The organism is Streptomyces sp. NPDC030862, from assembly GCF_055571835.1.
On record NZ_JBVIEN010000008.1, the window covers coordinates 312141 to 367062 of the forward strand.

A 54922-nucleotide genomic window follows, 5' to 3' on the forward strand; every position below is an offset into this window, starting at 1 on the left:
TACCGATGGATGCCGACGAATGCCGAGGTCAGTGGGAGCGCTCCCAGTTCTGGGCTGCCGCTGGACTGCAGAAGCCCCCTGTGGCTCTGGCGAGACAGTGCGACGCATGCATTGACGTGAGCCGCTCGAGTCTCCACAGTGGTGGCCGAGGGCGGGAGCGCTCCCAAAACCTGCCGCCCTCACCTCTGGGCGGCGTGACGGCCGGGAACCGCCGAACCCGTACGCCGCGCCGCCCTCCCCATCCGCCCAGGAGGCACCCCCATGCGCCCAGCCGTCGTCCGCGGTTCCGCACTCCGCGGACCCGCCGTCCAGTTAGTCCTGGTGGCGTCCCTCGCCCTCGCCCTCGTCGTCGCGGCGATCGCCGTACAGCTCGGCGTCTCCCGCCCGGCCACCGCCGCGGCCGGGCAGACCACGGCCGTCAGCGGCGGCCCCGACACCTTCATGCAGGCGCTCCCGACCGGGGGCCCCTCGCAGTACACGACCCCGCTGGAGCGCTGCCACACCAGCCCGAGCTACCCGCTCTCCGGCCGCAACCCGATCCTGGACGAGCCGCTCACCAGGTCCTTCACGTCCAACGTGCCGCTGTCCGTGAGCGTCCGCGCCGACAGCACCACCGGCTACGGGGTGCGCGAGCTGGTCTTCACCAACCGCTCCGGCAAGCCGATCCATCTGGACTGCGGCGTCCTGGTCTTCCTCGCCCCGTCCGGCTCGGACCAGCACCACTACGCGGCCTCGCAGGCCTTCGGACACCCGCAGCAGGACTTCGTCGAGGTCAAGCGGGGCGACGGGACCTCGTACTACATCGCCCGCCTCGGCTTCCACGACGTACCGCTGGCCCAGCGCGGCATCGAGCCCGGTCACACCTGGACGTACAAGCTCGGCGGACCCAACCAGGGCGCCGTCAGCCTGGAGACCACGCGCGACTCGATCCGCTTCACCGCGGACCTCGCCGTCTCCTCCAACACCGAGCTGGTGAAGAAGTACGGCACCACCCGGTACGCCAACTGAGCCCTGCCGCGACCCTGCCGCAACGGACTCCGCCGCGAAAGACCCTCACCCACCAGGCCGCGCGACCGGGGCGCCGACCCCGGTCGCGCGGCCGCCGGCTCAGCGGAAGGCGCGCCCGCCCCATGCACCGACCCGACCACCCGAGCCGCCCATGGCGGCGACGCCTGGCCCCGGTGGCCGTCGCGGCCGCCCTCCTCGCCGCCATGTGGGTCAGCCGCGCGCAGGACACCGCGACGACGGGTCCGGTGACCGGGACGGCGACCGGCAGCGGGGCCGACGAGCAAGCCGCCCGGGCCGCGGCGCAGAGCCACCTCGGCCTGCTCTCCGGTGGCGACTGGTCCGGCGCCTGGGCCGACTTCAGCCGCGACGCGCGGGAGCGCGTACCGCGCGACACCTACGTCCGCGTGCACCGGGCCTGCCACCCGCTGCTCGCCGTCCCCCTCCAGGTGGTGCGCGCCGTCCCCGCCGGCGCCCGCACCGTCGAGGCCCACTGGGAGGGCGGCGGCACGTCGGGCTCCCTGCGCATGCGGTACGAGGACGGCCGCTGGCGCGTCGCGATGACGCCCGACCAGCTCGCCCCGTACGCCCGGGGCGCCGACACCGCGATCGCCGGCCTGCGCCGGAACGGGCGGTGCGGAGGCGGGGTCAGGCCGACGCCCGCCGCACCAGTTCCGTCCGCAGGATGACGTGCCGCCAGGCGGTCCCGGCCCCGGCCCCCGCCGCGGCGCCGCGCTCGTCGATGCTCTCCATCAGGACCCGGGTCATGGCCCGCCCCATCTCCTCCACCGGCTGGCGCACCGTCGTCAGCCGGGGATCGGTGTGCTGCGCGATCGGCGAGTCGTCGAACCCGACCACGGCCACGTCCTCCGGAACCCGCCGCCCCGCCGCCCGCAGCACCTGCAGGGCGCCCGCCGCCATGACGTCCGACGCCGCGAAGATGGCGTCGAGCCCGGGGTGGCGCTCCAGCAGCTCCCGCGTCGCCCGGCGCCCGCTCTCCTCGGTGAAGTCGCCCCGCGCCGTCCAGGCCGGGTCCGGCTCGCGGCCGAACACCTCCCGCATCTCCTCCTGGTAGCCGCGCAGCCGGCACCGGGCCCCGTACATGTCGAGCGGCCCGGCGATCGTGGCGATGGCACGTCGCCCCGAGCCCGCCAGGTGGCGCACGGCCGCCCGGGCGCCACCGACGTTGTCCGAGTCGACATACGACACCGACTCGTCGCTGCGCCGCCGCCCGCTGAGCACCGTCGGCACGTCCAACTCCGCCAGCAGGTCCGGCAGCGGCTCGTCGTCGTGCACCGACACCAGGAGCACCCCGTCGACCCGCCCGGCGCGCGCGTACTGGACGAAACGCTGCCGCTCCTTGTCGCCGCGTACCAGCGTCAGCAGCAACTGCATCTCGGTGTCCGCCAGCCCGGCCGTGACGCCGTGCACGATGTCCGAGAAGAACGGCTCGGTGAAGAACCGCCGCGCGCTCTCCGCGATGACCAGGGCCACCGCGTCGCTCCGACTCCCCGCCAGGGCCCGGGCGGCCCGGTTCGGTACGTAGCCGAGCCGGTCGATCGCCTGCTGCACCAGCACCCGGGTGGTCTCCTTGACCCCCGGCGCGTTGTTGACGACCCGCGACACCGTGCCCCGCCCCACACCGGCGAGCGCGGCCACCTCTTCCAGCGTGGGCGGGGCCGAGCGTCCGTTCGCCGCCATCGCATGACCTCCAGGGATCGGTCGGGGCCGAGAGTCGATCAGGGGTTCATCGAAGCACCGGACACGCCCGCGCCGCACCGGTTGATCTCATGTGTTACACGTCGTAAACCTGGACCGGCCCCCGCGCGGCGACAATCGGGCCACCCCCGCACGCCCGCACTCCCGCCCCCGCCCCGTCCGCTCCGACCTCCCGCGAGGAGTCCCATGCCGGCAGCACAGGCCGTCGACCGCTACTTCCGTATCAGCGAGCGCGGATCGAGCGTGGCGCGCGAGATCCGCGGCGGGTTCGCCACGTTCTTCACCATGGCGTACATCCTCGTCCTCAACCCGCTGATCCTGGGCAGTACCGAGGACAGGTTCGGCACCCAGCTGTCCACCGGCCAGCTCGTCACCGCGACCGCGCTGGTGGCGGCCGTGATGACGGTGGCCATGGGGCTCGGCGGCAACCTGCCGCTCGCGCTCGCCGCCGGGCTCGGGCTCAACGCGGTCGTGGCGTACCAGCTGGCGCCGCTGATGAGCTGGGACGACGCGATGGGGCTGGTGGTCCTGGAGGGCATCCTCATCTGCGTCCTCGTCGTCACCGGGCTGCGCGAGGCGGTGATGCACGCCATCCCCAAGCAGCTCAAGCAGGCCATCAGCGTCGGCATCGGCATGTTCATCGCGTTCATCGGCTTCATCGACGCGGGCTTCGCCACCCGCATCCCCGGCGAGACGGGGTCCGTGCCCGTGCAACTCGGTGCCACCGGGCAGCTCTCGGGGTGGCCCGTCCTGGTCTTCTGCCTCGGTGTGTTGCTCACCATCGCGCTGATGGCACGCGGGATGCGCGGCGCGATCCTCGTCTCCATCGTCACCATGACGGCCGTCGCGATCGTCATCGACGAACTCGCCGACATCGAGCCGCTCGCCTGGGGCCTGACCGTCCCGTCGTTCCCGGACCGCATCGCCGCCCTCCCCGACTTCGGACTCGTCGGCTCCTTCAGCCTGTTCGGCGCGTTCGAACAGGTCGGGGCGGTGACGCTGGTGCTGCTGGTCTTCACGCTGCTGCTGAGCGACTTCTTCGACACCATGGGCACGGTCGTCGGCGTCTCCAGCGAGGCCGGGCTCCTCGACGAGCGGGGCAGGGTGCCGAACCTCGGCCGGGTGCTGCTCATCGACGGCGCGGCGGCGGTCGCGGGCGGCGTGGCGTCCGCCTCCTCCAGCACCTCCTACATCGAGTCGGCCGCGGGTGTCGGCGAGGGCGCCCGTACGGGCTTCGCCTCGCTCGTCACCGGCGCGCTGTTCGGGCTCGCGCTCTTCCTCACGCCCCTCGCCACGGTCGTCCCCGCCCAGGCAGCCGCCCCCGCCCTGGTCGCCGTCGGCTTCCTGCTGATGGCGCAGGTGCGGCACATCGACTGGCAGTCGTACGAGATCGCGATCCCGGCGTTCCTGACGATCGCCGTCATGCCGTTCACGTACTCCATCACCAACGGCATCGGCGCGGGCTTCCTCGCCTACGTCACCCTCAAGGCGGCTCTGGGCAAGGCCCGTGAGGTCCACCCGCTGCTGTGGGGCGCGGCGGCGCTGTTCGCGGTCTACTTCGCCATCGACCCGATCGAGCAGCTGCTCGGCGCGTAGCGGAGCCCCGTGCGGTCCGTTCCGCCTCAGCCCTGCGTCTGCCTCAGCCGCGTTGTGTCTCAGCCGCCCGTGGCCAGGGCGGCGACCCGGTCGGAGACCGCGAACTCCGTCGCGCACTCCGGGCAGGTCGCCCGCCCGAAGAGGTACGTCACGCCCCGCGCGACCCCGGCCTGCCCGGCCTCGCTCGCCATCCGGTGCAGCCGCTGTGCGATGCCCGTCAGCTCCGACGGGGCGGCGGGGTGCGTCTCGGCCTCCTCGTCCTCGGAGTGGTCACCGAAGATGACGAAGGGCATCGCCCCGCACGCGGGGCATTCGACCTCGAACTCCTCGGTGAACAGCCCCTCCAGCGAGTCCGACCAGACCGGTACGCCCTCGAACGCCAGCAGGCACTGCGTGAAGTAGACGAAGGTGCTCGCGTCCTCCGCCGGGCAGGCCGCCAGGCACTCCCGTGCCATCGGCAGCAGCTCGGCGATCTCGCCGGCGTACCGGGCCCGGCGCTCCTCGTCGGCGGCGGAGGCGATCAGCCCGGCCATCAGCACCGCCTGCTCGCGGTCGCCGGGGGCGCGGCCCGCCGCGATGGCCGCGAGGAACGGCAGAGCGGCGAAGCTGTCCTCGTAGACGCTGCCCTGGTGGCAGAGGTCGTTCCAGAGGTCGTTCCAGACCGCGTCGTCGTGGTCCCCGCCGAGCAGGGCGAACCGGTGTGTCATGCCGCCGCATTCTGCCGCGCCCGGCCCTCGTACCGGAGCGCGGCCCCCGTCACCACCGCGCCGAGGCCCTCCCACAGGCCCACGGCCAGGAAGCCGTCCGGGGCGCGGCCGGTGAGGACCGCCACGGTGAAGACCGCGCAGGTGAGGAGCCGGAACGGCACCGTCCACCGGAAGAAGGGCTTCCAGTCGGCGAGGGACGCCAGGACGTAGTAGACGCCCATGTTGAGCGCCGCCATCGAGGAGGCGGTCAGGAACGTCAGGGTGTGGTCGCCGTCCGCGCGCCGGGCGCTCGGTATGGCCTCGAAGCCCATGACGGCGAGCAGGGCGTCCGGAGCGGCCAGCCCGAGGACGCCGAGCACGGCGGCGCAGAGGCCGAAGACCGCCATGGTCCAGCCGGAGAGGGAGCGGGGGACGGTTCGGTGCAGCGCACGCACGAGGGCCTCCAGAGGCAGGGTGGTGCCCCCTGCATACCGTGTGCCGGACAGCGGCCCGCGCCCGGGGCGGTGAACACCCGCCCCGCCCGCTACGTCAGCGCCGCCTCCATCATCGCCCGCGCCACCGGCGCCGCCAGGCCGTTGCCGCTGACCTCCGCGCGGCGGGCGTCCGAGTCCTCCACCAGGACCGCGACCGCGACCTCCTCGCCCGTCTTCGCGTCCTTGGCGTACGAGGTGAACCAGGCGTACGGCTTCTTGCTGTTGTCCACGCCCCGCTGGGCCGTGCCCGTCTTGCCGCCGACCTCCGCGCCGTCGATCCGGGCGTTGTCGCCCGTCCCCTTCTCGACGACCGTGACCATCGCGCTGCGCAGCTGCTCGGCGGTGGCGGACGACACGATCCGGCGCGCGTCCATGTCGTCGTACGACGCGAGGGTGTCGCCGTCCCCGTCCACGACGCGGGAGACCATGTGCGGGGACTCCAGCACACCGTCATGGGCAATGACCGCCGACACCATCGCCATCTGCAGCGGCGTGGCCGTCACGTCGAACTGGCCGATGCCCGTCAGCGCCGTCTGCGACGGGTTCAGGCCGGTCGGGTAGACGCTCGGGTACGCCCGCACCGGGACGTCCAGCTCCTTGTCGTTGAAGCCGAACTTCTCCGCCATGGCTCGCACCTTGTCCTGCCCCAGGTCGACGGCCAGCTTTCCGAAGACGTTGTTGCAGGAGTACTGCAGCGCGGTGCGCAGGGAGGCGTTCTCGCAGGGGGCCGACGGGTTCTCGTTCTCCAGCGGTGTGACCGTGCCCGGCATCGTGTACGGGTCCGGGCTCCGCGTCGGCTCGTCGACCGACCCGTACAGCCCGTCCTCCAGCGCCGCCGCCGCGACGACCAGCTTGAACGTGGAGCCCGGCGCCACCGGCTGCCGTATCGCCCGGTTCACCAGCGGTTTGTCCTCGTCGGTGGTCAGCTTCTTCCAGGCGTCACCGTCCGCCGACCCGGCGATCGCCGACGGGTCGTACGACGGGGTGCTGACCATGCCCAGGATCCGCCCGGTCTTCGGGTCGATGGCGACGGCCGCGCCCTTGATGTCGCCCAGCGCCTCGTAACCGGCCTTCTGCACCGCCGGATCGATGGTCGTCAGCACGTCACCCGGCTTGGTGGGCTCGCCGGTGAGCGCGTCGAGCGGATTCTTCAGCCGGGGGTCGGTGCCGTGGAGGACGTCCTGGTGGATGCCCTCCAGCTGGGTGGCGCCGTACGCCTGCGAGCCGTACCCGGTGACCGCCGCGTACAGCTCGCCGTCGGTGTAGGTGCGCTGGTAGCGCAGGTCGCCGCCGTCCGTCCGCTTCGATCCGGTGACCGGCGAACCGGCCACGACGATGTTCCCGAGCGGGTGGGCGTACTGCTCCATGACGTTCCGCCGGTTGTTCGTGTGGTCCGCGAGCGCCTTCGCCTCGTACGCCTGCACCCACGTCGCCCGCAGCAGCAGGCAGAGCACCAGCAGGAGGGAGAAGACCGCGGCTCTTCTGATCGTCTTGTTCATCCCGTCGAGGAGGACGAACGGGACGGCGCGAGGCGTTCCGGGAGGACGGGTTTCTCAGGGAATCCTCATCCGGGCTGCTCGGCGGGGACGATGAAGCCCGACTCGTACGCCGCGATCACCGCCTGCGTACGGTCCCGCGTCCCCGTCTTCGCCAGCACCGCCGCCACGTGCGTCTTCACCGTCGCCGGGCCGACACCGATCCGTCCCGCGATCTCCGCGTTCGTCAGGCCCCTCGCCATCAGCCGCAGCACGTCCGCCTCCCGGTCGGTCAGCCGCGCCGCCCACGGCGGGGCGGCCGCGCGCGCCCTCGGGCCGTACGCCGCCGCGAGGCCCCGCAGCGCCGACGGGAACAGCAGCGAGTCGCCGCGCGCCACCAGCCGCACCGCGCCGACCAGCTCCTCGACCGCCGCCCGCTTCAACAGGAACCCGGCGGCCCCGGCGCGCAGCGCGTCGTACACGTACGCGTCGTTCTCGAAGGTCGTCACGACCACGATCCGCGGCGCGGCCTCCCCCATCGAGGCCACCAGCCGCTCGGTGGCGCGGATGCCGTCGATGCCGGGCATCCGCACGTCCATCAGCACCACGTCGGGGCGCAGCTCGCGCACGACCGTCACCGCCTCGGCGCCGTCCGACGCCTCCCCGACCACCTCCAGGTCCGGTTCGGCGCCCAGGACGACACGCAGGGCGGTGCGCACCATCCGCTCGTCGTCCGCCAGCACGACACGGATCACGGGCGGGATCGCGGGCCCGGTCACCGGCCGGCCCCCGTCAGCGGCAGCTGCGCGGACAGCCGCCACACGCCCCTGTCCGGGACGGGATGTCCGCCGGCCCGGCCGCCCAGCAGCCGGGCCCGGTCGGCGACGCCCCGCAGGCCGTGGCCGCCGCCGGGGCGGGCGACGGCGGGTGTGGCGGGCAGCGGATTCTCCATGGTGATCTCCAACTCCTCCTCCGTGACGGCGATGCGCACCGACACCGCCGCCCCGGCGGCATGCCGGGCGGCGTTCGTCAGCCCCTCCTGCACGATCCGGTACGCCTCGCGCGACACCGGCTCCGGTACGCCGCCGAGATCGGCGCCGCCCTCCACGGCGAGCGCCACCGCGACGCCCGCCGCCGAGACCAGCCCGTCCAGCGCCTCCAGACCGGGGCGGGGGCCGGGCAAAGCCTCCGTGTCGTCCTCGCCCTGCCGCAACAAGCCCAGTACGGCGTCGAGTTCGCCGACCGTGCGCCGCGTGGTCTCCTCGATCGCGGCCAGCGCCTCCCGTACGAACGCGGGGTCGGCGTCCAGGACCCGGCGCGCCGCCCCGGCCTGGAGCGTGACCGCGCTCAACGCGTGGCCCACCGAGTCGTGCAGCTCGCGCGCGAGCCGGTTGCGTACGGCCAGCTCGGCGGCGCGCCGTTCCGCCGCCGCGAGCCGGTCCGCGGGCGTCGGCCCCAGTAGCCGCGGCGCCTGCCGGGCCAGCAGCGCCCCGGCGCCGGCGGCCGCGGCCACGAGGGCGACGAGCGACAGCAGCCCGGCGGGCGGCCCGCCCCACACCAGCCACGCCTGGTCCAGCGACCAGGAGGAGGCGACCGCCGACGCGCGCAGCGACTCCGAGAACGGCAGCAGCATCAGCGTGACCGCGAACGGCGGCAGCGCCAGCGTCGCCCCGCTGACCAGCGCGCCCAGGCCCGCGTGGAGCGTGAACCAGCCGGCCGTGCGCCGGCGCGCCGCCCACGACCTCGCCGGGCCGTCCGCGTACCGCTCCGGCGCCACCCCGCACAGGCTCCGCGCCGCCGCGACCGAGAGCGGCCGGGCGAGCGGGAAGAGCGCCGTGACCGCGGCGAGCGGCAAGGCGACCGCGTACGCCGCGAACTGTGCGGCCACGGAGGCGCCGAACAGGCCACCGGCCGGGTCGACGAACGGCCCGACGACGACCGTGCCCACGAGCCAGTACGGCATCAACAGGGCGCCGCCCAGGATGAGGTGGAGCCAGCGCAGTCGCGCCCGGCGCCCCGGCAGCCCGGCCCGCAGCGCGGATCGGAGCGCGGACCGGAGCGAGGTCCGGACGCCGGTCGTGCCGGTCGTGCCGGTCGTGCCGGTCACGCGGCACGCCGCCGGAGGCAGGCGGCCAGGCAGCAGGCGAGCAGGATCCCCGTGATCATCTCGCCAGCGTAGGTCAGCGTCATGAGCGCGGTGGGCGCGTTCGACGGATCGTCCAGCGGCATCAGCAGCGTGAGCAGCAGGTACCCGCCCCAGCAGCCGACCGCGCCCGACCCGACCCACGCCGCGACCAGCGGTACCTTCGGCGCCCGCGAACGGCTCCGGCCCGCGCCGTACACCAGCGCCAGCACGCCGGCCACGGCGACGACGGCGAACAGCGCGCGCACGCCCTCCAGGGCGTAGAAGTCCGACGAGCGCTCGGCGATCCGGCGCGCGGACAGCCCGGCCGTCGAGCCGGTCGCCCACATCAGGTGCACCGCGCACACCGCCGCCAGCGGCACCGACGCGGCCACCGCGACGATCCGCGCCCACGGCGCGGCCGGCCCGGCCGCCGGGGCCCGCCACACGCGCCCCCAGCGGTCCCGCGCGTAGAGCGCGAACAGTGCGCCGAGCGCGAGGCCCTGCACGATGAAGCCGCTGTACACCACCCCGAAGACCCACTCGTCGAGGAAGGGCTCCTTCGGTACCGGGGCGGAGTCCCCCCGGCTCAGCAGCTGGACCGGGAAGCCGACCATGATCGGGGCCAGCAGGCCGGTCGCCGCCCACATCGGGAAGGCGAGCAGCCAGGCCCGTACGCGCAGGCCCCAGCCCTGGGTCAGCAGCAGCGCCAGCACGATGACCGCCCCGTCCATCAGCACCGTCACGCCGTTGACGGCGGCCATCAGGACCCGGTCCTCCAGCAGCACGCTGCCGTCCGGGATGCCGACGCGGCTCCCGGCCATCCAGGCGGCCTTGAGGCCGAGGTAGGGCACGCAGGAGACGACGGCGAGGGCGCGCAGCACCCGGCGGGCGGTACCGGGGCCGGCGGTGCGCGGGCGGTGCGGCGTGCCCCTGCGGTCGGACGCGGGGGCGGGCGTGCGGAGTGGGGTCTTCGTCATGCCTCCACCCTCCCGGCCGCACCGCCCCGCACGCCTCCTGCCCACCGGTGAACCGCCTCCGCCGTACGGCGGAGAAAGGCCCATCCCCCAGGGGGAGCCGGTCAGGGAGCCGGTCAGAGCCTCCGGGTCGCCAGCGTCAGCCGGTCGCGGGCGTCGAACAGCGCGTCCTTGATCATCTGCTCGTGCGCCGGGGTCAGCCGGGCCACCGGTACCGAGCAGCTGATCGCGTCACGCGCCGGGGTGCGGTACGGGATGGCGACGCCGAAGCAGCGCAGGCCGAGCGTGTTCTCCTCGCGGTCCACGGCGTACCCCTGCTCGCGGATGACGTGCAGCTCCGCGATGAGCTTCTCGCGGTCCGTGACGGTGTGCTCGGTGAGGGCGGGCAGCGTCTCGGGGAGCAGCTTGCGCACCTGCTCGTCGCTGTGGGTGGCGAGCAGCGCCTTGCCGAGGGAGGTGGAGTGGGCCGGCAGCCGGCGCCCGACCCGGGTGAAGGGCCGCAGGTAGTGCTGGGACTGGCGGGTGGCGAGGTAGACGACGTTGGTGCCGTCGAGCCGGGCCAGGTGGATGGTCTCCGTGGTGTCGTCGGAGAGCCGGTCGAGGGTGGGCCGGGCGGCGGCCACCACCTCGTCGCCGTCGATGTACGACGTGCCGACCAGCAGCGCGCGCACACCGATGCCGTAGCGCGTGCCGGTCGCGTCGGTCTCCACCCAGCCGAGCTCCACCAGCGTGCGCAGCAGCATGTACAGGCTGGACTTGGGGTAGCCGACGGCCTCCTGGACGGCGGCGAGGGAGTGCATGCCGGGGCTGCCGGCGAAGTACTCGAGCAGTTCCACCGTGCGGACGGCGGACTTGACCTGCGCTCCGCCGGATTCGGTAGCCGACATTCGACCTCGCCCCTCTTGTGACACGCCACGCCCGTCAATAGAGTCCCATTCAGAATCAGGAACGCTGTTCAGAATACCGAACAACTCCGCAGGGTGGAAAGGACGTCGTGGTGTCAGCAGCACAAGTCTGGAGCGTCGACCCCCGCACCGGGAAGCGACGGGAGCAGGTTGCGGTGGAGGCCACAGCCGCCGACGTCGACAGCGCCGTGCGCGCCGCCCACGCCGCCCGGGGCTCGCTCGCCGACCGCACGGTGCGCGCCGCCTTCCTGCGGACGGCCGCCGACCGCCTCGACGCCGCCCAGGACCGGCTCATCGCCGCCGCCGACGCCGAGACCGCGCTCGGCACCGCCCGCCTCACCGGTGAACTCGCCCGCACGCGCTACCAGTTGCGCGCGTTCGCGGACCTCGTCGACGAGGGGGCCTTCCTGGACGTGATCATCGACCACCCGGACGACACCGCCACCCCGCCCGTCCCGGACCTGCGCCGCTACAAGGTGCCGCTGGGCGTCGTCGCCGTGTACTCCGCCTCCAACTTCCCCTTCGCCTTCTCCGTGCCCGGCGGCGACACCGCCAGCGCGCTCGCCGCCGGCTGCCCCGTCGTCGTCAAGGCCCACCCCGACCACCCGGCCACCTCCGAGCTGGCCGCCGAGGTGCTGCGCGGCGCCGCCGCCGAGCACTCCCTCCCGAAAACGGTCGTCGGCCTGGTCCACGGCTTCGAGGCGGGCGTCGAGCTGGTCCGCCACCCGCTGGTCGCGGCGGCCGGCTTCACCGGTTCGGTACGCGGCGGCCGGGCGCTCTTCGACGCGGCCGCCGCCCGTCCCGTACCCATCCCCTTCCACGGCGAACTCGGCTCCCTCAACCCCGTCGTGGTCACGGAGGCCGCCGCCGCCGAGCGCGCCGAGCAGATCGGCACCGGGCTCGCCGGGTCGATGACGCTCGGCGTCGGGCAGTTCTGCGTCAAGCCCGGCCTGGTGCTCGCCCCGGCCGGCCCGGCCGGCGACCACCTGGTGAAGTCGCTCGCCGACGCCGTCTCCACGGTCGACGAGGGCGTCCTCCTCGACCACCGGATGCGCGACCACTTCGTCGCGGGCGTCACCGAACGCGCCGCCCTGCCGGACGTGGAGGCGCCCGTCACGCCGGGCGCCGGCGGCGAACACACCGTCCGCCCCGGGTTCCTGACCGTACCGGCCGCCCGGCTCGCCGCCGAGGGCCCGCACGACCTGCTCCTGGAGGAGTGCTTCGGGCCCGTCACGGTCGTCGCCCGGTACGAGGACGGCGACGAGGTCACCTCGGTCCTGTCGCGGCTCCCCGGCAACCTCACCGCCACCGTGCACCTCTCCTCCGAGGAAGCGGACGGCGCGGGCGACGGCGCCGCGATCCTCGCCGAACTCACCCCGCTCGCCGGCCGGGTGCTCGTCAACGGCTGGCCCACGGGCGTCGCCGTCGCCCCCGCCCAGCACCACGGCGGGCCCTACCCGGCCACCACCTCGACCTCCACCTCCGTCGGCGCCACCGCGATCGAGCGCTGGCTGCGCCCGGTCACCTACCAGTCGACGCCGGAGGCGCTGCTGCCGCCGGAGCTGCGGGACGACAACCCGCTGGGCCTGCCGCGCCGGGTGGACGGCCGCCGGGAGGGCTGAGGCCGCTCGGCCGGCCGGCACCGCCCACCGGCGGAGCCCGGCCGGCCGAGCCGCGTGGCCGCCAGCGCGGTCACCGCGAGCAGCGCCGCGCTCACCACCAGGCTGACCCGCATGCCGTCCACGAAGCCGCCCGCGGAACCGGCGCCGGAACCGGCGGCGAGCTCCCCACCCGCGACCAGCGAGCCGAACACCGCGATGCTCAGCCCGCCCGCCGTCTGCCGCGCCGCGTTCAGCAGCCCGGCCGCCGTGCCCGCCCGCTCCGCCGGAACCGCCTCCATCATGGCGGCGATCAGCGGCGGCAGCGCGAAACCGCAGCCCAGGGCGAAGGGCACCAACGACACGGCGAGCAGGGGGAGGGGCGTGGACCCGTCCACGTACAGCAGGAGCGACAGGCCGACGACCGCCAGGACCTGGCCGGTGACGATCGGCAGGCGCGGGCCCCGGCGGGCGGCGACCTTCGCGGAGAACACGTTCACGAACGCCAACAGGCCCGTCATCGGCAGGAACATCAGCCCCGCCGCCAGCGCGGACAGGTGCAGCACCTGCTGGAAGTACAGGCTGAGGACGAAGACGATGCCGTAGAACGCGACGCTCACGGCCGACCCGGCGGCGACGCACACCGCCACCGTGGTCGACCGGAACAGGCCCAGCGGCACCACCGGATGCGGGTGCCGCGCCTCGACCAGCAGGAACGCCGCGAACGACGCCCCCGCGACCCCCAGCGCCCACCAGCCCGCGGCCCCGCCCTCGATCGCCGCGAACGTCAGCGCGCCGAGTGCCAGCGTCGCCGTGAGCTGCCCCGGTACGTCGAGTGGCGCCGGGCGCGGCCGCGAGCGGGCCACGCGGCGCAGCAGCACCAGGGCGAGCAGTCCCAGCGGCACATTGACGAAGAAGATCCAGCGCCAGCTCCACGCACTGGTCAGCGCCCCTCCCGCGACCGGCCCGAGGGCCATCGCGACCGTGCCGCCCGCCGCCCACAGCGACACCGCGCGGCCCCGCCGCTCCGGATCGGCGTACGCCTCGCGCACCAGCGCCAGCGACGCGGGCAGCATCACGGCGGCCGCGAGGCCCTGGACGGCCCGGGCGGCGATGAGCGACGGCAGTCCGGGCGCCAGGCCGCAGGCCGCCGAGGCGAGCGTGAAGACCACGACGCCCCAGGCGTACGCCCGGCTCGCGCCGATCCGGTCGGCGAGCGCGCCGGTGGACAGCAGCAGCGCGGCGAACGCCAGCGTGTAGGCGTCCATCACCCACTGAAGCCCCGTCATCCCGGTGCCCAGGTCACCGCCCATGGCGGGCAGGGCGACATTGACCACGGAGGTGTCGAGGGTGATCAGGGCGAACCCGAGCAGCGCGGCGGCCAGCGCGCGTGCGGGCCCCGCGGGCGCGGTCCTCGCGGGCGGGCTTGCGGGGGGAAGGGTACGTACGAAGGGGCTTTCCGTGTCCATGCCGTACACCTTCGCGATCTTCGCGGCCGTACAGTAGCGGCCTGATTGCCACACCTCCGGAGGATCTGGCCATGCAGCCCGCCCAGCCTGTGCGGCGTCCGCTCCGCGTCGCCGTCATCGCGGTGGCGCCCGCGTCGATGTTCAACCTCGCCATCCCCGAGATGCTGTTCGGGAACGTCGCGTTCGACGACGGGCCCGGGTACGAGACGGTGATCTGCACCCCGGACCCCGGCCCGGTCACCACCAGCGGCGGCCTCGACCTGTACGTGCCGCGCGGCCTGGAGGCGGTGGAGGACGCGGACACCGTCATCGTCGCGGGCACCGGCTCCCGCGAGAACCCCGATCCCCGGGTGATGGACGCGCTCCGGCGTGCCGCCGCCGCGGGCACGCGCATCGCGTCCATCTGCTCGGGCGCGTTCGTCCTCGCGGCCGCCGGTCTCCTCGACGGCCGCGCCGCGACGACGTACTGGCGGCTGTCGCGCGAGCTCGCCGAGCGGTTCCCCGCCGTGGACCTCCGCGGGGACGTGCTCTTCGTCGACGAGGACGGCGTCGCGACGTCGTCCGGGTACGCGGCCGGCATCGACCTGTGCCTGCACCTGATCCGCACCGACTACGGCGCCGCCGTCGCCAACGAGGTCGCCCGGCTCGCGCTCGTCGCACCCGTGCGCCCGGGCGGCCAGACCCAGTTCACCCTGACCCCGCTGCCGCCCGAGCGCGGCGCCACCTGCGCCGACACCCGCGGCTGGGCCATGCGGCACCTGGACCGGCCGCTCACCCTCACCGACCTGGCCCGGCACGCGGGCGTCAGCGTCCGCACCCTCACCCGGCGCTTCCACGCCGAGAGCGGTGTCAGCCCGCTGCAGTGGCTGCTGCACCAGCGCATCGAGCGCGCCAAGGAGCTGCTGGAGACCACCGAACTCCCCATGGACCAGGTCGCCCGCGCCTGCGGCCTCGGCACCGCCGACTCGCTGCGCAAGCACCTGGTCCGCCGCACCGGCCTCACCCCGAGCGCCTACCGCGCCACCTTCAGCCACCTCGCGACCGGGGACCGCGCGCCCGCGTCCTCGGCAGCGTGACCGGTCAGTGCCCGCCCCGGGGCTCCACGCAGCCGCCCTCCACGTACGGCCCGTGCACCTCGACGGAGAGCGGCGGCCCCACCCGGCCGCTGACGCAGGGCCCGGCGCCGGGCACGAACACCGCGAAGCCGAGTCCGGCGCCGGAGCCGTACGTCTGCACGTCGTCCGCCGTGTACCCGAGCGTCTCCAGCGCCGCCCGCAGCTCGGCCTCGGTGCGTACGCCGTCGACGCCCCCGCCGATGCGCTCGGCATGTGCGCGTCCCCGGCACGCGGCCCGGGCGCTGAGCGGAAGCTGCTGCTTGAAGGCGTGGTTCTCCGCGTACTTCCGCGCCTCGGGGCTGAGCGGCTCCCTGCTCGTGGACGCGCTGGGGGAGGGGCTCGCCGAGAGCCCGGCGCACCGGGTGGCGAGGCCCGGGAACAGCCGGTCGTGCCGGGCGGCGGGGCCCTCGGAGCCGGCGGAGGGTGACGACGGACTCGCCACGGCGCCACCGCCGGACCCGCCCGCGCCCCCGGCCCCGGTGACGCGCTCGGTCCCGCACCCGGCGGCCAGCAGCGACAGACAGACGGCACCGGCGGCGCCCAGCAGACGTATCGGTCTCACGCGGGTCGATCTCACGCGGGACGACTCCCTTTCCCCTCGAGGCACACGGGGCGGACGCCCGGTCACGGCTCGGCGTGATGCCGTGAGCCTTCCCACCAAGCGGGCGGGACCCGGCGGGCGGGAACCTCGAAGACGAGTTCACGACCGTCCTCCTCGTCCCACTGCTCCCCGACCTCGACGAAGCCGAAGCCCGCGATCGTGGCCAGGGACGCCACGTTATCGGGACTGATCGTCGCCCGCACCGTCGTGACCGCGGATTCGGCCGCCGCCCGGCGGAGCAACTCGATCAGCGTGGACCGGGCGTACCCCTGGCGCCGGAATGCGGGAGCGACGGAGTAGCCGATCTCCACCATGCCGGCCTCGTCGGGCGGTCCGTGGAACCCGGCATGTCCGACGACGAGACCCTCCTCGCCGACGACCGCCTGTCGCACCATCCACCGCGCCCGCCCGGGATCGGCGGCCATCTGGTCGAGCCGGAACCGCCAGAGCCACCGCGCCCTGTCGGTCAGGAAGTACTCGGTCAGCGGAACCCCGGCCACCCTGCCGGCTTCGGACAGGTCACCGTCGAGCAGAGCGGACATCGCCCCGCCGGACAGCTCGACGAAACGTACGCACTTCGGGCTCCGCGTGGGCGGTCCCCCACCATCGGCTGCATCTGTCACCCACGCATGCTCGCCGACGACCCGCAGGTCGTCCAGCCAAAATCACCACCGCCCGGCGCAGCAGCAGGGGCGTGCTCCGGCTCACACCGCCCGCTCCCCTGGAATGAGCCGCTACCCGGGGGCGTTCAGGTGCTGGGCGGAGGTGGCCTCCGCACCGTACCGCCTGGTGCGCGTGATGACCTCGGAGGAAGAGAACAAGATGCGCGTCGAAATCTGGAGCGACATCGCCTGCGCGTGAACCAACGGAACCCCAGGTTATCGCAGGGGCGTTGACCTGCGGGGATGAACGCACGAAAGCCCCGCCCACGCGGCCCGAGGGCGACCGCATGGACGGGGCGTAGAGGGTCCTACAGGGCAGCGCTCAGGGTCTCGCAGACCTCGGCGCTCGTCGGCCGGTCGGCAGGCGAGCGGCTGAGCATGTGAGGGATGAGCGACCCCAGCACCCCCGGCACGTTCACCGGTCGGTGGGGGCCCGCCACGATGGCTTGCCGCTGGACCTCGCGGGGTGCGTCGTCCGGGTAGGCGACGTGGCGCCACCCGGTCGCGCTGATGAACAGTGCCGCTCCCAGCGCGTACACGTCGGCTTCCCGCGTCGGCGTGGCCGTGCCCGCCTCCAGGACGCTCGCGGAGATCTCCGGCGCTTCGTAGTGGACGAGACATCCCCGATACGGGAAGTCATAGCGACGGGGAACCTTGCCGACGCCCTGAGCGAGGGCGAGATCAATCAGGAACGTTCCGGCGGAACGCCCGATGATGAAGTGAGCCGGCTGAACGTCCCCGTGGACCCAACCCTTCTCGTGCATGGCTGCCAGGGCGACGGCGCACGACAGTGCTTCGCCGATATCCGGTGTGGGCGCGTCCGTCGCGATTCGGTGCGGCTCCCATAGCTCGTAAAGGCTGTCGCCCTTCCGCCACGGCTGAGCGCTCCATGTGCCGCGTTCCCATTCCCCGCTGAGGATGCGTTCCTGGGTGAGCTGTCGGAGAATCGCAGCTTCGCGGGCGGGGGCAAGTGCGGTCCACGCGTGGGTCTTGGTGGGATAGCCCACCTTCACCGCGTACGGGCCAAGGTCCGTCTTGACCTCCCAGACGGTGGACCCCCGCCGGTTGAGAACGAGCCGCTTGTTCCCGGGATTCAGGAGCAGCAACGCGCCCTCGGGCGGTTCGTAGGGTCCTTCGGAACTCATGCGTTCACCTCCAACGGCGGAGCCGACCCCCGAACGTCGGGAGTCGGCTCCGCTCACTTCACGGGCCGGAGAGTACCGGCGGTCAGACAGCCCGGTAGTCGCGCCCGCAGTCCGAGTCGCACTGCGCAGCGTTCTCACCGTTCACGGTCCACAGGTCGTCCATGACCATGAACCCGTTCGCCTTGAGCGCGTGGGCCGTCGCCTGGACCTCCTCCAGGACCCGGCCCCCGCCGCCGGGGCGCGGGTTGTGCTCCAGGAAGCGGCCCGCGTGCTTGTGGCAGAACTCGCGGTAGTCGGCGGTGTGCAGGATGAACGCGTGAAGCGCTCCGTCCACGTCGTCGCTCGGGACCATCTTCACCGTGGCCGTGCCGACCGTGGCGAGGAACGCGAGCGCCTGATCCGTGGCACGCTCCGCCTTCGCCTGGTCGTAGCCGAAGTGCGTCACGGTGAACTCGGCGATGCTGTCGAACAGCGCCGAGTCGACCAGCGCGCGGCCGGTGCGAAGGTCATTTGCGGTAGCCGTCATGGCTGTTTCCTCCTGTTGGATGTGGAGTACTGCACTTGCACCCGACCGTCCTTGCCGTCACTCGACGGACGGGAGTGGTGCCCGCTCTCCTCCCGGACGGAAGACGGGGGAACCTCCGGTGTGAGTTCACGGGAGGAGAGCGGAGTTCGTGGGTTGCGCTGTGAGCCGGCCGCCTACGCGGCGAGCCCCGCACAGCGCGTGCGGTGGAGCTTGGCGAGGGCGGCAAGCTGGCGCTTCTCGCGGTCGGTGGCGGGGCGCACCCGGGTCCAGGGGGACGACCAGGCGTAGCCAGTCGGCCGGATGAGGCGAACGATCCCGCCGGGTGCGAACCCGGCGACGACGCCCACCATGTCGTGCGAGGACTCGTACACCTTGAGCCCGACAACGAGACCGGTGTTCCCGTACGGCTTGGGCCGACGGTTCACCAGGCCCGGGGTCCGTACTCGCGGCTGCGCCGATTCGCTTCCGCCACGCGTTCCGTAAGCGCGTCCGACTGCCGCGCCGGGGACATCTCTGCCGGGTCGGCTTCCCATTCCCTACCCCCATTCAGCGGGCGAAGCTGGTAACGCGGGCCGACGTGGCCCATCACGCGCCCCACACGGCCCGTTCTCGTGTCCTGGACGACTTCTCCCGGCTCCCACACCCGCGGGTGCTCGCGCGGGCTCTCAGGTGTGTTCACGGCGCCCCCTTCCGCTCCAACCCGTCACGCACCCGGAGCAGTACGGGCCGCGTGGGCGACACGTAGCCGCTCCGGGGCACCCACTCCGGCGCGAGTCGCCAGAACCCGCCCGCCTGTATCAGGGCGGCCAACTCGTCCACGTCTTCGGTCTCGCGGGCGGGCTTGTGATCCATGTCCGGGGTCCTTCGCTGTGGCGTCGTCCCTTGCGGTGATCTCTGCTCGCACTAGGCAACCGCGCGACTACGCCCAGCGGTACCGTTGCAACAGGGACAGGACTTAAGAGCTTTAAGCGGCTTCACAGCGCGGGGAGTTGAGGACCGGTGGGCAAACCGGAACCGAACGCGGGGCTTGAGCGGCTGTACCGGGAAACCGGGTGGACGCTGCGGCGGTTCGCGCAGGAGATCAACCGCTTAGGGACGGAGCGAGGGACGCCCCTCCGATACCGAGAGCCTTCGGTGCATCAGTGGCTCAAGGGGCACATGCCCAAAGAGGACGTGCGCCCGCTCATCCTGGAAGCCCTTGCCCGCAAGCTGCGGCGCCCGGTGACGAACAGCGAGGCCGGGTTCCCCGCGACTTCCGCCGATCAGCAGCCCGCCCATCCCAGTACGGTGGAGGGGCTGTTAGACCTGGGGAGGCAAGACATGGACCCGTCCCGCCGGAGCATCCTCGGCGTCGGCCTCTTCTCTGTTGCGCTGACCATTCCCAACTGGCCTGATGTCGTCGGCAGAATGGAAGCTGTCCAAAAGGGCGACGTCCAGCGCATTGGGATGGCCGATGTCCAGGCCGTTTCCGCGATGACTGAGCGCATCTCTGAGCTTGACGACCAGTTCGGGGGGCGCACTGCCCGGCCCATGGCTGCCGCATTCCTGGTGAACACAGCGGCTCCGTATCTGCGGATGGAAGCCCCGGAATCCGTCCGCAAAGCGATGATGGGTGCGGTCTCGGACCTCTGTTACCTCACGGGCTATATGGCGGTGGACGAGGGGCTTCATGGTCTGGCGCAGAAGTATTACCTAAAGGCCCTTGAACTCGCCGGAGCGTCCGAGGATCACTTGACGTTCTGCACCACCCTACGAGGGATGAGCGTTCAAGCAGTCGATTTGGGGCACGGCGCGCAAGCAATGCGTCTCGCGGACGCTGCCGCGGCTGCCTCACCGCAAGCCGGCCCGCGAATGCGCGCGTTTCTCGTGGGTCAGCAAGCCCATGCGGCAGCGCAGACGGGGGCTCGTGTCCAGGCGCAGCGTTACCTGCGGGAAGCCGAAGTCGCCATGGAAAAGGCGGAGTCGCAGTCCAAGGCTTTTGGTTCCTACGACCCGTCGTCGCTGCTGTACCACATGAGCCAAGTCCGATACGAGCTCGGAGACATCGCCGGATCAATCGAAGCTATGGAACAGTCGGACCGGATGCGGCAGAGCGTCTACCGCCGTGCCAGGGTCCGGCATCGTTGCACCCTTGCCGAGAGGCAGCTAGAACTAGGTCACCTTGAAGCAGCGTGCCAGACGTGGGCTCTCGCCTTGGAGGATTACCCCAGTCTCCAATCTGGGCGTGCGGACGAGCGGATCCAGACCATGCACAGTCGAATTCGCCCGTTCCTTAAGAATCATGCAGTGCGTGACCTTTACGAGCGAGCTCGACCGGTAACCCCGGCAAGATTGCTCCCACGGTGAACGCGAATGGCCCCGCCCTCGCCTCCCCTCACGGGGCGGTAAGGGCGGGGCTCTTTCCGCAAAAATGCTTTAACTAGCCATGCAAGTTTTTTGCCTCCCTGCCGTGCTCCCAGGGCTCTGGGAGGGGGTCCCTGCCTGGTGCAGGGTCACGAGCGGCGAGGACGGACACGCTCGGCAGCCCATCCGCCGGGCTGGTGCTTCGCGGTCTCGCGGTTGTGGCACGACGTGCACAGCGGACGAAGCCGATGCCACGCGTCCGGATCGGACACGCCCCGTGCGACCAGCGAGCGACGCGAGTCGGGGAAGTGGTCAGCCCCGGTCGCCGGCTTGCTGCACAGCACGCACCACGGATGTGCGTACAGGTAGCGGCGTCGGATGTTCGGCCACCGTCGCCCGTACGCGCTCGTCCCGGTGTCTGCCGCAGTGCGTTCGCCTCACGCTCGTGAGCCTCACAGCGGCCACCGCGAGCGGTCAACTCGGGGCACCCGGGTACCGAGCAAGGGGGGCATAGGGCACCTCTAATCCAAAGGGGGCGAGCGGGCGGGAGGTCGTCCGTGCCCTGCTTTCCACAGGCCCGGAAGTCGATCCCCACCATTCGGCGTAAGGTGCGTGGAACAAGGTTGGCGGTACGGAAAACCCGTGCTGTCCTGGGCATATGAAGCAAACGAGTGACATAGCCGAGCGCCCACATTTCGAACTGCGCGTTGGCGGTCTGTACTTGACTATCCAGCGCATCCCCCGATGGCTCGTAGCCTTGATCACCACAGCCATCGGGGCAGCGGGGACGTGGTGGGCACAGCAGTAGCCCCGAAGTCCTCGTCCGTCTTCCCTCGGTGGCACTCGCGGCGCAACGGCTGAAGGTCTACGTCTTTTCCCTCACCACCGTGGGTGAGCGGTCGTACATAGTCGACGTCTACACCGTCGTCGAGGACGGGAGAGCTGCAACGGGCACACCGAGTGGCCCCCGAGGGTGCACAGCGGCAAGCACAGACCGCGAGCACGCCGAGCAGGGCCCGAAGCCCGCCCCTGGTGCAGCTCGCAGCGTCCCGCATGGGTGGCAAGCCTCCCGACGCACACCCCCGGTCAGCACCTATTTCCCAGCATGTCGCCAAGGGAGGAGTGCAGCTACGGCCCTAATATGAGTCGTATGGAAAACACGTGGGCAAACCGCGACTTCCCCGTTTTGGATCACATTGTAAAGGCACTGGATAAGCCCGAAGTCGACTTCGTGTACGTGGCAGAGACCGCAGAAGAACTGAACCTGCAAACTGATGACGTGGTAAGTGCCTTCGATGCCTTGGAAGGCGCAGGGTACATTACCCGAGCCAGGGGTGGAAGTAAGATCAATTGGGCCGCTGATAGCGTTTCAGGCGAAGCCAGACGAATCGTTGGGCAGTGGCCCAGTGCTGAGGGCGCTATTGATGCCCTGATCCAGGGAATGGAGGCAGCGGCAAACGAGTCCTCAGATCCAGAACAGCAAGGGCGGCTTCGCAGGACAGCCGACGCGCTTCGCACGTTCGCGCGAGACGTGGCCGTGGGAGTAGCCGCCAACATCATCAGCGGACGAGTGGGCTGAACCACGTACCGTGTGACCAGTCGGCGCCCCCTCATGTGACCCGCGCAGGCCACCCTGGGACTGGAACCCGGAACGCTGCGGCCGATATCCCCGAGCCGGGACCGGTACCGCGCACCTCTACCGATTGGGTCGGGTGGGTTTGGTCGTCCTCGCCGGCGGGGCCGGTCCGGACACGGTGGGGGACTGCACGCGCTTACAACCCCTTTCGGCGACTCGCGGACGAGCCGGTTACTCATGGGCGGTGCAGTCCCCCGCGCTCTGCCTCACGACCCCTGAGTTATGCGGGGGCCGTTCCCTTCGGCGGGATGGTCGGCGGTTCGATGGCAGATCCGTTCGGCAGGCGTGGCGTGACATCCACGATCACGAGCCGGTCAGGGTTTGCCGGGTCGCGCTTGGGCCGGGCACCGCGGGGCATCACAGTGCCACCCTCCCCGGCGGTGTCCGAGTCGGACCAGAGCGGCCGTCCCTGCGCATCGCGAGGGAAGTACGGGTAGTCCTCGTTCGGCCCGGGGTCCAGCGCGTCAACGGCCATCGTTGCTCCCTGCAACGTAGGCTTCGCGCTCGGCGCTCAGTTCAGCAGCGAACTCGGCGCCCAGCGCTGCCGCGTGGGTTTCCACGGCCCGCTGGATCTCGTCCAGAATCGCGACATCGTACAAACGGGGCTCGGGCACCGTCATGACCTCACGCAGCGCTGTCTGTGCGCGCTGAGCGTCGGTGAGTACGTGGCCACGCTTGTAGCGTGCCGCCCTGTACTCGACGTACGCCGCGAACCACGGCTCTGCGGCAAGAGCCTCCATGAACCGCTTATGGGGGTCAGTGCCGGAGTCGACCGCTTGCTGTGCCCGCTCCATCCACGTGTCGACCACCTTGCGGTCGTAAGCTTCCTGTCGCTCGGCCCGGCGAGACGCTTCCGCCTCCCGCGCAGCGTCCAACTGAGCCTGTGCATCAGCGAGCGGGCCGGACAGCTTCTCCGCCTGCGCGCGCAGCTTCGCCACCCGCTCGGCAGCCTTCTCGATCTCGGTAGCCATGACTCACTTACCCCCGTTGGTCACATCGCGGCCGTGCTGCGCGGCCAGCTTCTTGTCCTGCTCGTAGTAGCCAAGGCTCATCAGCGCAGTTGGGCTCATCCGGTCGAACATTTCGGGATGAGACCGCTTCATCGCGGCGAGTTCTTCCATGTGCGCGTCCCACTTCCAAGCCTCGGCGCGAGTCCGACCCTTGTCCCGTCGTCCGTCGAGGAATTCGGCGCGTCGTAGATTTTCGTTCATTGAGAACCTTCTTCCTGGTTGGTTGGTGAAAGGCCGGCGGCCGTGCGGCGCTTTCGGTAATCGGCTTGCCTGCACCGGGACGAACAGAAGCGGCGAGGACGACCTCGACCGCTCCACCCGGCGGGGTCCCCGCAGTGAGCACAGGCGGCGTTCTCGCGTTCCCACTGAGCTGCCCACTCGGCATCGTCTAGGTCATCCTGTGCCGCTCGGCACTCGTCCTCTGCTTCGTCGTCGTAGTCGCAGAACTTCTTCCTGCGGGTCACTTGGAACTGTTCCCCGCACAGTGGACAGGTCTTCATGGGGAGCCGTCGATGCTTCTTTCCGGCTCGATAGGTGGCATGGCGGCAAGCGGTGGAGCAGTAGCGCTCTTGTCGCCCGGCCAATCGGCGGCCGCAGTGTCCGCAGTTGTGCAGATGGTTCTCCGGGGCGTAGTAGCCCACGCGCAACCCCCTAGGGTCGTTATATAAGTCGATGACGGGGCTACAGTTTCTATATTTCTCTTAGTTTTTCTAGAGAAAACAAGAAACTGTAGTAGGTCTTGGGTGTTTCGTAGTCGACTCCCTCGCTGGGCAGCAGAGAGCCCCGGCGGACGACGTCGTCCCCGGGGCTCGATCGGGTAGCTGAGTTGACTAGGCAGCCGTGCGCGCGGCGCGTGTCTTCTCGACATGAGCGAGTGCGGCGTCTAGCGGCTTCTCATTCGTCGCTGTGTCGATCCATGAGATGGAGAGTCGTTCGTCGATCGGTGTGCGGTCCCCGCGCCCCTTCGGCGGGCTAAGAACTATCTTCTTCATCGCCGCCCGCAATAGTGCCCGCTGGCCGCTTGGCCCGGCGTTTTCCCAAAGATGAGCCAACGCCTTCGGTTCCATGAGAGTGCTGAGGTCGGCATCCTTTGTCAGTTCCTTCAACTCCGATTTCATCGCTGCAATCTGGGCTGAGAGCTCTCCGCGAAGCGCTTCATAGCGTGACTCATCCATACCTCCGCCGAGGAAGTACTCTTTCTGGAGCTTGAGTTCCCGTGACGATGCGTTTTCCAGTGCTGCCGTCACCTCCTGCTTTCGCTTCTCCTTCGCAGGATCCTTGTAGTCCAGCCACTTCCGTGCGATTGCGTGGATCACGTCGGATTCCGGGGAGAGGCTGAGTATGTGTGTCTCCCACAAGCCGGATACGGCACGGTCGATTCGCGCTCGGTCCGTAGACATCCCCTCACAGGAGGAGGCTCCTTCTCGTTGGCGTGCTTGGCAGCGGTAGTTCACTCCTCCGTTTTCCATCGGCCCCTTGCAATGGCCACACCTCAGAATGTCGGTCAGGATGGCGACGATTTCGCGCTTCCCGCGTGAACGATCGCCGATGGAGGTTCCAGGCTGGGCGCGTTCCGCAAGGATCTGATTGATCTTGACGTGCTCGGCGAACGTGACGACTCCCTGCCCGCACGAAATGGGATGCCCGTTCTTGTCCAACAGCGGAGTTCCGCCACGGTGGTACTTGTCCAGCTCGTTGCCATGTTCGTCGCGCATCTTTTCGCGGTTGGGGACCAGGCCGGCCCACGCGACGGAATGGGCAAGGCTGATGATCCCCGAATCCGTCCACTTGCGCCCATGCCGGGTCCGTAGACCCTCGCTGTTCAGCTTGTTAGCTATCCATGCCGGGGTGAGGCGGTTGAGCAGATAAACGGCGATGCGCCGGGCGGTCGGGTATTCCTTCGGAAGATGGAAGAGTTTCCCTGATCCTTTGGGGGAGTGGAGTCCGTACGGTGCAACTCCTCCGTTCCACTTTCCTTCCATTTTGTTCGCGAGGACGCTCAGTTTCGCGAACTGCGAGATATCTGCCGCTTGCTCTCTGGCTTGCTCAGAGAGAATGGCCAGAACCATACGAGACTTGGATGAGTCGATGCGCTCGCCCACGACGTATATGCGGGCCTTCCTGGTGTCGAACTCGTCAAGCAGGAGGCCGACCTGTCCCATTCCACGTCGCGAGAGGCGGCTAGTCTTATAGACCGACAGTGTCTTTGAGAGGCCCGCTACCACGGCAGCGGTGGCTTTCTCGAACTCTTCTCGGCGAACGCTTGCTTTGCTTGCGCTTCGCTGCTCAAACCATACGTGCCGAACCTGCTTGTTTTCGCTACGCGTGTGGTAGCACATTTCTCGGACCTGCTGCCGAAGTGCGGCAAGAGTGTCCTTCTTCTTACTCCGCCGCAAGTACAGCTCCACCAGGTCGATGGGGTCGCCTGTGGCGGGCTCCCACAACCCCAGCTCTCGAAGCTCGTCATCTTCGAATCCGAGAGCGCGCAGTGTGGGGAGGTCTTCGCGTTCCATGGTCATCCGTTCGCCGAAGGTGACCACCTCCTGACCTGTGGTGGGCGTACCTGCTGTAGGGGGCAGGAAGTTCCCTGGCGCCCCCGCGCGGCCCCTCACTGTTATGTAAGGAGCAAGGAATTCCCGTTACGCATAGAGAGCGGCAAGTCCCTCCCAGTCCGTTGTGGGGACCAGTGAGTTCCCGTCACTCCCCTGTGGAGCCAGCAAGTTCCTCTCACTCCCTGTAGAGAGCGGGAAATTCCTTCCTGGTCTCTGTGGGGGCCAAGAGATTCCAGCAAGCACGTTTCCGCAGGTCAAGCGTGGTATGGCTCCGCTCGTCCACGCCTGCCCCTGGTGCTACGTCGGCAAGGCGCGCTTCGAGAAGGGGCTCGCGGCCTTCGCGCACCGGGAGGAGATCGAGGTCGTGCACCGCTCCTTCGAGCTCGACCCGCACCGCGCCAAGGGTGACGTCGAGCCGGTCGTCGGCATGCTGATGAGGAAGTACGGCCGCAGCCGCGAGGAGGCCGCGGCGATGGAGGAGCAGGTGGCCGCCACGGCGCGCGGTGAGGGGCTGCCGTACGACACGGCCGGGCGGATGGCCGGCAGCACCTTCGACATCCACCGCCTCCTCCACCTCGCCAAGGCCCGCGGCCGCCAGAGCGAGCTGCTCGACCTCGCCTACCGGGCCAACTTCGCGGGCGAGGGCTCCGTGTACGACCTCGAGTCCCTCGCGCGGCTCGGCGTCGAGGCGGGCCTCGCGGAGGAGGAGGTCCGCGAGGTGCTGGCGGACGCGACGGCGTACGCCGACGACGTGCGCGCCGACGAGGAGGAAGCCGCCCGGCTCGGGGCGACGGGCGTCCCCTTCTTCGTGCTCGACCGCCGCTACGGCGTCTCCGGCGGCCAGCCCGCCGAGGTGTTCACCCGCGCCCTGGAGCAGGCCTGGCAGGGGCGCGCCCTTCAGCCGCTCGGCCCCGCCGGGGACGACGAGGGCGCGGCGGCGTGCGGTGTCGACGGCGCGTGCGAGGCGGAGGCTCCGAGCCGTCCATAAGTAATGCTATGAGGGAGCGCGCAAACATACGCAATTGACGAGAGATCAGGTCGGCGGTGAGGGTGGGGGCATGGAAACCCCACTCGGAGGCGCCGAGTTCGCGCCCGCGCAGACGTATCTGAACACCTCCACCTCCGGGCTGCTGCCCCGCCGGGCCGTCGACGCCGTCAAGGCGCTCGCCGAGCAGAACGCCGCCGGGCGGCCGGACGGGCCCGGCAGCTTCGAGGTGGTGGACGGCGCGCGGCGGCGTTACGCACGGCTCGTCGGCGTGGCGGCGGACCGGGTGGCCCTCGGGGGATCGGTCGCCGTGCACGTCGCGCTGATCGCGCAGTCGCTGCCGGCGGGCGCCGAAGTGCTCTTCGTGGAGGGCGACTTCAGCTCGGTCATCACGCCGTTCACGGTGCGCGGCGACCTCAAGGCGCGGTTCGTGCCCCTGGAGGAGCTGGCCGGCGCGGTACGGCCGGGGACCGCGCTCGTCGCCTTCTCGGCCGTGCAGTCCGCGGACGGGCGGGTCGCCGACCTCGCGGCCGTGCGGGAGGCGGCGGCCGCGCACGGCGCCCGCACGCTCCTGGACGCGTCGCAGGCGGCGGGCTGGCTGCCGCTGGAGGCGGGTGCGTACGACTACACCGTCGCCGGCGGCTACAAGTTCCTGCTCTGCCCGCGCGGCGCGTCCTTCCTGACGGTGAGCGAGGAGGCCCAGGAGTCCCTGGTGCCGGCCCACGCGAGCTGGGTCGCCGGCGAGGACCCGTGGACCAGCACGTACGGACCCGTCGAGCGGCTCGCCCCGACGGCGCGGCGCTACGACGAGCCGCAGTCCTTCCTCGCGTACTACGGCGCCGAGCGGTCTCTGGCCGTGCTGGAGGAGACCGGTATCGAGGCGGTCCACGCCCACGCCACGGCGCTCGCCGCGCGTTGCCGGGCCGGGCTCGCGGACCTCGGCCACGAGCCGGTCCCGGCCGGTCGCGACGGCTCGGCCGTCGTGGCGGTGCCGGGCCTCGGCGGGCGGCAGCCGGAGCTGGCGCGCGCGGGCGTCATCGTCTCCGCCCGCGCCGGCAACCTCCGGGTGTCCTTCCACCTCTACAACTCGGCCGCCGACGTCGACCGGGTGCTGGACGTGCTCTCCGCGTCCCGAGTCCCCGGGGCCGGGCAGTAGTCCCCCGCCTCCCGGCACAGATTGGCCTCGACCTTCCCCAGCAGCCGGACGAGCTCGGCCCGCTCGCGCGGGTCCAGCCCGGCGAGGGTGTGCTCCTCCAGGTCGCTCCAGGCGGCGGACACCTCGGCGAGCAGCGCGCAGCTGGAGTCGGTCGCCTCGACGAGCACCGCGCGCCGGTCGGCCGGGTCGGGGGAGCGGCGGACGAACCCGGCGTGCTCCAGGCGCTGGAGCATCTTGGTGACGGTCGACGGGTCCAGGTCCACCGCCTTGATCAGCTCCGACTGGCGCACCGGGCCCCTCTCCCACAGGCACATCATCACGAACTCCTGGCCCGGGTAGATCCCGGCCGCCTTCAGGAGGCGGCCCGCGGCGATCCGGTGCAGCCGGGCCACCCGGGAGAGGGTGTGGCTGACCGGGCCACCGCGCGCGGCGGCCGGCCTGATCATCACCGAGGGCATCCAGCCCTCCCCGGTCGGCCAGGCCTACCCGAACACCCCCGGCCTGCACAGCGCCGAGCAGGTCGCCGCCTGGCGCGAGGTCACCGACGCCGTCCACGCCAAGGGCGGCCGGATCTTCGCCCAGCTCATGCACGCCGGCCGCATCGGTCACCCGGTCGTCCTGGCCGACCACCCCGGCGACCTGCACCCGGTCGCCCCCTCCGCCATCGCCCCCAAGGGGCAGATCTTCACCCCCGAGGGCCTCAAGGACTTCGTCACCCCGCGCGAGCTGTCCGACGCCGAGGTGCACGCCACCATCGCCGACTTCGCCGCCGCCGCCCGCAACGCCGTGGACGCCGGCTTCGACGGCGTCGAGCTGCACGGCGCCAACGGCTACCTCATCCACCAGTTCCTCGCCCCCGGCAGCAACCGCCGCACCGACGCGTGGGGCGGTTCCGTCGAGAACCGCATCCGCTTCGCGGTCGAGGTCGTCAAGGCCGTCGCCGCCGAGATCGGCCCCGAGCGCACGGGTCTGCGCGTCTCGCCCGGCAACACCTTCAACGACATCGACGAGCCCGAGCCGGAGCCCACGTACGCGGCGCTGCTGCAGGCCGTCGAGCCGGTGGGCATCGCCTACCTGCACGTGCTGGAGAGCAGCCCGGCGAGCCGTGAGACCACGTGGGCGCTGCGCAAGCGGTTCTCCGGCACCTTCGTGCTGAACCCGCTGACCGACGGTCCGACCAGCGCCGCCGACCTCGCGCTGATCGAGGACGGCACGGCCGACGTCCTCGCCTTCGGGGCGCTGTTCATCGCCAACCCGGACCTGCCGGCCCGGCTGAAGGCGGGCGGCCCGTACAACACCCCGGACGCGTCCACCTTCTACGTCGGCGACCACCGCGGCTACACCGACTATCCGGCGCTGACCGCCTGAGACCCACGGAGGGGCGGGACCGCCCGGCGGTCCCGCCCCTTCCCGTACGCCGTACGCCGTACCGGCATCAGCCCGTCGGCGTCACCACCCCGGCTTCACCGCACCGGCGTCACCGCACCGGTGTGAAGTCCCGCGCGCCGATGAACTCCGGCCGGCGCACCGGCGCCGCGAACGGCTCCACCGCGGCGTTCTCCACGCTGTTGAAGACGATGAAGACGTTGCTGCGCGGGTACGGCGTGATGTTGTCGCCCGAGCCGTGCATGCAGTTGCAGTCGAACCAGGTCGCCGACCCCGCCCGGCCCGTGAACAGCCGGATGCCGTGCGCGTCCGCGAACTTGGTCAGCGCCTCGTCCGACGGCGTGCCCGCGTCCTGCATCTGCAGCGACTTCTTGTAGTTGTCCTTCGGCGTGGCACCCGCGCAGCCGAGGAACGTCTTGTGCGACCCCGGCATGATCATCAGGCCGCCGTTGGTGTCGTAGTTCTCGGTCAGCGCGATCGACACGGACACCGTCCGCATCCGCGGCAGCCCGTCCTCCGCGTGCCAGGTCTCGAAGTCCGAGTGCCAGTAGAAGCCCGAGGCGCCGAAGCCCGGCTTCACGTTGATCCGCGACTGGTGGACGTACACGTCCGAGCCGAGGATCTCCCGCGCCCGCCCCACCACGCGCTCGTCGCGCACGAGACCCGCGAACACCTCGCTGATCTTGTGAACCTCGAACACCGACCGTACGTCCTGGGACTTCGGCTCGACGATGGAGCGCTCGTCGGCGCGCACGGCGGGATCGGCGATCAGCCGCTCCAGCTCCGCGCGGTAGACGGAGACCTCGTCGTCCGTGATCAGCTGGTCGACCGCGAGGAAGCCGTCCCGCTCGTACGACCGGAGCTCCGGGGTCACGGTGCCCCACACCACCGGGTCCTGGCGCGGCGTCATCACCTCGGAGGCGCCCCGGGTGGGGTACAGGTCCTGCACAGCGGTCATCGTCATGGTGTCAGCCCTCCTCGGTCAGCAGCGGATAGACGCCGTTCTCGTCGTGGTCCTCCCGTCCGGTGACGGGAGGGTTGAAGACGCACACGCACCGGAAGTCGGTCTTGGGGCGCAGGGTGTGCCGCTCATGGCCGTCGAGCAGGTACATGGTGCCCGGCTCGATCCAGTGCGTCTCGCCCGTCTCGTGGTCGGTCAGCTCGGCCTCGCCCTCGACGCACAGGACGGCCTCGATGTGGTTCGCGTACCACATCGACGTCTCGGTCCCGGCGTACAGCACGGTCTCGTGCAGGGAGAAGCCGACCTTCTCCTTGGCGAGCACGATGCGTTTGCTCTCCCAGGTGCCGGACGCGGCCTTCACGTGGCGGTCGGTGTTCTCGATGTCCTTCAGTGAGCGGACGATCAACTCGCCGTTCCTTTCGTGTGGGGGTGCGGGGTGCGGGGGGCGTTCAGGCGGTTTCGCGGACGGCGCGGGCCAGCGTGCGCAGCCCCTCGTCGAGCTCGTCGGGCGTGATGGTCAGCGGCGGCAGCAGCTTGACCACCTCGCTCCGCGGCCCCGAGGTCTCCAGCAGCAGCCCGAGCTCGAAGGCGCGCTTGCAGACCCGGCCCGCCCGCTCCTTGTCGGCGAACTCCATGCCCCAGACCAGGCCGCGGCCCCGGTAGTGGGCGCCGTGGGCGGAGTTCTCGTCGCAGATCGTCAGCAGTGCCTGCTCGACCTGCTCGCCGCGCGTGATGGTCTGCTTCTCCATCTGGCCGTCGGCCCAGTACGTGTCCAGCGCGGCGGTGGCGGTGACGAAGGCCGGGTTGTTCCCGCGGAAGGTGCCGTTGTGCTCGCCCGGGCCCCAGACGTCGAGCTCCGGCAGGAAGAGGCAGAGCGACATGGGCAGCCCGTACCCGCTGATCGACTTCGACAGGGTGACGATGTCCGGCGTGATGCCCGCCTCCTCGAAGGAGAAGAAGGCACCCGTGCGGCCGCAGCCCATCTGGATGTCGTCGACGATGAGCAGCATGTCCTGGCGGTCGCACAGCGCTCGCAGCGCCCGCAGCCACTCGGGCCGGGCCACGTTGATGCCGCCCTCGCCCTGCACGGTCTCCACGATCACGGCGGCCGGCTTGTTCAGACCCGACCCCTGATCCTCCAGCAGCCGCTCGAACCACAGGAAGTCCGGGACCCGCCCGTCGAGGTAGTTGTCGAACGGCATGGGCGTGCCGTGCACCAGCGGGATGCCGGCACCGGCCCGCTTGAAGGCGTTGCCGGTCACGGCCAGCGAACCGAGCGACATGCCGTGGAAGGCGTTGGTGAACGACACGATCGACTCGCGGCCCTTCACCTTGCGGGCCAGCTTCAGCGCCGCCTCGACGGCGTTCGTCCCGGTCGGGCCCGGGAACATCACCTTGTACGGCAGGTCGCGCGGCCGCAGCACCACGTTCTGGAACGACTCCAGGAAGGCGCGCTTGGCCGTGGTCGCCATGTCGAGGCCGTGGGTGATGCCGTCACGCTCCAGATAGTCGAGGAGCGCCCGTTTCAGCACGGGGTTGTTGTGGCCGTAGTTGAGTGAGCCGGCCCCGGCGAAGAAGTCCAGGTACGTGTGCCCGTCCTCGTCCGTGAGGCGGGCGCCCTGGGCGCGGTCGAAGACGGCGGGCCAGCCGCGGCAGTAGCTGCGTACCTCGGATTCCAGGGTTTCGAAGACGCTGAGGGCGGGCGGGGTGATGGTCACGACGGTCTCCTCGGAAAGGGTGGGGGTCTCGGGTCTCAGGCGGCGATCGGGCTGATGCGGTAGAGCACCTCGGGCAGGTGCGTGCCCTCCGGGAACAGTCCCCCGTCGAAGAGGACCTCGCGCTCCACGGAGGCGCCCCGGCGCTCGGCGTACGAGGTGAAGAGCCGCTCGGACGCGGTGTTGTCCGGGGTGATCGTCGTCTCGACGGTGTGGACCCCGCGCCCGGCGAGGCGCGTGGTCAGCGCGTCCAGCAGGACACCGGCCAGGCCACGACCGCGGTGGGCGTGGTCGACGGCGACCTGCCAGACGACGAGGGTCCCCGGCCGCTCGGGCCGGATGTAGCCGGTGACGAAGGCGATCGGCTCACCGTCCGCCCCGCGCGCCACCAGGGAGGTGCCGGCGAAGTCCCGGCACCACAGCAGGTAGCTGTACGAGGAGTTGAGGTCGAGGACCTTGGAGTCGCGGGCTATGCGCCATATCGCGGCTCCGTCCTCGACACGGGGAGCGTCGACTTCCAGGAATTCGTGTCGGGCACGTGCAACATCTGCTTGCGCGGCGGTCATGCGAATGCAACTTACCCAGCAAATTCTGAAAATGCATGGCCGCGGGGGGTTGGCTGGCCGCACCTCATATGTTATCCGCGCGGGTGCGGCCTCGCCCCTTTTGACCTGCTATTACCGCCGCAAATCAGACACCTTGTGGACTCGGTCACACCTTGATCACGACCCGGAAATCAGCTTGTTTAACCTTTCGGAAACCGGGCAGAAGAATGCGGGAAGCTACCCTCCGAATAACTTACCAATTTCCCCCCGCAAAATGGACGTCGTATTCCCTTTGCCTGGGCAGCAGGCTCTCCCAGCGGTCCTCGCCGCGCGCGATCCGCCCCAGCGCCCGGAAGTACCCGAACCGCTCCACTCCCGGCGTCAGCACCGCCAGCAGGTCCGCCCCCCGGTCCGGCGCCGCGCGGAACGCGTGCGTCAGCCCCGGCGGCACCACCACGAGGTCGCCCGCCGTGACGGTCCTCACCTCCGCGTCGAGCAGCACCTCCAGCGAGCCGCCCAGCACGTAGAGGAGCTCCGTCGACCGCAGGTGCCGGTGCGGCTTCGCGCCATCGGCCCCGGCCGGCAGCGTCAGCCGGTTCACCCCCGCCGCGCCGCCGTCCACCAGCAGCCGGAACACCGCCCCCGAGGGCAGCTCCACCGTCTCCGCCGCGCGCTCCCACACCACCGTCTGAGTCATTCCCGCTCCCTTCTCCGTACGTCCGGGTTCCAGTACATGGCGGGAAGAAGACGTGACCAAGAAGCGGTTGACCAGCACAGTGATCATCAAAGGTGATGGGTGGGGGGACCAGGGTGGAACTGCGTCAGCTGGAGTACTTCGTCGCGGTCGCCGAGGAGCTCGGATTCGGCCGGGCCGCCGAGCGGCTGCACATCGTCCAGGCCTCGGTGAGCCAGCAGATCGCCCGCCTGGAGCGGGAGCTCGGCCTGCGGCTCTTCGACCGCTCCACCCGGCACGTACGCCTCACCTCCGCCGGTGAGCGGCTGCTGCCCGAAGCCCGCGCCGCGCTGGCCGCGGCCGAGCGGGTCCGGCGCACGGCGGCCGGGGTCGCCGCCGGGACGGAGGGCCTGATCCGGCTCGGCACCACCCGCGCGTTCGCCGACCGCGTCTACCGGGCGCTCGACACGCTGGCCGCCCGCCGCCCGGGGCTCCGCGTCCGCCTGGAGCGCGCGCCGCAGGAGGCCCGGCTCGCGGCCGTGCGCTCCGGCATCTTCGACGCCGCGCTCGTCCGCACCGTGCGCCAGGCCGAGGGCGTCGCGCTGCACCCGCTGTGGTCCGACCCGCTGATCGCGGCGCTCCCCGCCACGCACCCGCTCGCGGCCGCCGACGCGCTGAGCCTCGACTCCCTCGCGCACCTGCCCCTGCGGCTGGCGCCCCGGGCCGCGAACCCGGCCTTCCACGACCTGGTCACGTCCGCGCTTCCCCGGGTGACGCCGGGGCCGCCGTTCACCACGCTCCAGGACACCCTCACCGACCTGGCGTCCGGCCCGGAGCCGTCGTGGACGGTGTTCTACCCGGTGGGCAGCCTTCCCCCGACCACCCGCGTGGTCTTCCGCGCGCTCCCGGCCCTCACGGTCCCCATCTCCCTGGCCACCCCACCGGGCCCGCCGTCCCCGGCGCTCCAGGCGCTCCTGGAGGCCCTGACGGCCGGAGCTGCCCCAGCCCGCCCCATCCCATAACGAGGGCGCAGCCCTCGGGCCACCGGGTCTCCGGGCCTGGCGGGCTCCCGCACCCCGGACCCCGCCAGGCCCAGCCCCCTACCCCCACGCCTCCGCGACAGCGGCCCGCGCCGCCTCCACGTCCACCGCCGCGCCGCCCGCCTCCCGCAGCGCCGACGCCAGCGCCGCCAGCGACGCGTCGACGACGTCCCGCGAGGCATCGGGGCCGTAGTGGTTCACGCGGATCATCTCCTTCGCGAGCGCGCCGCCGCCCGCGACCAGCGGTACCGACGGGTCGTGGGCCAGCGCCGCGCGCACGAGCGCCGAGGCGTCCGCGCCGGCCGGCACGCGCAGCGTCGTGGCGACCGGCGCCGCGTCGCGCGCCTCGCGCACGTACGGCTCCAGCCCGCCGCCGAGCGCCAGAGCCCCCGCGCGGGTGGCGGCCGCCGCCGAGGCGTGACGGCTCGTCACCACAGCGAGCCCGTCCGCCTCGATGCGCTCCAGGCACGCCTCCAGCGCCAGCATCTCCAGCTGCGCGGGCGCGTGCAGCAGCGCCCGGCGCCCGCCGTCGATCCAGCGCTCCTTCCAGTCGAGGAGCGAGAGGTACGAGCGGCGCGGGGCACGCGGGTTGGCCGCGAACCGCTCCCAGGCACGCGCGCTCACCGACACCGCCGAGACCCCGGCCGGGCCGCCCATCGCCTTCTGGGCGCCGATGACGCACAGGTCCACGCCCCACGCGTCCGGCAGCAGCGGCTCGGCGCCCACCGAGGCGACGGCGTCGAGCATGAACAGCGCGCCGTGCGCCCGTACGACCTCGCCGATCTCCGCGACCGGGTTGGTGTTGCCGGTCGCGGCCTCCGCGTGCACGAGCGAGACGAAGTCGATCTCGGGGTGCCGCTCCAGGGCCTCGGCGATCTGCCCGGCGGTGACCGCCGTGTGGAACGGCACCTCCAGGTCGACGACGCGCGCACCGCAGTCCCGCAGCCAGTCGCCGAAGGTCTGCCCGTACGGCCCGGTGACGACGTTGAGTGCGGTGGAACCCGGCCGGGCGCCCGAGCGGATGCAGCCCTCCAGCGGCAGCAGCGCCTCGCCCTGGGTGATGACCACGTCCTGCTCGGTGGCGAGGAGCGCGGCCACGCGCCGCTCGATGGCCGCGAAGCGGTCGGCGGTCAGCGGGGGCAGGTCGAGGAGGGGATGGTTCACGACGGACAGCTCTCTTCTTCGGTTCAATCACGGCCGGCCCGCCCGAGCCTACCCACGCCCTCGTAGAGTGCTGCACATGACCAACGACGTGGTGCTGCACGTGACGGGACGGGTGCTCGTCGGTCCTGAGGACGTACGGGACGAGCTGTGGGTGGTCGGCGGCCGCGTCACCTACGACCGCCCCACGGGCGCCGCCGCGACGGACGTCCGCACCGTCACCGGCTGGGTGCTGCCCGGCCTCGTCGACGCGCACTGCCACGTCGGCCTGGACGCCCACGGCGCCGTCGACGAGGCGACCAGCGAGAAGCAGGCGCTCACTGACCGGGACGCGGGCACGCTGCTGATCCGCGACGCCGGTTCACCGGCGGACACCCGCTGGATCGACGACCGCGAGGACCTGCCGAAGATCATCCGAGCGGGCCGGCACATCGCCCGCACCCGCCGCTACATCCGCAACTACGCGCACGAGATCGAGCCCGCCGACCTCGTCGCGTACGTCGCCCGCGAGGCGAAGCGCGGCGACGGCTGGGTGAAGCTGGTCGGTGACTGGCTCGACCGCGAGAAGGGCGACCTGGGCGCCTGCTGGCCGCGCGCCGAGGTGGAGGCGGCGATCGCCGAGGCGCACCGGCTCGGCGCGCGCGTGACGGCCCACTGCTTCGCCGAGGAGTCGCTGCGCGACCTCGTCGAGGCGGGCATCGACTGCATCGAGCACGCGACGGGCCTCACCGAGGAGACCATCCCGCTCTTCGCCGAGCGCGGCGTCGCGATCGTCCCGACGCTCGTCAACATCGCGACGTTCCCGAAGCTCGCGTCCGGCGGCGAGGCGAAGTTCCCGCGCTGGGCGGACCACATGCGCAGGCTGCACGAGCGTCGCTACGACACGGTACGGGCGGCGTACGACGCGGGCGTCCCGGTCTTCGTCGGCACCGACGCGGGCGGCTCGCTGGCGCACGGCCTGGTCGCCGCGGAGGTCGCGGAGCTGGTCAAGGCGGGCATCCCGCCGCTCCACGCGCTGTCGGCGACGGCGTGGGGAGCGAGGGCCTGGCTGGGGCGCCCGGCCCTGGAGGAGGGCGCCCCGGCGGACCTGGTGGTCTACGAGGAGGACCCGCGCGCGGACGTCCGCGTCCTGGCGGCGCCGCGCCGCGTGGTCCTGGGCGGCCGCGTCGTCGGCTAGGGCCTCAGCCCCGCAGGAACAGCAGCCGGGCGCGCTTCTCCGCGATGTGCACCTCCGGCAGCACGACCTCCGGCAGGACCACCTCGGGTCCCGGCTCGAAGCCGTTGCGCACGAGCAGCGCGATGGCCTTGTCGTTCGCGGCGTCCGGCTCGGCGACGATCCGCCGGTGGCCGGTGAGTGCGTACGCGACGAGGACGGAGACCAGGTGGGACGAGAAGCCGGGCTCCGGCGTACGGGCGGGGGCGAGCAGCAGGTGCACGCCGATGTCGCCGGGCTCGACGTCGTAGCACTCGCTGACGCGGTCGGCCTCGGGCTCGTACGTCTGGAAGAGCGCGACGGGCTCGCCGTCCCGGTACGCCAGGAACCCGTGGTGCGTGGTGAGCGAGTTGAGGTGCGCGTAGATCTCGCGTACGTCGTCGACCGTGGCGTCCCGCATGCCCCAGAACCGTGCCCGCTCCTCGCTGACCCAGGAGTGGAGGAGCTCCGCGTCCCGGTCGGGGTCGATGTGGAGGAGCCGGACGGTCCCGAAGCCGTCGAGGGTGCGCTCGTACACGCAGTCGGTGTCAGTGGTGGTCATGCCGCTCCTCGGTGAGCTGGTTCCAGTCGGTGATGACGGGGGCGAGGCCGCCCCGCAGCCACAGGGGCAGCTGGTCGCGCTGGTGCGGGTCGCCGGGGACGCCCGAGGCGCCGAAGGGCACCACCCAGAGGCTGTCCTCGCGCCGGGCCAGGTCCCACACGTAACGGGCGGCGGGGCCGCGGGCGGCGCGGTCGGTGAGGCCGGGCACGGACGACGTGGAGCACACGCAGTCGTGGTCGCCGTCCAGTGCGGGCCATGTCGTGGTGTCGTCCGGCAGCGCGGCCCACGGCGCGAGCCGGTGCGCCGCCCCCCAGGGCTCGTCGGGCACACCGGCGCCGGCGACCGCCACGAGCGCCTCGCGGACGATCGCCAGCCGGTCGGCCTCCGGTACGGGCCCGCCGGTCAGCAGGGTCTCCAGGGCGTAGGCGACGCGCGGCACCAGCGCCAGCCAGGGCTGGAAGAGCGCGGGGTACGCGGGCGGCGTGGCGAGTCCGGCGAGCGCCGGGTGCTGGGCGAGACGGCGTACGACCTCGGCGCGGACGGCCGCGAACGCCGCCGCGTCCGTGCTGTCGGCGTCCATGCGGCGGTTCCAGCACAGCAGCCGGTCGCGCAGGGCGACCGCCCCCGGGTCGAGGTCGGCGGCCCCGGCGACGAGCGTGAGCAGCGGGCGCGCGGAGGCGAGGTGGGTGTCGGTGTGGACGGTGGCCATGGCGGGCGCGGTCCACTCGGCGGAGGCGTCCAGCAGCCGGGCGATGCGCCGCGCCCGGTGCGGTGGCGCGAACTCGACACCGAGCGGCGCGGCGAGGCCACGGGCGTTCGCCATCACGGCGACGCCGTCGACGTCCTCGCGCGGCAGCGGCGTGTGGTGCCCGGTCCACTCGTGGCCCGGCTCCCAGGCGGGTACGACGCGCAGCCGGTTGTCGGGGTGGCGCAGCGGGACGTAGCCGGCGACGCGGTGGAGCACGCCGCCCTCGGTGTCGGCGGCCTGGACGACGTTGACGGGCTCGATCCAGCGGTCGAAGGCGCGGTCGACGTCGGCGACGGTGCGCGCGGCGAGCAGCGCGGGCAGGGCGGTGAAGCCGAGCTCGCCGGTGACGCGCGGCGGGTAGCGCAGGCTGACCGGACCCTCGGCGTCCTCGGGGATGATCACGGGCCCGCGTTCGGTCTCGACGATCTCGACCTCGACCGGCTCGGCGTCCTTGACCTCGATGCTCTCGGTGTGGACCCGGGCGGGCGCCCAGCCGTCCGGGCCGAGGGCCTCGACGCCGCCGTCACCGGTACGCCGGAGCCGCTCGCGGTACAGGTCCTGGTAGTCGGCCATGGCGTTGGTGATGGCCCAGGCGACCGAGCCGGTGTGACCGAAATGCGCCAGGCCCGGTACGCCGGGGACGGCGAGGCCGACGACGTCGAATGCGGGGCAGGCGAGCCGGATCTGCTGGTACACGCCGGGCGCCTCGATGAAGCGGTGCGGGTCGCCCGCGATGAGCGCGGCGCCGGTGGCGGTGCGCTCGCCGGTGACGAGCCAGCCGTTGCTGCCGGAGGTGGCGGGGCCGTCGGTGGCGAAGAGCTCGACGTGCTCCTCGCCGAGGCGGCGGGCGACCGTGTCGCGCCACAGCTTGGTCGGGAAGCCGGCGAAGAGGATGTGGGTGGAGAGCCACACGGCGAGCGGCGTCCACGGCTCCCAGCGGCCGGGGACCAGCCCGGTGGCGGCGAACTCGGGGGAGCGCCGGGCGCCCCCCGCCGCTTCGCCCTGCGCGAGGCCGTCGTTGACGCCGTCGACGTACGCGTCCACCCAGCTGCGGGTCGGCTCGTCGAGCGCGTCGTAGCAGCGCCGCGCGGTGTCGGCGAGCAGGGCGCGCCGGGCGAAGAGGTCCCACTCGAGGGCCTCGGCACCGAGGAAGGCCGCCGTGGTGCCCTGGGCCCGGTGGCGCTCGACCTCCAGCTGCCAGGCGCGGTCGACGGCGGTGGTACGGCCCTGGGCGTAGCTGAGTTCCCGCGCGTCGGCGGCGCGGAGGTGCGGGATTCCCCAGCTGTCCCGGTAGACCTCGATGCTCACTCTTGTCCCGATCTCTTTAGGTTAGGCTGCCCTAACTTAAGACATGGCTGTTCGAGAAGCAATCCGGCCACATTCGAACGTGGGCGCAGAAGCCACCCCTTGGTGTGAACTCCCGTTACGCGCCTGACGTTTCACACCCTTCCCGCCAGGATTCCGGTGTCCCGCGTTGCCGCCGCACCCCACGTGTCCCCGTGGGTTCGAGGCGCGGCGACGCTCTTCTCCCACCGTCTCCATGGGGAACCACCGTGAACACGACCAGAACCACCTTCCGCAGGCTCCGCCTGCCCGCCGCCACCGTCACCGTGGCGCTCGCCGCCGTGGCCGTCCCGCAGGCCCCGGCGCACGCGACCGAAGCCGGCGGCCGGGCGAACGCGGCCGTCCTGCGCACCGCCCTCGACGTCTCGCTCCTGAGCAAGTCCGTGAACGTCCCGCTCACCGCCACGCTCAACGCGGTCCAGGCCCCGGCGAACGGAGCCCCGGCGAACGGAGCCCCGGCGAGCGCAGCCCCGGCGAACGCCGCCCCGGCGAGCGCCGAGAAGACCGCGCTCACCGTCACCCTGGACGGCGTCGACCGGGGCAGGCCCTTCACCCTGCTGCACGCGGACGCCGCCACCGCGAAGGCCACGGCGGACTCCCGCCGCGCCGAGGCCTCCACCCGCCTCGCGCGCGCCCGGCTCCACGTCCCCGGCCTGCCGCTGCTCTCCCTCGTCGAGGCCGAACAGGTCACCGCCCGCGCGGTGTGCGAGGCGGGCGAGCGCCCGGTCGCCGAGGCGAACCTCCTCGGCAAGGTGACGGTCCTCGGCAAGCGGGTGACGCTCACCCCCGGCGGCCCCACGCGCGTCCAGGCCCCCGGCGTCGGGGAGGTCACGCTCCACCTCTCGAAGTCCGAGACCACCACCCGCACCGCCGCGGCCACCGCCCTCTCGCTCAAGGTGGCGGTGAACCCCCTCAACCTCAACGTCGCCGACGTCACCGGCACCCTGACCCTCGCCGAAGCCGCCTGCACGACCCCCAAGGCCCCCGCGAAGCCCGCCGCCGTCCAGCCCCAGACCGTCGCCACGAAACCCGCCGCCACGGCCGCGGCCCAGCCCGACCTCGCGGCCACGGGCGCCGGCCCGACGACCCCGTACGTCGCGGCCGGCGCCCTGGCCTTCCTGGCGGCGGGCACGGCGGCGCTGGTCACCCTCCGTCGCCGCCGACGCGCCTGACCCGCGGTTACCGGCCGGGCCGCCGGCCCCGCCGCCCCAGCCGGGCCGCCAGGCACGCCAGCACCAGGGCCGCGCCACCGGCGCAGACGGCCAGCCCGTAGGCGGGGTCGCCCCCGTCCTGCGGCGCCGCGCCCCCCAGGCCGCCACGAACGCCACGCGTCGGCTGCGCGGTGGGTGTGGCGGGCGCGGTGGGTGCGGCCGTGGCCGTCGTCGTGGGCGTGGCGGGCGCGGTGGGCGTGGCGACACCCGCCTCCGCCCTGCTGGGCAGCGCCTCGCAGGCGATCCCGTCATCGGGCGCCGGATCGTCCTCGTCCAGCCGGTGTGGGTCGCTGGGGTCCTGGTCGTACACGGCCTGCGCCTCTTCCTGGTACGTGAAGTGGCGGCAGTCGAGATCCTGGGCGTACGCGACGCCGGGAAGCGATACGGAAGCGGCGCCGGCCAGAAACGCGGCGGCCACCGCGGTACGGAAGTTCATGACGAAACCTCCTCCTGGTCTTACGACCATGGCCTATCGACCATAGGGAGGGAGGCGCCGCCCCGCCACTCCAGGGAACCGCACCCTCAGCGCCCCTTCGCCGCGCTCCCCGCCATCACCAGCGCCTGGTCCAGCGCCTGGAGGAACCGGTTCGTCGTCACCCGGTCGCGGACCGCGAGGCGGAGCCAGTCGGGCCCCAGGCCCGGGAAGGTGTCGCCGCGGCGGGCCGCGAAGCCGAGGGAGCGCAGGCGGTCGCGCACCACGTCGGCGCCGGCGATGCGGACCAGGACGAAGGGACCCTGCGCGGCCGACACGGCCCGTACCTCCTCGAACTCCGCGAGGCCCGCCAGCAGATGGGCGCGGTCCGCCGTGATCCGGTGGGCCGCTTCCTCCGCCTCGGCCAGCGCCGCCGGGGAGACGCACGCCTCCGCCGCCGCCAGCGCGGGCGTGGAGACCGGCCACAGGGGCTGCGCCCGCTCCAGGGCGGCCACCGTGTCCCGGTCGGCGAGCACGTACCCGATCCGGAGGCCCGCGAGGCCCCACGTCTTGGTGAGGCTGCGCAGCACCACGAGCCCCGGTACGTCGGTGCGGCCCGCGAGAGCCTCCCGTTCGCCCGGCACCGCGTCCATGAACGCCTCGTCCACCACCAGGGTCCGCCCCGGCCGCGCCAGCCGGGCGAGGACCGAGGCGGGGTGCAGCACGGACGTGGGGTTCGTCGGGTTGCCGACCACCACCAGGTCGGCGTCCTCGGGCACGGCCGCCGGGTCCAGCCGGAAACCGTCCTCCTCGCGCAGCAGCACCCGCCGCACCTCGTGCCCCGCGTCCCGCAGCGCCGCCTCCGGCTCCGTGAACTGCGGATGCACCACCACCGGTCTTCGCACCGGCAGCGCCCGCGCCAGCAGCACGAACGCCTCCGCCGCCCCGGCCGTCAACAGCACGCGGTCGGCGGGCAGTCCGTGCCGGGCCGCCACCGCGGCCCGCGCCGCCCGGCCGTCGGGGTAGGCGGCGAGCCCGGTCAGCGAGCGGGCGATACGCTCCCGCAGCCAGTCCGGGGGGGTGTCGGCACGGACGTTGACCGCGAGGTCGGTCAGCTTCTCGTCGCGGACCTCCGCGTCACCGTGGTGCCGCAGGTCGTGGGTGTCGGTGTCGGTATGCATGGCCGCCATGGGGGGTGGTGGGGGAGTGGGGGGCGAGTCACCCCGTGGCTCATGGGGTGACCCAGGGAGTGCGTCAGGAGGTGAACGGACTTCCTGTGCGCTCCCTGTCTAAAGACTCCGGCGCCGGCCGTGCTGTCAACGCCGTTTCCCCACCCGTGTACCCGGGCACCACGTTCAACAACCGCCCGCGCGCCACCGCGCACGTGACCCGAGCCGCCCGCCCGGCCGCCTTCCGTTTCGGTACGAGCAGTTGCCCGCCGCCCGCCAGCGCCGCCGCCTCCGCCACCGACGGCGTCCCGACGGCACCGCGCACGGCGTCCGACGGATGCGGTACGGCGACGCGCGCCAACTCCCGCGCCGCGTACGCCCGCAACGGCACCCCGAGCCGCGCCGCCGCCGCCACGATGCCCGGTTCGTCCGCCTTCGTATCGAGCGTGGCCAGCTCCGCCACCTCGCCCACCGGCAGCCCGGCCTCCCGCAGCGTCGCCTCGATCAGCCCGAGCACCGCGTCGGCGGACACGCCCCGCCCCGCGCCCACCCCGACCACCAGACCGGCCCCCCGAGACGTCACCGCGCGCAGAACTCCACGAACCGCCGCGCCGCCTCCGGCACGGCCGCCCAGTGCGTGTGCACATAACTCGCGTGCACACCCCGCTGTACGAAGCCCTCCACCCGGCGCTCCGGCTGGCGCAGTCCCCACGCCGGCGCCGACCCCGCCCCCGGCTCCAGCACCGTGCGGTGGAACTCGTGCCCCCGCATCCGCGTCCCGGCCGCCGCCAGCGGGCTGTCGCTCACGGCGACCGCGTCCCGGTACCCGAGCGTCAGCCGCTCCGACATGCGCGCGTCGGCGTCCAGCACCCCGCACATCGGCTGCCCGTCCAACGACCGCGCCAGGTACAGCAGTCCGGCGCACTCCGCCGCGACCGGCGCCCCCGACGCGGCCAGCTCCGCGACCGCCCCGCGCAGCCGCGCGTTGGCCGACAGCTCGGAGCCGTACACCTCGGGAAAACCGCCGCCGATGACCAGACCGCGGGTCCCGGCCGGCAACTCCTCGTCCCGCAGCGGGTCGAACGGCACGACCTCCGCACCGGCCGCGCCCAGCAGCTCGGCGTGCTCGGCGTACGAGAAGGTGAACGCCGCCCCGCCCGCGACCGCGACCACCGGCCGGGCCCCCGCCACCGGTTCCACGGCCGGCTCCCAGGCCGCCGCCGCGAGAGGCGGCGCCGACCGCGCCAGTGCCAGCAGCGCGTCCAGGTCGCAGCCCTGCCGCACCTGTTCGGCCTGCGCCGCGACCGCCTCCACGGCCGCCGCCTGCCGCTCGGCCACCGGCACCAGACCCAGGTGCCGCGACGGCGTGGCGACGGCGGGCGCCCGCCGCAGCACGCCCAGCACCGGCACGCCGGACTCGCCGAGCGCCTCGCGCAGCAGGTGCTCGTGCCGGTCGGTGGCCACCTTGTTCAGGATCACCCCGCCGATCCGCACCTCCGGGTCCCAGGACGCGAAGCCGTGCACCAGCGCCGCCACCGACCGCGACTGCGACGACGCGTCCACCACCAGCACCACCGGCGCCCGCAGCAGCTTCGCCACCTGCGCCGTGGACGCCAGCTCGCCCTGGTCGGCGGCGCCGTCGTAGAGGCCCATCACGCCCTCGACGACGGCCAGGTCGCAGCCGCGCGCGCCGTGCGCGAAGAGCGGCGCGATCAGCTCCGTACCGCACATGTACGCGTCGAGGTTGCGGCCCGGGCGGCCCGTCGCCAGCGCGTGGTAGCCGGGGTCGATGTAGTCGGGGCCGACCTTGTGCGGCGACACCGCGAGACCACGGCCCGCGAACGCGGCCATCAGGCCCGTCGCGACCGTGGTCTTGCCCGCGCCCGACGACGGCGCGGCGATGACGAGACGCGCTACCACTCGATGCCCCGCTGGCCCTTCTGACCCGCGTCCATCGGGTGCTTGACCTTCGACATGTCGGTGACGAGGTCGGCGAAGTCCACCAGCTCCTGCGGCGCGTTGCGCCCGGTGATCACCACGTGCTGCTGACCGGGCCGGTTCCGCAGCACCTCCACCACCTCGGCGGTGTCGATCCAGCCCCAGTGCAGCAGGTAGGCGAACTCGTCGAGGACGTAGAACTTGTACTTCTCCTCGGCCAGGTCGCGCTTGACCTGCTCCCAGCCCTCGCGCGCCTTGTCCTCGTGCGACTGCTCGCCGTCCTTGGGGTCGCGCTGGATCCAGGACCAGCCCTCGCCCATCTTGTTCCAGGTCACGGTCCCGCCCTTGCCGGTCTCGCCGAGCGCCTTGAGGGCGTTCTCCTCGCCGACCTTCCACTTGGCGGACTTGACGAACTGGAACACCCCGATCGGCCAGCCCTGGTTCCAGGCGCGCAGCGCCATCCCGAAGGCGGCCGTCGACTTCCCCTTGCCGACGCCCGTGTGCACCATCACCAGCGCGCGGTTGCGGCGCTGGCGGGTGGTGAGCCCGTCGTCCGGTACGACGGTCGGCTGTCCCTGCGGCATTAAGCGGCCCTCCTCGAAGTTCCCTGAACATCCCTGACCAGCCCGGCGATCGAGTCCGCCCGCAGCGCGTCCAGGGTGACGGCGGTGCCGCCCAGCCGGGCGGCCAGTTCGGCCGCCAGACCCAGCCGTACGGGCCCGGTCTCGCAGTCCACGACCACGGACGCGGTGCCCTCGGCGGCGTGCAGCCCGGCCGCCCGTGCGGCCAGCGCCAGCGGCTCCGGGCCGCCGGTCGCCCGGCCGTCGGTGACGACGACCAGCAGCGGGCGGCGCGACGGGTCACGCAGCCGCTCCACGCGCAGCACGTCGTGCGCCTTCAGCAGCCCCGCCGCGAGCGGCGTGCGCCCGCCCGTCGGGAGCTGCTCCAGCCGGGCGGCGGCCGCGTCCACGGACGACGTGGGCGGCAGCACGACCTCCGCGGCCGCGCCGCGGAAGGTGACCAGACCGACCTTGTCGCGCCGCTGGTACGCGTCCAGCAGCAGCGACAGCACGGCGCCCTTCACCGCGCCCATGCGCCGCCGGGCCGCCATCGACCCGGACGCGTCCACCACGAACAGCACCAGGTTGCCCTCGCGCCCTTCGCGCGTCGCCTGCCGCAGATCGTCCCGCCGTACGACCAGCCCGGGCCCGGACCGGCCGCGCGCCCGCTGGTGCGGGGCGGCCGCCTGCACGGTCGCCGCCAGGTGCAGTTTGGTCAGCGCCCCGCGCGGCCGTACCGCCCCGGTCGTCCTGCCGTGGGCGGTACGCGCCCGGGAACGCCGGCCGGCGGCGCCCTCGCCGAGGCCCGGCACGCTCAGCACCTTCGTACGGAACGGCTCGGCGGCCGCGACGGGCGCCTGCTCGGCGCCGCCGGGGCCGGGCGCGGGGGCGGGAGCGGAATCCGGAGCGTCCTCCGGAGCGGCCGACTCCCCGCCCGACTCCCCGTCCGGCGCCCCGCCCTGCGGAGGCACACCGCCACCGCCGCCGGGACCGCCGGGCCCGTCAGGCCCCGGGTCCGGCTCCGGATCCGGGTCGTCGTCGCCCTTGAACTCCTCCAGCGTCTGGTCCAGCTTGTCCTCGTCCAGCCCCGGCGCGTCGAACGGATTGCGCCTGCGCCGGTGCGGCAGCGCCAGCAGCGCCGCCTGCCGTACGTCGTCGGACGTGACGTCCGTCCGCCCCGCCCACGCGGCCAGCGCCGTCGCCGTACGCGCCATCACGATGTCGGCGCGCATGCCGTCCACCTCGAACGCCGCGCACGTCGCCGCGATCTGCCGCAACGCCGCGTCCCCCAGCGTCACGGACGGCAGCAGCGTCCGCGCGGCCACGATCCGCTCCCGCAGCGCGGCCTCCTCGCCGGCCCACCGCGCCGCGAACCCGGCCGGGTCGTCGTCGAACGCCAGCCTGCGCCGTACCACCTCCACCCGCTGGTCGGGCTCCCGCGAGGCGGCCACCTCCACGGTCAGCCCGAACCGGTCGAGCAGCTGCGGCCGCAGCTCGCCCTCCTCCGGGTTCATGGTCCCGACCAGCAGGAAGCGGGCCGCGTGCCGTACGGAGACGCCCTCGCGCTCGACGTACGAGGAGCCCATGGCGGCGGCGTCCAGCAGGAGGTCCACCAGGTGGTCGTGCAACAAGTTGACTTCGTCGACGTACAGCACGCCCCGGTGCGCGTCGGCCAGCAGGCCCGGCTCGAACGCCTTCACCCCGTCCGCGAGCGCCCGCTCGATGTCGAGGGCGCCGACCAGCCGGTCCTCCGAGGCGCCCACGGGCAGCTCGACCATGCGGGCGGGCCGCGCCACGCCCGCACCGGCCTCGTGCGGCCCGTCCGGGCAGCCCGGGTCGGGGGAGCCGGGCGCGCAGGAGAAGCGGCAGCCGGGGACGACGTCCACGTCCGGCATCAGGGCCGCGAGGGCGCGGACGGCCGTCGACTTGGCGGTGCCCTTCTCACCGCGTACGAGGACACCGCCGACGGCCGGGGACACCGCGTTCAGCAGCAGCCCGAGCCGCAGGTCGTCCTGCCCGACGATCGCGGTGAAGGGGTAGTGGGGTGCAGCGCTCATGAAGGTGCTCCGGGTGCGATGAAGGGAAGTCCTGCGGGCGGGCCCTGCTCGATCAGCTTCCAGAGCGCGTCGGTGTCCGCGTGCTCCTCGATCAGGTCGCCGAGCGTGTCCAGCTGTTCCTCGCGCAGTGCGCCGAACGACGTGTCCGGTGCCGGGACGAAGCGTCTGCCGGCCGCGCTCGCGACCTCGCGCAGGAACGCGCGGCGGAAGCCGTCGCTCTCCAGGGAGCCGTGCCAGTGCGTGCCCCAGACGGCCCCGACGCGGCACCCGTCCAGGAACGGTTCCCCGCCCTGGACGTCCGCGACGCCGTGGTGGATCTCGTACCCCTCGACCGGCTCGCCGAGGGCCTCGCCGACCGGCCGTGCGAGGGTCTTGCCGGGCGCGAACCGCACCCGTACCGGCAGCAGTCCGAGGCCGTCCACCAGGCCCGCCTTGGACTCGACGTCGTCCTCGATGCGCTCGCCGAGCGCCTGGAAGCCGCCGCAGATGCCGAGGACGGGTCGGCCCTCCGCCGCGCGCCGCACCAGCGCGTCCGCCAGGCCCCGCTCGCGCAGCCACGCCAGCGCCTTCACCGTGCCGCGCGTGCCCGGCACCACGACCAGGTCCGCGTCGGCCAGTTCCTCGGGCCGGTCCACGAACCGCACGACCACGCCCGGCTCGGCCGCCAGCGCGTCCACGTCCGTGAAGTTCGACATCAGCGGTACGGCGCAGACGGCGACCCGCAGCACGTCCTCGCCCACCGGCGGGGCGACGACCGACTCGCGGACGGCCCCGCGCAGCGAGACGCGCAGCCCGTCCTCCTCGTCGATGCCGAGCCCGTGCGCGTACGGCAGGACACCGAAGGTGCGGCGGCCCGTGAGGCCCAGCAGCATGTCCAGGCCCGGTTCCAGCAGCGTCACATCGCCCCGGAACTTGTTCACGAGGTAGCCCGCGACCAGCTCCTGGTCCTCGGGCGCCAGCAGCGCCGTCGTACCGAAGAACTGGGCGAAGACCCCGCCCCGGTCGATGTCGCCGACTACGACGACGGGGAAGCGGGCGGCGCGCGCGATGCCCATGTTGACGATGTCGGTGCGCCGCAGGTTGATCTCGGCCGGGCTGCCCGCGCCCTCGCAGATGACGGCGTCGTACGTCTCGCGGAGCTGCTGGAGGCAGTCCAGGACGGGTTCCAGCAGTTCGCGCTGCTTGCCGCCGTGGTAGCCGCGCGCGCTCAGCTCGCCGACCGGCTTGCCCATCAGCACCACCTGGCTGGACCGGTCGCTGCCCGGCTTGAGCAGCACCGGGTTCATCAGCGCGGTCGGCTCCACCCGGGCGGCCTGCGCCTGCATGGCCTGCGCCCGGCCGATCTCCGCGCCCTCACGGGTGACGAAGGAGTTGAGGGACATGTTCTGTCCTTTGAACGGCGCGACCTTCACGCCCTGCCGTACCAGCCAGCGGCAGATGCCGGCCGTGACGACGCTCTTGCCCGCGTCGGACGTGGTGCCCGCGACGAGCAGCCCCCCACCCTTGCTCATGTACGCCTCCGCCTCCGCTTGACCGCCCCGTGCGCCCTGATCGCTCCGTACGCCAGCCGCCCGCCCGCGCACACCGCGAGCGTGAGGGCACTCACCCGGCGCGACAGCCGCACCGCGCGTTCGATGTCCGCCACTTCGACGTCCCGCCCGTCGCCGTTGAGGACGGGCCGGTGCTCGACGCGTCCGCCGTACGAGAGCGTGCCGCCGAGCCGTACGCCCAGCGCGCCCGCGAAGGACGCCTCCACCGGGCCCGCGTTGGGGCTCGGGTGCCGGGCCGCGTCGGCCCGCCACGCCCGGACCGCGCCGCGCGGGTTCCCGCCCGCGACCGCCGCCAGCGCGGCGGTGAGCCGGGCGCCGGGCCAGCCCGCGACGTCGTCGAGCCGGGCGGAGGCCCAGCCGAAGCGGCGGTAGCGCGGCGACTTGTGCCCGACCATCGCGTCCAGCGTGTTCACCGCGCGGAAGGCGACGAGCCCGGGTACGCCGCCGATCGCGCCCCACACGAGGGCGCCGACGACGGCGTCGGAGGTGTTCTCGGCGACGGACTCCACGACCGCGCGGGCGATGCCGGGGCCGTCCAGGGCCTGCGGGTCGCGCCCGCACAGGTGCGGCAGCCGCTCCCGGGCCACCTCCAGGTCCCCGGCGGCCAGCGCGCCGCCGATGGCGCGGGCCTCGCGGCCCAGCGTCGTACCGCCGACGACGGACCACACGGTGGCGGCGGTCAGCGCGACGGACGCGGCGCGCCGCCCGCGGACCGCACGGGCCGCGAGCGCCGCCGCACCGGCCGCGCCCCCGGCGCACACGGCGGCGTGCAGCGCGCCCCAGGCGCGGTCGTCGCGCCACAGCACGCGCTCCACGCGGGCGGCCGTACGCCCGAAGGCGGCCACGGGGTGACCGCGGCGGGGGTCGGCGAGGAGCAGGTCGACGGCGAGCCCGACGGCCGCGCCGTAGGCGAAGACGCGGTCACCGCGTCGCATGGCGTCTCGATGCGTTCGATGCGTCCGAGGCAGCGCAAAGGCAGCCGGGCATGGTGATGTCCTCACTCAGGGTCCGCGCCCTGGCTCGACGTGACCGGCGACGAGAGTTCCTGACTCATCCGGCCCGTCGGACGTCTCGCCCTCGGGCCGGACTCACAGTGGCGGGACCGCGCCGGATTCGCACCGGCTTCCTCTCCTGCCGCCGTAAATGGCCCCGGCAGTCCACCACGCTCCGCGAACGCCCGTCAACTCGCCGCTGACCTGCGGCAGGAGAGTGTGCTCAGCCCCACAGGACGGGGCCGGGAACGCGGCCGGGCCGGCCGCACCCGTGAGGGTGCGACCGGCCCGGTGCCCGAAGGCTTCACGCGTCAGGTCACGATCAGGTAGATCCCGAAGGTGATCGCCGCCGCGCAGACCGCGAAGGCCGTGTAGGCGCCGGTGCGGGCCAGGACGGCCGAGCCACCGCTCGCCGCCGCCTGCTCCTGCTTCGAGAGGCCGAGGATGCCGAGGGTGAACAGGCCCACCAGTGCGACGGTGGCCACGAGGCTCACGCCGAACACGGAGCCGAGAGCTGCCCAGTCGATCTTCATGCTGTTCTTTCCTTACACCGTGGCGGCGGGTGCGGGGGCGGTGGCTGTGCGGGTGGCGTCATCTGCGGAGACCGCCACGGTGCCGGCCGGCGGAGGGATGACGGCCGCGATGGCGGTGGTCACCACGCCCGCGGGCTCGTCGGCGGCCGTGCCGTCCGTCTCCACGTCGTTGACGTTGGTGTGGTCGATGACCTGGCGGCGCGAGATGAACCAGATCGCGGCACAGGAGGCGACGAGGAAGACCGCGACCGCGGCGACGCCCCAGTCGCCCTGCTGGGTGACGTACTCCGAGGCGGCGGCGACGAGACCCGCGGCCGGCAGGGTCAGGCCCCAGGCGACGAACATCCGGGTCGCGGTGGACCAGCGGACGACACCGCCCTTGCGGCCGAGGCCCGCGCCCATCACGGCGCCGGAGCAGGAGTGCGTCGTCGAGAGCGAGAAGCCCAGGTTCGAGGAGGCGAGGATCACGGTCGCCGCGCTGGTCTGGGCGGCGAAGCCCTGCTGCGGCTGGAGGTCGGTGAGGCCCTTGCCCATGGTGCGGATGATGCGCCAGCCGCCGAGGTAGGTGCCGAGCGCGATGGCCACACCGGCGGAGACGATCACCCAGAGGGGCGGGTTGGAACCGGGGGCGAGGATGCCGCCGGCGACCAGCGCCAGGGTGATGATGCCCATCGTCTTCTGGGCGTCGTTGGTGCCGTGGGCGAGCGAGACGAGGCCCGCGGAGGCGATCTGCCCGGCGCGGTAGCCCTTGCGGCCGGTCTTCTCGTCGATGTTCGCGCCGGCCTTGTACGTCAGGCGGGCGGCCAGCATCGCGGCGAGGCCGGCGACCAGCGGCGCGGCGACGGCCGGGATGAGGACCTTGGTGACGACGACGCCGCTGTTGACGCCGCTCAGGCCGACCGAGGCGATCGTGGCGCCGACGAGGCCGCCCATCAGGGCGTGGGAGGAGCTGGAGGGCAGGCCCACCAGCCAGGTCAGGAGATTCCAGAGGATGGCGCCGACGAGCGCCGCGAAGATCACCTCGGGGGTGATTCCTTCTTCGTTGACCAGGCCGCTGGAGATCGTCTTGGCGACCTCGACGGACAGGAACGCGCCGACCAGGTTGAGCACGGCGGACATGGCCACCGCCGTCTTGGGCTTCAGGGCGCCGGTCGAGATGGTCGTGGCCATCGCGTTGGCGGTGTCATGGAAACCGTTCGTGAAATCGAACACGAGAGCTGTCACGACCACAATGGCGAGCAGCAGCGTGATGTGTTCCATTTACCCAGGCAATCGTTCGACGTCAGTGGCTTGGTGAACGTAGGCAACCTGAGTGAACGGAAGGTGAACTGGGCCGGGCATCATGGTGACCGAAGATCCGGAATCCTCGCCGCCGTTTCGTCGCCGGTGCCCCGCCGGGCGGGCGGATGCCCGTATCCATGGGCTTTCCCGCCGTTCGCCCGGTGTGCGGGGGTGGCCGGACGGGGCTCGGATGAGGAGATTTTTGTCATCTGATCGACTTCCGGTACGCCCTCGCCGCCGGGCCTGACAGGATCGGATCCATGACACGGGATGCGACCGAGCAGGCTGTCGAGCAGGGGACGGGGCGGGTGACCGAGCAGCCGGTCGACCAGCCGGTCGACCAGGCGGTCGAGCGGACCTGGGACGCGCTGGTGACCACCGCCCGCAGGACGGTCGCGGACGGGCTGGTCGTCGGCACCTCCGGCAACGTTTCCGCCCGGGTCGGCGACCTCGTCCTCGTCACCCCCAGCGGTGTGCCGTACGACCGGCTCACCCCGGCCGACCTCACCGCCGTCGCCCTCGACGGCACGCGGGTGCGCGGAAACCTCACGCCCACCAGCGAGCTGCCCATGCACCTGGCGATCTACCGCGACACCCCGGCCCGCGCGGTCGTCCACACCCACGCGGTCCACGCCACGGCGGTCTCCACCCTCGTCCCCGAGCTGCCCCCGATCCACTACATGGCCGGGGCCCTCGGCGGCCCCGTCCGCGTCGCCCCGTACGCCCTGTACGGCACGGAGGAGCTGGCCCGGAACATGCTGCGCGCCCTGGAGGGCCGTACGGCCTGCCTGCTGGGCAACCACGGGACCGTCACCTACGGCGACACCCTCGACCAGGCGTACGACCGCACCGCGCAGCTGGAGTGGATGTGCCGCGTCTGGCTCACCGCCACCTCCGTGCCCGGCCGCACCCCGGCGCTGCTGTCCGCCGAAGAGCTCGACGAGGCGGCCGACAAGCTCCGCGGCTACGGCCAGCGCGACCAGGACCGGAGCGACCAGGACCGGCTCGACCAGGACCGGCGCGGCTAAGCCCAGCGTGGCTAGGACCGGTCTCGGCCGGGCCCCGCCCCGCGCGCCGCGTCCCCCGCCCGCCGCGGCCCACTGGCACCGCGCCGCACGCGTGCCCACACTGGAGCGGTGCGCCCGGCTACAGCGACGGCGGCGGCCGTCACCACCCTCATCGGCGCCGGCGCGGCCACGGTCGCGGCCGGCCGGTACGCCAGCGACGCCGCGCTCAGGCCCCGGCCTGACCGGCCCCTGCCCGGAGACCCCCGGCTCACGGTGCACGCCACCGCCGCCGGACAGGTCACCCTGACCCGCCATCTGGCCTCGCTGCGGCCCGGCACCTACGGCCTCACGGGCCCCGGCGTCCACGCGGTCGTCGGCCCCGTCCTGGACGATGTGCCGCACTCCGCCGACACCGTCGTACGCCGGCTGGAAAGCGTGCGGCGCGGCACCCTGGACGTGGGCAGCCGCGTCCGGCTCACCCCGCAGCTCCACACCGGCACCCCCGCCACCGCGCTCGGCCTCGACCACGAGGACATGGACATCCTCGGCGAACTGGGCAATCTGCCCGCCTGGTTCGTCCCCGCCAACCGCTCCACCTGGGTGATCGCCGTCCACGGCCTGGGCACCACCCGCGAGCACCCCCTGAACGTCGTGCGGTTCCTCAACTCCCTCCAACTCCCCGTCCTCGCCCTCGCCTACCGCGGCGACGAGGGCGCCCCACGCCCCTCCGACGGCCTCGGGCACCTCGGCGACTCCGAGTGGCGGGACCTGGACGCCGCTATGCGCCACGCCCTCCACCGCGGCGCCGACCGCGTCATCCTGTACGGCTGGTCCGTCGGCGCCTCCATGGCCCTGCACGCCGCCGCCAACTCCGGCGTCCGCGACCGCATCAGCGGCCTCGTGCTCGACTCCCCGGTCCTCGACTGGGAAGCCACCCTGCGCGCCCTCGCCGCCGCCCGCCGCACCCCCGCGCCCCTGCTGCCGCTCGCGGTCCGCGCCGCCCAGGGCAGGACCGGCGTGCACGGCGACCGCATCGCCGAGGCCGCCGACGCCGACGGGCTGCGCGTGCCGGCCCTCCTCTTCCACGGACCGGACGACCACCTCGCCCCCTGGCAGGGCTCCCGCGAACTCGCCGCCCGCCGCCCCGACCTGGTCACCCTGCACACCGTTGCGAACGCGCCGCACGCGGCCATGTGGAACGCCGCCCCCGACCGCTACGAAGAGGCCCTGCGCCGCTTCCTCACCCCCCTGCTGTAGCCCCCGCCGTCCGGCGAAACCGATTCCGTTTGGGCTTTCGGGCCGTCAGCGGGAAGACTGCCCCCGTGACGTCTCGAAAGCCTGATGAGCAATTGGCGCGCAACTCCAGACTCCGACTCGTCCGTCCGCGGCCCCTGACCACGGCACGACGGGCTGTGACCACCCGGCGTACGCGGCCGGCGTCGCGACCGCCCGAGGGCACGCCGCCCCCGGCCGAGCTGGCCCGTCAGGCGCGAGCCGTCCTCGACGACGCCGTACGCATCGCCCGCTGGGCCGCCGTCGACCGGCAGCCCGACGCCACCCCCGCCCAGGAAAGGGCTGCGGCCGCGCTCGGCCTGACCCCGGACCAGGTGCGTGCCGGCTGGGACCGGGCCCGCCTCGCCGGACTCGTCGAGCTGCACGGCGGCACCGCCCGCCCCGGCTGGCGGCTGCGCGCCTGGGACCGCGACGACTCGGCCGTCCTGCGCGGCTGGGTCGCGCTCTTCGACGCCTGGTCGCTCGTCCACCCCGCCCCCGGCGACGTCGAGCCCACCGCCGTGGCCGAGGTCGTCGAGGCCGTTCCCCAGGTCCTCTCCCTCCTCCAGCTCTCCGCGGGCCCCGTGCCCGTGCCGTCCCTCCTCGACCTGCTGCGGCAGCGCGTCGCCGAGCTCCGCGAGGAGCGCTGCGAGGTGCCGGCTCCGCCGCGGGACGAACCCGGCGCGGCGCCGGGCAAGGCGTCCGTCGAGGCGCCTGGCGAGGGGTCCGTCGAGGCGTCCGGGGCCGTGTCCCGCCGTCCCGCCCCCGACCCGGCGCCCGGGCCCGACCCGCTCGCGCGCCTGCTCGACTGGGCCCTGGAGGGCCTGGCCGCCGTCGGCGCCCTCACCCTCGGCCAGGGCCAGGCGACCCTCACCCCGCTCGGCAACTGGGCCGTGTGGGTCAAGCTGGAGCAGATCTGCGTCGCCGCGCAGAGCCCCGCCGGGCACATCGAGCAGTCCGCCGAGGACATGCTGCGCGCCTGCGCCCGCCTCACCCCGGGCCCGGCCCGCATCGAGTACCGCGCCTGGCTCGCCGCCCGCCCCGTGGGCAGCGCCGTCACCGAGCTCCTCGACGTCGCCCGCGGCGAGGACGCCCTGCTGCGCGGCCTCGCCTTCGAGGCCCTGCGGGTGGTCGGCTCCGCCGCCGAGGCCGGGGTGCGAGCCGCCGCCGAGGAGTCGCCGCTGCGCCCCTACGCCCTCATCTGGCTCGCCGAGCACGACGGCGCCGACCCCGACGAGGCCACCGACGTCCTCACCCGCGAGGAGGCGACCTGGCTCTGGGTGGACACCGCCGCGGCCGTCGCCGACCACGGAGACGCCACGCTCCTCGTACGCCATCTGGAGTCCGCGGTCCAGGGCACGGTCCCGGCCCTCCTGGACGAGGTCCGCGCGGTCGGCCACCCCCGCACGGTCCAGGTCCTGGTCGCCCTGGCCGCGGCCCACCCGGACCCCGCCTTCGCGAAAGCCGTCCGCCGCGCGGCCTTCCAGGTCCACACGGGCGGCGCCTGACCGCCCCCCTGGGCTCTGGGTGTCGGGGCCCAGGGCTCCGGGCCGCCGCGGGGCTACCCCGCCGCGCCCGGCGCGTACGTGCCGAAGCTCCAGACGTTGCCCTCGGCGTCCCGCGCCATGTAGTCGCGGGAGCCGTAGTCCTGGTCCGTCGGGGGCATCAGGATCTCCACACCGTGCTCCACGGCCCGGGCGTGGTGCGCGTCCACGTCGTCCACCACCACGTACACCCCGACCGGGCCCGCCCCCGCCATCGCCTTGGCGTACACGCCCTCACGTCTCTTGGTGCCCAGCATCACCATGCCGTTCCCATACGCGAGCTCGGAGTGGA

Annotated in this window: 55 protein-coding genes and 1 riboswitch (1 of these 56 running past the window's edge); of the genes, 16 read left to right on the forward strand and 39 right to left on the reverse strand. The window is 72.7% G+C overall.

The features are described 5' to 3' along the window. The first annotated feature begins 261 nt into the window (after positions 1–261). Both ACZ42X_RS23000 and ACZ42X_RS23005 read left to right on the forward strand, forming a co-directional pair. Entirely contained in the window at positions 262–1008 is a 747-nt protein-coding gene (locus ACZ42X_RS23000; protein WP_468293096.1) for a hypothetical protein, read from the forward strand. A gap of 122 nt (positions 1009–1130) precedes the next feature. Then, complete coding sequence (locus tag ACZ42X_RS23005) at positions 1131–1694, forward strand: hypothetical protein (protein ID WP_468293099.1); 564 nt, start codon at positions 1131–1133, stop codon at positions 1692–1694. Here the strand turns inward: ACZ42X_RS23005 and ACZ42X_RS23010 are convergent. After that, positions 1654–2706 carry a LacI family DNA-binding transcriptional regulator gene (locus ACZ42X_RS23010; protein ID WP_468293102.1) on the reverse strand — a complete coding sequence of 351 codons (1053 nt, stop codon included), beginning with the start codon at positions 2704–2706 and terminating at the stop codon, positions 1654–1656. The genes ACZ42X_RS23005 and ACZ42X_RS23010 overlap by 41 nt on opposite strands. Before the next feature lie 204 nt (positions 2707–2910). On the opposite strand from ACZ42X_RS23010, the gene ACZ42X_RS23015 reads away from it, so the two are divergent. Further along, positions 2911–4320, forward strand: a complete 1410-nt coding sequence (locus tag ACZ42X_RS23015; RefSeq protein WP_468293104.1) for an NCS2 family permease — start codon at positions 2911–2913, stop codon at positions 4318–4320. 59 nt (positions 4321–4379) lie between these two features. Here ACZ42X_RS23015 and ACZ42X_RS23020 read toward each other — a convergent pair whose 3' ends face one another. From ACZ42X_RS23020 to ACZ42X_RS23050, 7 genes are all read right to left on the reverse strand, one after another. Next, a complete protein-coding gene (locus ACZ42X_RS23020; RefSeq protein WP_468293107.1) occupies positions 4380–5027 on the reverse strand; it encodes a hypothetical protein in 648 nt (215 codons plus the stop codon). After that, a complete protein-coding gene (locus tag ACZ42X_RS23025; protein WP_468293435.1) occupies positions 5024–5413 on the reverse strand; it encodes a hypothetical protein in 390 nt (129 codons plus the stop codon). Before ACZ42X_RS23025 ends, ACZ42X_RS23020 begins: the two co-directional genes overlap by 4 nt. A gap of 137 nt (positions 5414–5550) precedes the next feature. Continuing rightward, entirely contained in the window at positions 5551–6999 is a 1449-nt protein-coding gene (locus tag ACZ42X_RS23030; protein WP_468293110.1) for a peptidoglycan D,D-transpeptidase FtsI family protein, read from the reverse strand. 65 nt (positions 7000–7064) lie between these two features. Beyond that, positions 7065–7727: a response regulator transcription factor gene (locus ACZ42X_RS23035; protein WP_468293438.1), complete on the reverse strand. Its 663-nt coding sequence runs from the start codon at positions 7725–7727 to the stop codon at positions 7065–7067. Positions 7728–7750: 23 nt separating this feature from the next. Continuing rightward, complete coding sequence (locus ACZ42X_RS23040) at positions 7751–9010, reverse strand: sensor histidine kinase (protein WP_468293442.1); 1260 nt, start codon at positions 9008–9010, stop codon at positions 7751–7753. A 68-nt stretch (positions 9011–9078) separates the two neighbouring features. Beyond that, positions 9079–10077 carry a hypothetical protein gene (locus tag ACZ42X_RS23045; RefSeq protein ID WP_468293113.1) on the reverse strand — a complete coding sequence of 333 codons (999 nt, stop codon included), beginning with the start codon at positions 10075–10077 and terminating at the stop codon, positions 9079–9081. 113 nt (positions 10078–10190) lie between these two features. Beyond that, positions 10191–10961 (reverse strand): IclR family transcriptional regulator, encoded by a 771-nt coding sequence (locus ACZ42X_RS23050; protein ID WP_468293116.1) that lies wholly within the window; start codon positions 10959–10961, stop codon positions 10191–10193. Between the two features lie 110 nt (positions 10962–11071). Here ACZ42X_RS23050 and ACZ42X_RS23055 point away from each other — a divergent pair, with 110 nt between their 5' ends. Continuing rightward, on the forward strand, positions 11072–12601 hold the full coding sequence (locus ACZ42X_RS23055; protein ID WP_468293119.1) for an aldehyde dehydrogenase (NADP(+)): 1530 nt from the start codon (positions 11072–11074) through the stop codon (positions 12599–12601). On the opposite strand, the gene ACZ42X_RS23060 is transcribed toward ACZ42X_RS23055, so the two are convergent. Then, on the reverse strand, positions 12505–14046 hold the full coding sequence (locus tag ACZ42X_RS23060) for an MFS transporter (protein WP_468293122.1): 1542 nt from the start codon (positions 14044–14046) through the stop codon (positions 12505–12507). The two genes, ACZ42X_RS23055 and ACZ42X_RS23060, sit on opposite strands and share 97 nt — an antisense overlap. 71 nt (positions 14047–14117) lie before the next feature. Here ACZ42X_RS23060 and ACZ42X_RS23065 point away from each other — a divergent pair, with 71 nt between their 5' ends. After that, a complete protein-coding gene (locus ACZ42X_RS23065; RefSeq protein ID WP_468293125.1) occupies positions 14118–15122 on the forward strand; it encodes a GlxA family transcriptional regulator in 1005 nt (334 codons plus the stop codon). 4 nt (positions 15123–15126) lie between these two features. On the opposite strand, the gene ACZ42X_RS23070 is transcribed toward ACZ42X_RS23065, so the two are convergent. From ACZ42X_RS23070 to ACZ42X_RS23095, 6 genes are all read right to left on the reverse strand, one after another. Next, positions 15127–15723, reverse strand: coding sequence for a hypothetical protein (locus tag ACZ42X_RS23070; protein WP_468293128.1), 597 nt, complete (start codon positions 15721–15723; stop codon positions 15127–15129). Between the two features lie 62 nt (positions 15724–15785). After that, positions 15786–16304, reverse strand: a complete 519-nt coding sequence (locus ACZ42X_RS23075) for a GNAT family N-acetyltransferase (protein ID WP_468293445.1) — start codon at positions 16302–16304, stop codon at positions 15786–15788. A gap of 428 nt (positions 16305–16732) precedes the next feature. Next, positions 16733–17569 (reverse strand): protein kinase domain-containing protein, encoded by an 837-nt coding sequence (locus ACZ42X_RS23080; protein WP_468293131.1) that lies wholly within the window; start codon positions 17567–17569, stop codon positions 16733–16735. A gap of 82 nt (positions 17570–17651) precedes the next feature. Further along, the gene (locus ACZ42X_RS23085; protein WP_468293134.1) at positions 17652–18095 is read right to left on the reverse strand and encodes a glycine-rich domain-containing protein; all 444 of its coding nucleotides are present in this window, start codon (positions 18093–18095) and stop codon (positions 17652–17654) included. Positions 18096–18268: 173 nt separating this feature from the next. Next, a complete protein-coding gene (locus tag ACZ42X_RS23090) occupies positions 18269–18520 on the reverse strand; it encodes a hypothetical protein (protein WP_356691648.1) in 252 nt (83 codons plus the stop codon). A gap of 250 nt (positions 18521–18770) precedes the next feature. Beyond that, entirely contained in the window at positions 18771–18947 is a 177-nt protein-coding gene (locus tag ACZ42X_RS23095; protein ID WP_468293137.1) for a hypothetical protein, read from the reverse strand. Positions 18948–19094: 147 nt separating this feature from the next. Between ACZ42X_RS23095 and ACZ42X_RS23100 the strand changes: the two genes are divergently transcribed. Next, positions 19095–20441, forward strand: a complete 1347-nt coding sequence (locus tag ACZ42X_RS23100) for a tetratricopeptide repeat protein (RefSeq protein ID WP_468293140.1) — start codon at positions 19095–19097, stop codon at positions 20439–20441. 758 nt (positions 20442–21199) lie between these two features. Here the strand turns inward: ACZ42X_RS23100 and ACZ42X_RS23105 are convergent. Continuing rightward, a complete protein-coding gene (locus ACZ42X_RS23105) occupies positions 21200–21493 on the reverse strand; it encodes an HNH endonuclease signature motif containing protein (protein ID WP_468293143.1) in 294 nt (97 codons plus the stop codon). 95 nt (positions 21494–21588) lie between these two features. Here ACZ42X_RS23105 and ACZ42X_RS23110 point away from each other — a divergent pair, with 95 nt between their 5' ends. Then, positions 21589–22017: a hypothetical protein gene (locus ACZ42X_RS23110; RefSeq protein ID WP_468293146.1), complete on the forward strand. Its 429-nt coding sequence runs from the start codon at positions 21589–21591 to the stop codon at positions 22015–22017. A 521-nt stretch (positions 22018–22538) separates the two neighbouring features. On the opposite strand, the gene ACZ42X_RS23115 is transcribed toward ACZ42X_RS23110, so the two are convergent. From ACZ42X_RS23115 to ACZ42X_RS23125, 3 genes are all read right to left on the reverse strand, one after another. After that, positions 22539–23045 (reverse strand): hypothetical protein, encoded by a 507-nt coding sequence (locus tag ACZ42X_RS23115; protein WP_468293149.1) that lies wholly within the window; start codon positions 23043–23045, stop codon positions 22539–22541. Positions 23046–23048: 3 nt separating this feature from the next. Further along, positions 23049–23285: a hypothetical protein gene (locus tag ACZ42X_RS23120; RefSeq protein WP_468293152.1), complete on the reverse strand. Its 237-nt coding sequence runs from the start codon at positions 23283–23285 to the stop codon at positions 23049–23051. Positions 23286–23914: 629 nt separating this feature from the next. After that, positions 23915–25597 carry a recombinase family protein gene (locus tag ACZ42X_RS23125; protein ID WP_468293155.1) on the reverse strand — a complete coding sequence of 561 codons (1683 nt, stop codon included), beginning with the start codon at positions 25595–25597 and terminating at the stop codon, positions 23915–23917. 304 nt (positions 25598–25901) lie between these two features. Between ACZ42X_RS23125 and ACZ42X_RS23130 the strand changes: the two genes are divergently transcribed. Both ACZ42X_RS23130 and ACZ42X_RS23135 read left to right on the forward strand, forming a co-directional pair. Beyond that, the gene (locus ACZ42X_RS23130) at positions 25902–26624 is read left to right on the forward strand and encodes a DsbA family oxidoreductase (RefSeq protein ID WP_468293158.1); all 723 of its coding nucleotides are present in this window, start codon (positions 25902–25904) and stop codon (positions 26622–26624) included. A gap of 70 nt (positions 26625–26694) precedes the next feature. Further along, the gene (locus tag ACZ42X_RS23135) at positions 26695–27777 is read left to right on the forward strand and encodes an aminotransferase class V-fold PLP-dependent enzyme (protein ID WP_468293160.1); all 1083 of its coding nucleotides are present in this window, start codon (positions 26695–26697) and stop codon (positions 27775–27777) included. Here the strand turns inward: ACZ42X_RS23135 and ACZ42X_RS23140 are convergent. Further along, entirely contained in the window at positions 27702–28235 is a 534-nt protein-coding gene (locus tag ACZ42X_RS23140) for a MarR family winged helix-turn-helix transcriptional regulator (RefSeq protein ID WP_468293163.1), read from the reverse strand. The two genes, ACZ42X_RS23135 and ACZ42X_RS23140, sit on opposite strands and share 76 nt — an antisense overlap. Between ACZ42X_RS23140 and ACZ42X_RS23145 the strand changes: the two genes are divergently transcribed. Next, positions 28180–29145 carry an oxidoreductase gene (locus ACZ42X_RS23145; protein WP_468293166.1) on the forward strand — a complete coding sequence of 322 codons (966 nt, stop codon included), beginning with the start codon at positions 28180–28182 and terminating at the stop codon, positions 29143–29145. The genes ACZ42X_RS23140 and ACZ42X_RS23145 overlap by 56 nt on opposite strands. A 109-nt stretch (positions 29146–29254) precedes the next feature. Here ACZ42X_RS23145 and thpD read toward each other — a convergent pair whose 3' ends face one another. From thpD to ACZ42X_RS23170, 5 genes are all read right to left on the reverse strand, one after another. After that, positions 29255–30127 carry an ectoine hydroxylase gene (gene thpD / locus ACZ42X_RS23150; RefSeq protein ID WP_468293169.1) on the reverse strand — a complete coding sequence of 291 codons (873 nt, stop codon included), beginning with the start codon at positions 30125–30127 and terminating at the stop codon, positions 29255–29257. Between the two features lie 4 nt (positions 30128–30131). Continuing rightward, complete coding sequence (locus tag ACZ42X_RS23155) at positions 30132–30530, reverse strand: ectoine synthase (protein WP_355360336.1); 399 nt, start codon at positions 30528–30530, stop codon at positions 30132–30134. Positions 30531–30573: 43 nt separating this feature from the next. Next, positions 30574–31842, reverse strand: a complete 1269-nt coding sequence (gene ectB, locus ACZ42X_RS23160; RefSeq protein WP_468293173.1) for a diaminobutyrate--2-oxoglutarate transaminase — start codon at positions 31840–31842, stop codon at positions 30574–30576. Positions 31843–31877: 35 nt separating this feature from the next. Further along, positions 31878–32405 (reverse strand): diaminobutyrate acetyltransferase, encoded by a 528-nt coding sequence (gene ectA, locus ACZ42X_RS23165; RefSeq protein WP_468293176.1) that lies wholly within the window; start codon positions 32403–32405, stop codon positions 31878–31880. Between the two features lie 232 nt (positions 32406–32637). Then, positions 32638–33081: a cupin domain-containing protein gene (locus ACZ42X_RS23170; protein ID WP_468293179.1), complete on the reverse strand. Its 444-nt coding sequence runs from the start codon at positions 33079–33081 to the stop codon at positions 32638–32640. Positions 33082–33194: 113 nt separating this feature from the next. Here ACZ42X_RS23170 and ACZ42X_RS23175 point away from each other — a divergent pair, with 113 nt between their 5' ends. Continuing rightward, positions 33195–34079 (forward strand): LysR family transcriptional regulator, encoded by an 885-nt coding sequence (locus ACZ42X_RS23175; protein WP_468293182.1) that lies wholly within the window; start codon positions 33195–33197, stop codon positions 34077–34079. Between the two features lie 78 nt (positions 34080–34157). Here the strand turns inward: ACZ42X_RS23175 and ACZ42X_RS23180 are convergent, their stop codons facing one another. Then, positions 34158–35261 (reverse strand): pyridoxal-phosphate-dependent aminotransferase family protein, encoded by a 1104-nt coding sequence (locus ACZ42X_RS23180; RefSeq protein WP_468293185.1) that lies wholly within the window; start codon positions 35259–35261, stop codon positions 34158–34160. Between the two features lie 76 nt (positions 35262–35337). Between ACZ42X_RS23180 and ACZ42X_RS23185 the strand changes: the two genes are divergently transcribed. Further along, entirely contained in the window at positions 35338–36435 is a 1098-nt protein-coding gene (locus tag ACZ42X_RS23185; RefSeq protein ID WP_468293188.1) for an amidohydrolase family protein, read from the forward strand. A 4-nt stretch (positions 36436–36439) separates the two neighbouring features. Here the strand turns inward: ACZ42X_RS23185 and ACZ42X_RS23190 are convergent, their stop codons facing one another. Further along, on the reverse strand, positions 36440–37012 hold the full coding sequence (locus tag ACZ42X_RS23190; RefSeq protein ID WP_468293192.1) for a GNAT family N-acetyltransferase: 573 nt from the start codon (positions 37010–37012) through the stop codon (positions 36440–36442). After that, entirely contained in the window at positions 36999–39068 is a 2070-nt protein-coding gene (locus ACZ42X_RS23195) for a penicillin acylase family protein (RefSeq protein WP_468293194.1), read from the reverse strand. The genes ACZ42X_RS23190 and ACZ42X_RS23195 overlap by 14 nt, the downstream gene beginning before the upstream one ends. A 245-nt stretch (positions 39069–39313) precedes the next feature. On the opposite strand from ACZ42X_RS23195, the gene ACZ42X_RS23200 reads away from it, so the two are divergent. Continuing rightward, complete coding sequence (locus tag ACZ42X_RS23200) at positions 39314–40276, forward strand: SCO1860 family LAETG-anchored protein (protein ID WP_468293197.1); 963 nt, start codon at positions 39314–39316, stop codon at positions 40274–40276. Between the two features lie 7 nt (positions 40277–40283). Here the strand turns inward: ACZ42X_RS23200 and ACZ42X_RS23205 are convergent, their stop codons facing one another. The 10 genes from ACZ42X_RS23205 to ACZ42X_RS23250 form a co-directional block, all read right to left on the reverse strand. Then, complete coding sequence (locus ACZ42X_RS23205; protein ID WP_468293199.1) at positions 40284–40751, reverse strand: excalibur calcium-binding protein; 468 nt, start codon at positions 40749–40751, stop codon at positions 40284–40286. A gap of 86 nt (positions 40752–40837) precedes the next feature. Continuing rightward, entirely contained in the window at positions 40838–41908 is a 1071-nt protein-coding gene (gene cobC, locus ACZ42X_RS23210) for an Rv2231c family pyridoxal phosphate-dependent protein CobC (protein WP_468293202.1), read from the reverse strand. Between the two features lie 73 nt (positions 41909–41981). Beyond that, complete coding sequence (locus ACZ42X_RS23215) at positions 41982–42479, reverse strand: cobalamin biosynthesis protein (protein WP_468293205.1); 498 nt, start codon at positions 42477–42479, stop codon at positions 41982–41984. Beyond that, positions 42476–43816, reverse strand: coding sequence for a cobyrinate a,c-diamide synthase (locus ACZ42X_RS23220; protein WP_468293208.1), 1341 nt, complete (start codon positions 43814–43816; stop codon positions 42476–42478). Before ACZ42X_RS23220 ends, ACZ42X_RS23215 begins: the two co-directional genes overlap by 4 nt. After that, positions 43810–44418: a cob(I)yrinic acid a,c-diamide adenosyltransferase gene (gene cobO / locus ACZ42X_RS23225; RefSeq protein ID WP_468293210.1), complete on the reverse strand. Its 609-nt coding sequence runs from the start codon at positions 44416–44418 to the stop codon at positions 43810–43812. Before cobO ends, ACZ42X_RS23220 begins: the two co-directional genes overlap by 7 nt. After that, positions 44418–46451, reverse strand: coding sequence for a putative cobaltochelatase (locus ACZ42X_RS23230; RefSeq protein WP_468293213.1), 2034 nt, complete (start codon positions 46449–46451; stop codon positions 44418–44420). Before ACZ42X_RS23230 ends, cobO begins: the two co-directional genes overlap by 1 nt. Next, positions 46448–47962 (reverse strand): cobyric acid synthase, encoded by a 1515-nt coding sequence (locus tag ACZ42X_RS23235; protein ID WP_468293216.1) that lies wholly within the window; start codon positions 47960–47962, stop codon positions 46448–46450. The genes ACZ42X_RS23230 and ACZ42X_RS23235 overlap by 4 nt, the downstream gene beginning before the upstream one ends. Next, entirely contained in the window at positions 47959–48936 is a 978-nt protein-coding gene (locus ACZ42X_RS23240) for a cobalamin biosynthesis protein (protein ID WP_468293219.1), read from the reverse strand. Before ACZ42X_RS23240 ends, ACZ42X_RS23235 begins: the two co-directional genes overlap by 4 nt. A 104-nt stretch (positions 48937–49040) precedes the next feature. Further along, a riboswitch (cobalamin riboswitch) is annotated at positions 49041–49130 on the reverse strand. A gap of 174 nt (positions 49131–49304) precedes the next feature. Then, entirely contained in the window at positions 49305–49526 is a 222-nt protein-coding gene (locus ACZ42X_RS23245; protein WP_468293222.1) for a hypothetical protein, read from the reverse strand. 12 nt (positions 49527–49538) lie between these two features. After that, a complete protein-coding gene (locus tag ACZ42X_RS23250; RefSeq protein ID WP_468293225.1) occupies positions 49539–50786 on the reverse strand; it encodes an inorganic phosphate transporter in 1248 nt (415 codons plus the stop codon). 281 nt (positions 50787–51067) lie between these two features. Between ACZ42X_RS23250 and ACZ42X_RS23255 the strand changes: the two genes are divergently transcribed. From ACZ42X_RS23255 to ACZ42X_RS23265, 3 genes are all read left to right on the forward strand, one after another. Next, positions 51068–51835: a class II aldolase/adducin family protein gene (locus tag ACZ42X_RS23255; RefSeq protein WP_468293228.1), complete on the forward strand. Its 768-nt coding sequence runs from the start codon at positions 51068–51070 to the stop codon at positions 51833–51835. Between the two features lie 108 nt (positions 51836–51943). Then, on the forward strand, positions 51944–53071 hold the full coding sequence (locus ACZ42X_RS23260) for an alpha/beta hydrolase (RefSeq protein WP_468293231.1): 1128 nt from the start codon (positions 51944–51946) through the stop codon (positions 53069–53071). Between the two features lie 155 nt (positions 53072–53226). Next, a complete protein-coding gene (locus ACZ42X_RS23265) occupies positions 53227–54594 on the forward strand; it encodes a hypothetical protein (RefSeq protein WP_468293233.1) in 1368 nt (455 codons plus the stop codon). A 53-nt stretch (positions 54595–54647) separates the two neighbouring features. On the opposite strand, the gene ACZ42X_RS23270 is transcribed toward ACZ42X_RS23265, so the two are convergent. After that, on the reverse strand, positions 54648–54922 hold the 3' portion of the coding sequence (locus ACZ42X_RS23270; protein ID WP_361414994.1) for a VOC family protein. The gene runs 127 nt beyond the window's last position; only the last 275 of its 402 coding nucleotides appear in the window; its start codon lies off the right edge, out of view — the gene reads right to left on this strand; the stop codon is at positions 54648–54650.

Coding starts and splice junctions, on each gene's coding strand:
- ACZ42X_RS23005 (WP_468293099.1), top strand. CDS start 1,131: ATGCACCGACCCGACCACCCGAGCCGCCCATGGCGGCGACGCCTGGCC.
- ACZ42X_RS23240 (WP_468293219.1), bottom strand. CDS start 48,936: ATGCGACGCGGTGACCGCGTCTTCGCCTACGGCGCGGCCGTCGGGCTC.
- ACZ42X_RS23185 (WP_468293188.1), top strand. CDS start 35,338: ATGACCAACGACGTGGTGCTGCACGTGACGGGACGGGTGCTCGTCGGT.
- ACZ42X_RS23075 (WP_468293445.1), bottom strand. CDS start 16,304: ATGTCCGCTCTGCTCGACGGTGACCTGTCCGAAGCCGGCAGGGTGGCC.
- ACZ42X_RS23095 (WP_468293137.1), bottom strand. CDS start 18,947: ATGGATCACAAGCCCGCCCGCGAGACCGAAGACGTGGACGAGTTGGCC.
- ACZ42X_RS23020 (WP_468293107.1), bottom strand. CDS start 5,027: ATGACACACCGGTTCGCCCTGCTCGGCGGGGACCACGACGACGCGGTC.
- ACZ42X_RS23060 (WP_468293122.1), bottom strand. CDS start 14,046: ATGGACACGGAAAGCCCCTTCGTACGTACCCTTCCCCCCGCAAGCCCG.
- ACZ42X_RS23120 (WP_468293152.1), bottom strand. CDS start 23,285: ATGAACGAAAATCTACGACGCGCCGAATTCCTCGACGGACGACGGGAC.
- ACZ42X_RS23230 (WP_468293213.1), bottom strand. CDS start 46,451: ATGAGCGCTGCACCCCACTACCCCTTCACCGCGATCGTCGGGCAGGAC.
- ACZ42X_RS23250 (WP_468293225.1), bottom strand. CDS start 50,786: ATGGAACACATCACGCTGCTGCTCGCCATTGTGGTCGTGACAGCTCTC.
- ACZ42X_RS23115 (WP_468293149.1), bottom strand. CDS start 23,045: ATGGCTACCGAGATCGAGAAGGCTGCCGAGCGGGTGGCGAAGCTGCGC.
- ACZ42X_RS23255 (WP_468293228.1), top strand. CDS start 51,068: ATGACACGGGATGCGACCGAGCAGGCTGTCGAGCAGGGGACGGGGCGG.
- ACZ42X_RS23030 (WP_468293110.1), bottom strand. CDS start 6,999: ATGAACAAGACGATCAGAAGAGCCGCGGTCTTCTCCCTCCTGCTGGTG.
- ACZ42X_RS23050 (WP_468293116.1), bottom strand. CDS start 10,961: ATGTCGGCTACCGAATCCGGCGGAGCGCAGGTCAAGTCCGCCGTCCGC.
- thpD (WP_468293169.1), bottom strand. CDS start 30,127: ATGACGATGACCGCTGTGCAGGACCTGTACCCCACCCGGGGCGCCTCC.
- ACZ42X_RS23235 (WP_468293216.1), bottom strand. CDS start 47,962: ATGAGCAAGGGTGGGGGGCTGCTCGTCGCGGGCACCACGTCCGACGCG.
- ACZ42X_RS23135 (WP_468293160.1), top strand. CDS start 26,695: ATGGAAACCCCACTCGGAGGCGCCGAGTTCGCGCCCGCGCAGACGTAT.
- cobC (WP_468293202.1), bottom strand. CDS start 41,908: ATGCATACCGACACCGACACCCACGACCTGCGGCACCACGGTGACGCG.
- ACZ42X_RS23085 (WP_468293134.1), bottom strand. CDS start 18,095: ATGACGGCTACCGCAAATGACCTTCGCACCGGCCGCGCGCTGGTCGAC.
- ACZ42X_RS23245 (WP_468293222.1), bottom strand. CDS start 49,526: ATGAAGATCGACTGGGCAGCTCTCGGCTCCGTGTTCGGCGTGAGCCTC.
- ACZ42X_RS23015 (WP_468293104.1), top strand. CDS start 2,911: ATGCCGGCAGCACAGGCCGTCGACCGCTACTTCCGTATCAGCGAGCGC.
- ACZ42X_RS23170 (WP_468293179.1), bottom strand. CDS start 33,081: ATGACTCAGACGGTGGTGTGGGAGCGCGCGGCGGAGACGGTGGAGCTG.
- ACZ42X_RS23190 (WP_468293192.1), bottom strand. CDS start 37,012: ATGACCACCACTGACACCGACTGCGTGTACGAGCGCACCCTCGACGGC.
- ACZ42X_RS23025 (WP_468293435.1), bottom strand. CDS start 5,413: ATGGCGGTCTTCGGCCTCTGCGCCGCCGTGCTCGGCGTCCTCGGGCTG.
- ACZ42X_RS23140 (WP_468293163.1), bottom strand. CDS start 28,235: ATGCCCTCGGTGATGATCAGGCCGGCCGCCGCGCGCGGTGGCCCGGTC.
- ectA (WP_468293176.1), bottom strand. CDS start 32,405: ATGACCGCCGCGCAAGCAGATGTTGCACGTGCCCGACACGAATTCCTG.
- ACZ42X_RS23125 (WP_468293155.1), bottom strand. CDS start 25,597: ATGGAACGCGAAGACCTCCCCACACTGCGCGCTCTCGGATTCGAAGAT.
- cobO (WP_468293210.1), bottom strand. CDS start 44,418: ATGCCGCAGGGACAGCCGACCGTCGTACCGGACGACGGGCTCACCACC.
- ACZ42X_RS23000 (WP_468293096.1), top strand. CDS start 262: ATGCGCCCAGCCGTCGTCCGCGGTTCCGCACTCCGCGGACCCGCCGTC.
- ACZ42X_RS23010 (WP_468293102.1), bottom strand. CDS start 2,706: ATGGCGGCGAACGGACGCTCGGCCCCGCCCACGCTGGAAGAGGTGGCC.
- ACZ42X_RS23045 (WP_468293113.1), bottom strand. CDS start 10,077: ATGACGAAGACCCCACTCCGCACGCCCGCCCCCGCGTCCGACCGCAGG.
- ACZ42X_RS23065 (WP_468293125.1), top strand. CDS start 14,118: ATGCAGCCCGCCCAGCCTGTGCGGCGTCCGCTCCGCGTCGCCGTCATC.
- ACZ42X_RS23130 (WP_468293158.1), top strand. CDS start 25,902: ATGGCTCCGCTCGTCCACGCCTGCCCCTGGTGCTACGTCGGCAAGGCG.
- ACZ42X_RS23080 (WP_468293131.1), bottom strand. CDS start 17,569: ATGAGTTCCGAAGGACCCTACGAACCGCCCGAGGGCGCGTTGCTGCTC.
- ACZ42X_RS23105 (WP_468293143.1), bottom strand. CDS start 21,493: ATGCGGGACGCTGCGAGCTGCACCAGGGGCGGGCTTCGGGCCCTGCTC.
- ACZ42X_RS23205 (WP_468293199.1), bottom strand. CDS start 40,751: ATGAACTTCCGTACCGCGGTGGCCGCCGCGTTTCTGGCCGGCGCCGCT.
- ACZ42X_RS23110 (WP_468293146.1), top strand. CDS start 21,589: ATGGAAAACACGTGGGCAAACCGCGACTTCCCCGTTTTGGATCACATT.